This is a genomic window from Trichocoleus desertorum ATA4-8-CV12 (genome assembly GCA_019358975.1).
Classification (GTDB): Bacteria; Cyanobacteriota; Cyanobacteriia; order FACHB-46; family FACHB-46; genus Trichocoleus; species Trichocoleus desertorum_A.
This window is the reverse complement of record JAHHIL010000042.1, coordinates 1-51,729: the sequence shown is the minus strand read 5'-3', so window position 1 is coordinate 51,729 and position 51,729 is coordinate 1. Positions and strand designations below refer to the sequence as shown.

Sequence of the window (51,729 nt, the reverse complement as noted above, 5' to 3'; positions counted from 1 at the left end):
ATCGTGCTCGAAGCCTGCCTGTGTGAGGTGGTGGTTGCTCTGCTCCTTGAGGAAGTTGAGCAAAAGCGAAGGCTGTTACAGCAGCAGGGATGGGAGGTTCACATCACAAGGTGCAAGATCTGAGTCGGCATATCTTGAGCATTACCTCAAGCATTGGCTTCTTACACAATCCCAATCCCATCCACCATCTGGTTAGCACCGACTCTGGGTATCGACCGTTCCCAAAGAGATGAATGGGGTTCCCACGTTCCGATGTCTGATGATTGCTGTACTTAGGACTCCACTCTAGACCGGGTTTATTGAGAGTAGTTACAGGTCACAATTTAAGGTGCCTGTCTCTTATCCTTTGCCTTTTGGCTGCGGTGTCTCAGCCTGATTTCACCGCTCACAAATCACGATCCTTCAGTCATGGATTCCTCGCGTATCCATACAGCTTGCTAGACGGGATTCCAGATTGGGCTTCCAGTTACCGCCGTTTAACCCCGCTTCAGGCGTTGATGGCGAGTCGCGAACCTGGGGGTTATGCTGTCACTCCACTACCAGGAGGAAGGGACTTTCACCCTTATCAGACATCAGTTGTCAAGGTTCAGAGACCTTGCCTCTCATCCCCCAATCGATATTGGTTTCGAGAGAACGTGTCGCACTAAATTATTTTGTGTCAAAGGTCAGAAATAAGATCTAATGAACTACTGAACCTGAGACAACACTCCTATGACTTTTCCCCCTGAAATCCTCGATGAACTGCTCAAAGGCTACCAGAGCCCTGAAGATCTGTTGGGCGAAGGTGACATCCTTAAGCAACTGACTAAAGCTTTGGTTGAACGCTGCTTGGAAGGTGAAATGAAAACTCACCTAGAGCAGCAACGTGCTGAACCTGCTCCTATGTCCACGAAGAATCGCCGTAACGGACACAGCAAGAAGACCATCAAGGGCGAGTTTGGTGAGGCGCAGATCACGATTCCACGCGACAGAACGAGTGAATTTGAACCTCAGATCATCAAGAAAGGGCAGACCTGCTTTGACGGGTTTGATGACAAAATCCTGTCCCTATACGCCAGGGGCATGAGCGTCCGCGACATCCAGGCACAACTACAAGACCTATACGGGGTAGAAGTGTCGGCTGGTTTAATTTCTAATGTCACCGATGCTGTGGAAGAGGAGCGCAAGCTCTGGCAGAACCGCACCCTCGATTCGGTGTACCCAATTGTCTACTTTGATGCTTTAGTCGTTAAGGTCAGGCAGGATGGGCGAGTGATCAACAAAGCCATTCACTTAGCGTTAGGCGTCAACCTATCGGGGACAAAGGAACTGCTGGGGCTGTGGATGACCCCAAACGAGTCTGCCAAGTTCTGGCTCTCCGTGCTCACCGAATTGCAGAACCGAGGATTGAAGGACATTCTGATTGCTTGTGTTGATGGTCTGACCGGCTTTCCTGATGCCATTGAGGCGGTCTTTCCCAAAACAACCGTGCAATTGTGCATCGTTCACATGGTCAGAAATTCCCTCTCCTATGTCTCTTACAAAGACCGCAAAGCTGTTGCGACCGACCTGCGCCTGATTTACACCGCTGCCACGGAAACTGAGGCAGAGCAACGCCTGCTTGAGTTTGCCGAGAAGTGGGACAAGCAGTATCCGACCATCAGTAAGTCTTGGGTGAAACACTGGCAACGAATTATCCCGTTCTTTGCTTTCCCACCAGAGATTCGTAAAGCCATCTACACCACCAATGCAGTTGAATCAATGAATATGACTCTTAGAAAAGTTCTGAAAAACCACCGTGCTTTTCCGACTGATGAGTCGGCGATGAAAGTCGTTTACCTGGCGATTCACAATATTGCTAAGAAATGGACGATGCCGATTCGAGACTGGAAACCTGCCCTCAACCGTTTCGCGATTGAGTTTGGCGATCGTCTTTCCCTTTAGCTTTCTTTCCTTGACACAATCTATTTGACATACTCCTTCCCAGTCCAAGCTCCTTTATCTTTATCAGGTTCAGTAAAGTATTTAGGTTGAGTGAGAAATTTGCGATCGCAGATCTAAGTAGACCTCAAGGATCAAGAGCTAATTCTAGCACATCAGCAAAGACAAACAGACTCACGAATTGATCGTTTAAGTGCTCGCGTGGACGCATTCATCTTGGAAGCGCAGCGATTGCTTAGCGACCAAGGCGATCGCCTGTAAATCAGTCTAATCTTACTCGTCAGTCTCTTTCAGCTCTCACTCTGTCAAGCCTATCGTTCGCATCCCTGGCTAGCTCTATACAGTGCACGGTCGAAGCCAACCCTGCGATCGCTGTAATAGCTCCCTCCGCCCCGTGCCCTAGAAATAGAACTATAACCCCACCTAAACTCATCACAGCAGAAGCTGCGGTCACAATCAAGACTAGGTTAAAGCTGTGATGTGCTTGACGTAAGCGTTCTTGAGTAATGCTCAAATCTACGGCTGAACAGGAATCAAAGCTGTTGTTTGTCGATGGGTCGGTCGTTGTCATATTATGAAGTTGAAGTAGGTAACAAGTGGAGTTGTTGCTTGCATTTGGCTTGTGTTTTGAAGACCCTGTTTGAAAGTTAAGCGATTCAAGCAGGGTCTTAATTTAGTCATCAACCTTCTTCTGAAAGCCAAACCACTTCCAATTGAGGCATCTGATCAAGATAGCTGCCCAAATCATCTGCAACAAAGCCTCAGCAGTTTTGAAATAAAATATAAGCCGTGGTTGTTGTTCTGCTACCCACTGCCTGCGCCGCTCCACTAGTGCTTGACGCCAGTCTTCGGGCAGCTTAATAGCCATCCAATAAGGTAGTTGTGCTCTTAGCTTTTCATTGAAACCAAGTTTCTCAAATGATGCGACTAGGTGCTGATAGTCCTGGTCCAGGCTTTGAACTCTCATGTTAAGCGCTTGAGCTTGAGCTTCCATCTGCTCAAGTCGCTGTAATTTTTGTTTTGTTAGAACTTGGATTTCGGCTTCACTAAACCGTGACATATCCAAAGTTCTGATGTAATGTCTCATGTCTTTGACATATTGGGATTGCTCCTGAGTAAAGTTCAGGACTTCTTGCCGCCAGACTGGAAAATTATTTGGTAGCAAAACCTTAACAACTTGGGGCTTTGTCGCTAATCTAATGCTCACTCTTGTAGTTGTACCTAGCAGCCTAAGCAAAATGATCATCAGTCTTATTAGTGTCGTCATCTTAGGCTCCTTACTGAGTAGATACCAATGACCATCCAAAGAACTGCTGAAAGGTGGGTTGCCATCCTGCTAGATAAGCCCGGTATTCCTGGGTTTCCTTGAGCACTTTCTCACCCAATCCAGTTAGCTTGTAGTATTTTCTACGTGCGCCTCCTGCCTCTTCGTCAGCTTCATCCCCCCAACGGGCTTTGACCAAACCCTTCTTATCGAGCCGATGGAGAGTGGGATACAAACTACCAAATCCAATTTGACGCCTACCCTGCCTTGCCTCGTTCATGGCATTCATCACCTGAAGTCCGTAAAGCTCTTTGCCAAGCAGGACTGTTAATAAATCCTCTTCGAGAGCCGAGAGTGTAATATCTTGGCCGCCATCACCTTGCCCTTGTTTTGCCATAATTTTATATTTCGATGTACTATTCAGGAATATAGCACTTTACAAACTTGATATACATCGACACAAGAAAATTAAAAAGTGTGGCTCATCTTAAGCGTGTACTTGTTGGAGTACGCAGAAATGGTCGTGATTCTTGAATCTAACTACAGCGATCGCCCTCTTGTCCTCCAACTGTAAATCTCAGCCACCCAGAACTAAAAGATATTTGAGCAACTCAGGAGAGAGAAGATATCATCAGCTCTGCGCCCCAATATTGACAGCAGAAGTCCAGGCGATGTGATGGCGCGAGTCCTATCAAGCCGACTCCTCCACAATCCACCTTGATAACTCAAGCTTCTATTACTCCAGCAGCCTCAGCCAAGCCTACGAGCCCAGCCATTAAGCTAACACTGCGTTCTCGCGCTTCGCTTACGACTCGGCGGGTGGAGCGGACGGTTGGGGCTCTGGCGTAGTTTTGACGAAGCTACCCCAAAGCTTATGGCCTACTATGCCAGCACTGAGCTGAGAATTGTGAGCGATGAACTGCTCTTTGGACTGATACGGAACCCCATTCCTCACGAGTTTTACCTGAGCATCACTTTGTAACCCAAATCGCTTCTTGATCTCCTCATCTGAAGGCTTTTCGTCACCCAAGAATTTATTGACTCGTAGTAGAACTTCAGGGTCATTTTTGGTGTTAGCCTCAGGTGTTCCCACTCGTCTGAGGTTGAGCCCACAGGAGCCGAATTGAGCCAGCCGCTCTGAGGCGGTGGGATACTTGGAGCGATCGAACAAGGGGCTTTTCTCATCTAGGGATTGGGTTTGAATAGCTTGCAGCAATAAGTCATAATCTGGCTTCGTCAAGTCCAGTTGTTGTTGCAAAGTGGGATTTGGATTAGGTCCAGGCAAAATACCTGTAAGAAGTCCTTCAGCAAACTTGCGAGCTAGGATCGTTCTCCCCACTCCGTCTTGATTCACTGCCATCTCTGCTGCTAGGTTTCCCGCTAGCTTCGTTTGTAACTTGGGGTCTTGTAGTAGAGATGGGAAAAACATCCCTGCGATCGCGGCTTGCACAAAGGTAGGGGCATTTAGCTTGGCGATCTCGGAAGGGTCATTCAGCTTGTTCTGTTCAATCAGCTTCTCTAAAGCCGCACTGCCTTCTGCTCCCACGCAAGGGGCAAACAGCGTTTTGACAACGGCTTGAAACCCCCGCTTTTCACGTTCTCTTTCGGTGGTACGAGCCCGCTCATCTCCGAGTGGAGTGCTAGTTAAGGGACCACCAAGCGCATAGGAACTGTTCTTGCCACCTCCCAGTAACAGCTTGATATCTACATCTACCCGTCGCAATCCTTTGCGTTTGGGGTGAGGTTCTGAGTACTTGTCTTGAACGGAGGTGCAAACACACTCAGTTGCCTGCATGCTGCCCTGAGTAAAGAGTAGGAGTGGGGGTCTGCTCTCACCTTCAGTAATCTCCTTGAGATGCTTGAGATTCTCTGCCAGATGTGACACATCCTCGATCGCGCTGTAATAGGTTAGGGCAAGGGAGATGTCGCGAGGGCTGAGGCGCTTGAAATTAATTCCAACCCGAATGCCATCCCCATCTTGGGCTTCCCAGTCCGCCGTCTCCGAGTGCATGATCTCGTTAACTGCCAAACCCAAATCCACAGATTTGCCCTTGTAAGCCCCGTTCAAAATGATGATTTGCACTGGCGAGTAGTCAGGTTGCCCCCTGAGATCACGGGCTTGCTCTTTCAAGGGAGAAGGTCTGTGACTAGCCTGGGGGATTTTGGGGCCTAGGGTTGGTTTAGTGGCTGGGCTCGCAGGCTTGGCTGAGGCCGCTGGAGTAGTGGAAGCTTGAGCTACTGAGGCAGATTGTGGAGGAGTCGGCTTGATAGGATCTCGCGCCATCGTATCTCCTGAATTTCTACTGTTAGTATTGGGGTGCAGAGCTAACGCCGATGATATCTTCTTTCCCCCCTGAGTCAGTCAGGTGTCTTTTGGTTCTAGGTGGCTGGGGTTTACGGGCGGCAATGGGATTTCACAGGTGACTGTGGCAATTTCGCTAGAAGTGTAGTTTAGCTATCCTGTAAGGACACCTTTAGCAATCCCTCAATGAATAATACTGAATTAAGTCTAACAATTGACTTTCAAAAAGACTGGATAGATATCCTAAACCAAAGATTGATAAAGGATGGATATTCTGTCAATCCAAATATTGACACTTGTATTCAATACTTTAATACGCTTCGGCGACGTATAGAATCAAAACCAAGGAAGATTTTAGTTTCTCAAGAGTTTACTTGTCCCAAAAAGTATCGAGCAGGAATTAAGCTGATTCGTCAAAAAGTGAAACATGGAAAAGATTTAATACCGCATTTAAACAAAATTCGCTCTCCCGGTGATCCTGATCCTCTATTAAATGATTGGGGAATTCATCATTTCCATCTTGGAACCTCAATAGAGAAATCTGGCTTTATTAAAAGGACAGGCCCACTCCTTTTCGCGCGTGTGACAGATGATAATTTTTATATGCTTGATGTAATTGGTCATGGCAGCTGGTCCCAACAACGGCTAATTGAAATCATTCACCATAATTGGCCTAGGTCAATTGAACTATTTAAAGTGCCAGAAGGTTACAGGCTTGCGAATACACCTGTAACGGATGAGGATATCGCACAACTTCGGAAGTATGGCATATCAACTTCCATTCAAGTTCCTGACGGCACTATATATTCTTTGTTGGGAGGTGGCTATTCAGTTTCTAACATTTCTTTAGATGTTCGGGTAACGTGCAATTGTTATGCCAGAACAATTAAAAACTTAGAGAATCATGTCAAAGAGAATTTACCTAACTTGATTGAATATTTACGTCAGCAGGGTGCCAATTTATCCTCATCATTACATTTTCAGCTTGAATTAAAAAACGACAAAGCCTACGCGGTCGAGCTAAATTCTGAGGCTAGCGTTGAGCTAGGCCCAATGATGCTTCAAGTCATGGGAAAGTTTTAGATGGTGGACTAGCTGAGTAGTATCATTACTCAAAGTACGTCCGATTCCTCGCTTAAGCGATTTTCTAGTGGATAGTTTTTCCAGTCAAGCGATCGCGCTCCATTAACTATTTATCACTCTAGCCACAGTTTTCACAATTCCAATGTCCTACTAGTGCTTCCCCTAAGCTCAAGCACTAGTAGGACATTGTGGACGTTGACCTGTGAAGGCTGGATACCACAAAGCAACTCTAATTGTTCGGGCCGTGTCCGGCGCTGAGGCGGTTGAGAGATGGTTTCGCCGTTATAGATTGCGTCTTTTTGCTCTGAGGAGTCATCAGGAGACATAAGCTGACAGAGAGGAAAGAGCTAATGGATTCAAAGGACGATCGTCCCCAAGAGGTCTACTTTACAGCATATGAAGTTACTTTGTGCCTTCTGTATATCTTTAAAGAAATAAATATTTTATAGCTCTTTAACTAATTAGTAGTTAAAATCAACTTTCTTCAAAATTTTAATGAATTCAAATTGCTAGATGTATGAGTCTTGCAGGGAAACGTTCTAGCCAAGGTGATGAATATCAACTAAGAGTCGCTTTGCATTGGCTTATCCGCCTTCTAGAAGATGATTCTATTCGGGGCATTCAAGTCAATTCGACTGGAATACCAGAAATGAATTTTCAGGTTACTGTTGATGACATAGTTATTTTATTTGAGGAAGAGCGAGCATGTTTTATCCAAGCAAAAAAGAATCAATCTGATCATGAAGCTTGGAGATTTTCAGACAAAACTTTGCAAAAAGAGTTGCAAAAAGCTTGTAAACAGTTAGAGCTCAGCCAGAATTCGGAAGTTAAATTTTATTCTCGATCCCCGTTTGGGGAAGTTAAAAGTTTAGTAGAAGCTTGCAAAAATTTTCCTGACTATTTTGCCTTTACGCATAATGCACCAAAGAACCAGCTTGAAGCTCTAAAGCACTTATCGAAAATCTTTGAGCGTTCGGAGGAAGTAGCTTTTAGTCTAGCTCAAAGATTAGGCTTTGGCCCAACTAATGAGTTTGAGGATTGGGATCAGCAAAATCAGTCAGCTCTGGATCGAATTTTACCCAGAGCTGAGCTTGCTATGCCTTTATTAGAGCGTTATCTAGTAAGCCACGAGACCAATCTCAGGGATTCAAGGCACTTAATTACCCGTGAAGATATATTAGCTGAACTAAATAGACATGGCTTGAGTCTAGCACCCAAGCTGAGCGAAGCAGAGATTTGTAGAACTTTTGAATTAGCTTCAAATATTGGCCGGCATTGGCCACGTACAATCGACAACAAGTCTATTGTCCGAACTGAGTTATCCAAAGTTATTGAGCTTATTGAACAAGGGAGTCGAGTAATCTTACTATCTGATCGTCCTGGTAGTGGTAAAACCTGTGTTTTGTTGGATCTGGCAGATTATATTGAACGACCGTCTTGCTCTTGGAGCTTATTATTTATTAAAGGTGATCAGTTTACTGATGTAGATAATGAGCAAGATCTTAGTGTAAGAGGTTTGCCAACTGATATTGTAGGCCAATGCGCCCGCTTAGCAAGTTACCGCAAAGTCGTTGTCATTATCGATTCCCTTGATGTTTTATCTTTAAGCCGACAACACAGTGCCCTTAAGGTTTTCTTAGGGCTTGTTGATCGTTTGGAAAAAGTTGATGGAGTAACAGTAATTGCTGGTTGCCGCAGTTTTGATTTGCAATATGATCCTTTGCTTAGAGGGCGTTCATGGCAACACACAGTTTACTTGCAACCACTTGATTTTGATGCTGTAGTCAAAAGCTTTTTAGTTAGTTGGGGAATTAATCCTGATAGTATTAACCTCGAACTTAAACGATTGCTGAGCTCACCTCAAAATCTAAAGATGTATGAAAAACTAGCAAAGCTTGGTAGAGCGTTAAATCCTTCATCAACTTACGAACTCTATGACAGCTTTGTTGAGGAAGTAGTAGTTCAAAATCCTAATTTAGGTAATGGTGCTATGACTGCATTGCAGGACATGGCAAAATACTTTGTGAAACACAGAAGCCAATCTTGTCATAAAGAAACTTTTCGGTGTAGCGAGGATGTAGTTAGACGGCTAATTAGTCAAGAGGTTCTATGGAGTCCTGTGCCTGGTACTTTGTCATTTAGCCATCAAACTTTAATAGATTGTCTTGTTGTTCGAGCAACTCTGGCGGAGAGAAAAACCTTAGCGCAGTTCATTCTTGAATATCCTCAACTTCCCTTCATTCGGCCAGTAGTCCGGGCTTTTTTCTTCTTTCTACGTACCCATGAACCAAGTAAGTTTAGGCATCAAGTATGGGAAGTTTTATCACATACAGAAGTTGCATATCATGTTAAACGTTTAATCTGTCAGTCTCTTGCTGAAATTGAACCAGGAGCAGAAGATTGGCGGCTATTACGCCGAATCTTTCAAAGCTACCCTGATTTATTTCGTCGGCTGTTTGCAAGTGTACATGGAAATGCCTGGTTCCAAATCCTTCAAAAATACTGGTTGCCGGAGGTCAAAGCCTTGCAGGAGCGAGAAGGCTGGTTGCGACAGTTTTGTTGGCAATTAGGTGCTTGGGCAAATCAATACCCAACTGAAGTAATTAAGCTATGGCAGGAAGCAATTGTATGTCAATGGATAGACAACCAACATATTGTTGAAATCATTTGCCACGGCTTAGACAAATTTAATGCTTGGAGTACCCAGGATATTCAATCACTGCTAGAAAGCTTAGTGCAATACTCCAACAGCGATCGCAGTTCTTTGCTCGGCAAGTCTCTTAGCCAATGGGTGGAAGCTACGAACTCTGGGGATGATTTGCTCTGGAGATATATTACTAAGGACATTTTCTCTGAACATGAGGGGCGCTTGGACCTGCGTAATAAATTGCGTTGTACACCTCACACTTTTTATACAGAAAATTTCTTGGCAGAACGCTTAGTCACGTCCGAGAAGCTTCTAACGCTAGCGCTAGTTAGCCTAGAAGATTGGAGCAATAACCGCTTTATGGACTGCGACGAAGGCAGTCTGAAAAACGAGTTTTTGCGTGATACATCTTGGATATATAAGCACAGCAGGCAAGACATTCATTCTGGAGATAATCTTAAGGTTCTATTCAGTGCCTTAGAGGAAGCGCTGAAACAGCGATCTCGGCAGAATGACGTTTGGTGGCAGGCAAACGAGCTAAGCCTACGCGGCAGTCAAGAAGCTGGCATTCGTTACCTCTTAATTCAAGCTTACAAAGAAAATCTTGAAGAAAATATATTTGGGATAGAGGCTCAACTCCAAGATCGAGTACTCCTTAACGAGAGCGATCTTAGTTATGAATTAGGGAAGTTAATGCAGATGGCCTACCCCTATATCTCTGAATCAGTGCAAACAACTAACCAAGAGCTTGTTTCAGCATTACGGACTGAAAATATAGCCATGTATTCTCTTCAATATCAAAATGAGAGCAATGACGTGGTAGTTTGGGCTTCTCGCAAGGCATACAACCTTCTCTCCTTAATTCCCTCAATATTTCGAACATCGACAACCCAAGCTTTTATTGACATTTGGCAAAATCGTTTGGGCTATACCCAACCTTCACCAACGATTCAAAGTTCTGGTGGTTTGGTAATGCCGCCATTCTCCCCTCAAGACTTACTCAGGCTTTCGGATCAAGCTCTTTTGCGCTTATTGCAATACTACGAGCAATACCCAATGCGAGACCCGTTTGATCGAGACTTAGTGGGTGGGTTTAGTGAGGTAAGAAGTGTTGTACGTGAAGCCTGTTCACTTGAACCTATACGCTTTTTAAGCTTATTTCCTTGGTTTATAGAGAAAAATTTGTGTCAGGAGCACATACACGCTCTTATTGAAGGTATTGCAGTTCATCTACGCTACCGATTCAGCAATCTTAGTCCAAGCAAGCCGTGGGAACCCATGGAGCCATTACCTGAAGGAGGTATGCTTGCATCTGCTTTGCTTTGCTTACTAGAGCGATATCGCATCATCTGGAAAGATCTTAAAGTAGTTAGTTCAGCCCTAGAAGCTTGCTGCGTTGTTCTAGAAAATTCGATCTCAGCTGAGCGCCTAACGTTATTGCTCTTTTGGCTTCGTGCTAAATTTCCTAGCGATAGGCAGACTAGTAACGATAGCCGAGATCTCCGCTCCACTGCTATCAACTCACCTTGTGGTGTTGCAGCTGAGAGTGCAATGATCCTTTGTAATAAGCTTTTAGAGCAAGAACAGGAACTGCCTGAGTTACTACCATCTCTTCTGCACCATCTTGCTCGTGATCCGGCAATCTACGTGCGGATTCCTGTTCTCGAACGGCTTCCTTTTCTTATATATAAACACCCCAGTCTTGGATGGAAATTGCTAGCTGCTGTCTTTCAAGAGCCACAACCTCGTCTTTGGGAGTATGCAGAGCTTTGTTTCTACTATCAGTATCGGGAAAATTTCAATCTAGTTGAACCATATTTGAACCGTCTTCTAAATGAGGGCGTTGAAGAAGCTGGCAGTGTTTGGGGTCGTCTTGCAACATTAGCTAGTTTGGCGAGATACATTAGTCAAGAACGGCTCTTTAGCACTTTGAGAACAACTAATGCTGATGCTTGGAAAGGAGCTGCCCAAGTCTTTAAATCTAATTTGGACGAACGGCAACATACAACAGCTTGTCATACCGGACTAATTAATATCTTACAACAAGCTAATATGTCGGACTTGGTTCTTCAAGAAGTTGAGGAATGCTTTGGCAAGGAGAGTAATAGGGAAGCTATTCAGCACGAACTGGTCGTTGCATTTCTTAATGCTTTGCCAGTTCTTGTAGAGAGACGCGATATTCATGATTTTCTTGAATGGTTAAGTTATAAAGCGTACCGAAATCCATTGTCCACGCTAGAGTTTCTGGAGACATTGCTTAAAAAACTAGAGGAAGGAAACAAGGCATTGCTGAATGAAGGTATGAACTAAGCTGGAACAGGTACATCCCAGAATTTCAAGTAGTGAAGTAACAAGCGAATCGAGTGTCTCAGCATTTCCTCGTTCTTGGAATAGCACAACGTCTTGCGATGCAGACGAGCTAGATAGTGCCGTAAGCGGGTATTTTCTGACTCGACTCGGGTCATGTAGGTCTTGCTCACAATCTGGTCACCCTCTGGAATAAAACCAGGATAAACACTCCATCCATCCGTCACATAGAAGTAGCACTGCCATTGAGCGACAATTGCCCATAAGGGAGTAAAGGTCTCGGCGCTGTGATCCCCTAACACCCACCCTAAAATTCCACAGGTGAAGTGGTCAACTGCCGTCCAGAGCCAGATTTTGTTTTTTTAGCCCCAACAAAGGTTTCCAGTTCATCCAGTTCTCCGACCTGCGGAACTGTTTCTGGGTCATAAGCATCGGGGAGATGCTGAGCCACTTGTTTGACCCAGTTAATCACAGTGGTGTGATGCACTCGCAATGACCTCGTTCAATGCCACGGAATCCCATGCCGTTGACGTACATCTTCAAGCATTCTCGTTTGACCTCATCCGAGTAGCCTAGGTGAGGCTCGTAGTGGTCGAGGAACTGGCGAGAGCAAGTCACGCAGATGTGATTCTGTTTACCTCGCTTTTTCCCATTCTTACGGATATGAGTGGAGCCACACTCAGGACATTGCATCAAGAATAGCCTCAATTCATACTTCTATTCTGCAACGCCGGAAACAACTCTCGTAAAATCTGGAATACAAAAGCTCTGATTATTACGTTGAATGAGATTCTACGCGAAGCTGATGAATCTGGTGATTCAGAGCTAATTTATCGAGTTATTACCTTGCAAGATGGATTTCTAAAGCTGGACATATCTGGAATAGAAGAATTTTTTATAAATGCTGAACAGCCTTAGAGCTGATTCGTAGGGTAGACGATTCGGGGCGAGACGAGCCAATCCCCCAACAGTACCGGAAAGTGGAGAAACGGCTGAAACGACTACAGCGATCGCTCAGCTCGACTCAGCTACTTTTACCCAAGCCGCGATCGGGGGGATGTTCAGCAGCAAGTTGTTGCAAGACCCAGGACTTCAGCAAAAGCTCAAGCGTGATTTGGCTGCTGTAATGGCACTGGGTGAAGATGGCGTTGGCAATACCATCCTGACCCGCAAGTATGCTAATGCCATCCTAAGCGGCGACGTTTCCCAGCTTCCTCAAAACCTACAGACTCAGCTAGCGGCAACCAAGGCAGATTATGAGCTCATCTATAATGCCGTAGTCAATCAAGCTTTGGATGAAAAAAGCGAAGTTTTCGATCGCTCCAAACATCCGACCGCCGGTGAGCGGCTAGCTAACTTTGGCTCTTGTGGCATTGATCTCAGGCGTGTCGGTGCCCCAAAGGTGACATCCACCGTGGCAGATACTAAAACCCTGAAGCAGGTTAATGAATTCCTGGCAGGCAATCCATCGAACGATGACATCAAAAAGCGGTTTGGAGTCGTCACCGAAAGCCAAATCAGAGCAATTAAGAACGGTGCTCCCTATCAGTCAAAGGAGGAGTTCTTGAGTCATGCCTCGCAGAACAGTGTAGGTCTAACCGGGCAAGTACTTTGGAGTAGTTTTGTTGGTAGCGCTCCAGCTCCACAACCTGAACCAGCGCAAACGCCGCAGCCTCAACCCCAACAGTGATATTTTGTATATGCCCTGACGAGTGAAAAGTATGAGGTATTCCCCGTTAGTTGCGATCGCGTTTACCTTGGCATTGTTGGGCTGTGGTCGAACGCCAACAGCAACTCAAAACCCATCCCCTGCAACCCCAAGTACAGTTGCAACTGCCCAGTCCCCAGGAACAACTGTTGTCAATGGCAAAACATTGGTACCTGCTGGCAAGCCTTGCGAGCTGCCACAGGCCATTGCTGACAGTGAGCTTTTTAATCGTATTCTTACCGTACCTATTGGCTCATCCCCAGAGGAGACTCAGGAGCAGATTAGTAAACCACCCGACCAGCCTTTTTTAACTTATCAAGATCCAAGTTTTGGGACGTTGATTTGGACAGACAAGGACGACACTAGATCAGTTGAGATACGAATGGAATTCAAAGATAGGAAGCTAACTGAGCGGTTCATTATGATGGACGAAAATGTGGGGCAGGATAACGAAAAAATTTGTAGTTGGCGATCGCGAGACTAAAGCAAGTGAGTTGCAAGCCATTCTCAGATGTAGTCGCACTCGAAACCAAATCGTTCTCTTTTTGTATTACCTTCTAGGAGTAACAGTAGATGTCATCGTTGAAAGTCAAGCAAATTAAGAGCAAGCTCCTTGAGATGTTTGAGGCCCATCTTGATTTAAGTAAGATCGGTACAAATGACTCACAACGAGAGACTAAAATACTCAGTCGATGCCTTGCAGCATTTGCTATCTATCTTCAAACTGGTTGCAGTGAAAAGGAGGCAGCTACAGCCGTATGGGATGGTTCTGGCGATAACGGTATAGATGCAGCGTATTTCGATCCATCAGACTCTAGAGTCATACTTGTGCAGTCAAAATGGATTTCCAAAGGCTCAGGGGAGCCAGAGGCCAAAGATATTGGCGCGTTTACGAAAGGTGTTAAGGACGTTATTGAACAAGACCAAACAAGCTTTGATTCAGGGCTACAGGGGCCACTAAGCGATATCTTTATAAGAATCAATATACCCGGAACATCTGTTCATCTTGTACTGATATCTACTGGAGCAAGTTCGCTTGCTAAACATGGCCAGTCAGTAATTCAAAAAGTCTTAGATGAGATAAATGGTGATGATCCGGATGCTATTGCATCAAGTGAAATCATGGGTTTATCAGAAGTTTACTCTAAACTTGCCTCTGATCCCTTTCAAGGCAATCTAACTCTTGATGCTAATATATTGGACTGGTCATATGTTGCCACTCCATACCCTGCTTATTTTGGAATAGTGGATGGCTTGCAGTTGAAGGAGTGGTGAAAGACACACGGGAAAGGGTTATTGGCTAAGAATATTCGACAGTCTCTAGGTGGCACTGAAGTTAACAGCCAAATCAAACAGACCGCAGCAACTGCTCCTGAAAACTTTTGGTACTTCAACAACGGTATTACCTTGGTAGCTGAGGAGGCTGCCAAAGCACCTGCAGGAGCAGCGTCACGTTCTTCTGGAATATTTAGTTTTAAGGGCGCTTCTATTGTAAACGGTGCTCAGACAGTGAGTTCGTTGTCCAAAGTTGACGATGATGCAAGTCTTGGAAAGGTTCGTGTTTCAATTCGTGTGATTCTATTGAAAACTGCACCTGCTGGCTTTGGAGCTGCTTGACTGACAAAACTAAGAAGCTGGAATGCGGCTAAGAACGGTAAATTCACGATTTAAGAGGCGATCACGTTGTCGTTGAGAAGCGATCGCAGGTTGCGGGTCGGGCGCACTCGATAGAAACTGAAAAAGAGAGAGTTTCCACTGTCGAGTGAGAGCTAGACAAATCCAATTCCAGCCTAACTTGAGGTAACTCATGCCCCGACTCCAGTAAGCGTCGACTAAACGATGCTGGCCTGATGTCACCACCTGAGTGCCTTGCAGCACCAGAAACAGCATCATCAGAGCGATGACACCACACAGTTGAGTCAACGCAAACTTGTCTCGTAAGCGTGACGCCTCGAGGCTGAAGCCATTAGATTTGAGGTCTAAAAAGGATTCTTCCACTTGGAACCTGAGTCGGTATTGGGCAAAGGTTTGTAAAGTGGTCGGTTCGTCACTGACAATCACCCAATCCTCATCACTGGTTTGGTCATGAGCAAAGGCCAGATAAACATTGGCATAGGGCTTCCTTTCACCCAAAGAGACAGCGGGAGTGAAGTAGGCTTGTCCGGGTTGGAGTCGGACTGATGAGACCTTGTAAGTAGCTAGGATAATTTAAACTTAAAACGCTCTAGCGTATATCCACTTTGTTGACTTCGTGATTCCATACCATTCATCACAGCAAGGGCTAAGTCATATTCATTGTCAAACATTCGTCATGCAATTTCATGCGCCTTGAGTTGATGCCACTGTCCTTCGATAGGGTTCATCTGTGAGCAATAAGCAGGCAAAAAGAAAATGAATAATCCTTGTTCTTGCCACCGTGACCACTGGTGACGGACGAGTTTGCTGGTGTGAATGGGTCCATTGTCTTGCACGATAACGGTGAGCCGTCCCGTTTGTTGGAGTGTTTCAGCCGCTCTCGCTGCAACCCAATCCATCACGTTGATGTAGCTTGCGCTCTTAAATCCTCCTTGTACCAGGGCATACTCGAAGCGTTCATCCGGTTGCCAAAGACCCAAAATGCTAATTCGACTCCCGTAGCGTTGCTGCGTTTGCTCCAGGCATTTCTGGGTCCTGATGCGACTGTAGCTGTAGCTCACCGGGCTCCACAGACAAAACCCCGATTCATCTAAATACTTCAGCTCGATGTGTTGCTCTTGTGCGTCTTGCTGCAACAGTTCTAAGTCTGCTTGCTTGGATTGCTTCTGGAGCAAGTCCTGTTTGTTTCGCTGACTATGGCGGGTGCGTTTCCAACGAAAGCCCTTTTTTTCATCACCCGTCGAATCCAATCGGGTGAGAGTATGATTTGCTTTTGTTGTTGCAGCTTACGGGCGAGTTGAGTGCTGTTGTAGGTGCGAGGATCTGACTCAACCCACGTCTCTAGCAGTTGCTTGTCAGCTTCACTCCAGGTCACCTTCGCGCCTCGTCTTGGCGCTTCCCATAACCCACTCAATCCGCCTGCTTGCCAGCGCCGTAACGTGGCTCTAACGGTATGCTCATGACACTCATAAATTTCAGCGATCGCAGGGACGTTCCACCCCTGTGCATTTAAGCGGATCATATGAGCCCGGTCACGGGTCCGTTGTGGTACCGTTTGGGCAACTCGCAACTCGCTCAACATGGAGTCCTCTGCTTCGCTTAAGATAATCCGAATAGGAGCAGGCATAAATGGATAGAAAACTCCGTTTAGAGGATCTATATCATCTTATATTTAATTAGTCCCAGCTACTTACCAACTCCCTGACAGTTGAAACTGAAACGAGCGTTTGATGCGGATGCGAAAATGCCAAACCAAGGTTTCCTTGAGATACTTCATCAACTTGCCATCGGCAAAACCCCGGTCTGCTAGCAACACGACCGTTGTTCCTTCTGGCATCACTTTTGCCGCTTGCCGTAGCACCCGCTGAATCGTCCATAATCGCACGCTACTGCTCGCTTGAGCGGACGACTCTCCAAGCGATGGGAATGGTTCGTCCTCGATAGACCACCCCAACCCAAACCAGGCAAAAACAATTCCAGACCACAGTTGTGTCCAGGCTCAAATACAGTCGCTCCTTGCCCCATTGAGACAAAGCTTGAGCCATCAGCTCCTGATGAACGGATACTACGTCAATGCGCCGATTGGACAACCACCAGCGAAAGCGTCGTTGGTGGGACTGAGCATAGGTGGCTCGGCTCAGAACATACACCCCAAATCCATTGAGATGAAGCTTTTGACGGTGGATGATGCCGACCATCATCCAGCACAACGTTTGCAAATGTCGAACATCGCACCAGCGGTCTTGGCATTGACTCAGAAAATCATGCAACGCATCATAAAGACGGGAAGTAGGAGCCATTGGTCTTGCTAATGAGTGTGGTAACTGATCAGCTTAAACCAAGCTCCTCTTCCCTCCTAGCTTTCGTTTCAATCGCTAAGACTTTTGTCAGTCAAGCAGCGTCATCACCTCAAACAACAGTTGAGAGAGTGCCTCACTCAAACAGAACCTCAGCCTTGGAGGCGATCGCCCCTGTGCTTCACCAGGTTTCCTTACTATCTGCCCCTGTTGTTAGACGAACCCTCCAACTCAACACTCGTGTCTCAGCAAAACCAGAATCAACGATTGAGGTCAGGCATTTCTGGAAAAGGACAATGGGCCGCCTGGTATAGTCACCTTCACAGAAAACTGCTGGCGCTGGTGAAAGGTGGGCTAGCCCATTGCACCAATCATGCCAAAACAGTGAAGCTGAAGCAGGAACTAGGTAGTATTAGCCTGATTCCCATCAAAATCGGGAAGAGAGGGGTCAAAGTCCGAAATGTTTGGATTCACTATCACGACCTCTATCACCTGGAAGTGGCTCAGCTCGATAGAATTCAAATGGGAAACCATTGGGTGAGTGGTGTGAATGGCATTAATGGGCGGGTCTTTCATGACGCTCCCATTGTGGAGGAATACGACAGCTTTTTGGATGAAGCCCGAATTGCGATCCACGAAAGCCTCACTCGTCCTTCTGCTTTTAGCCAACTCAAACTGCTTTGCTGGATAGGATTGCTACTCATACAGGGGATTAATCCTTTGGCAGTCATCATGCGTCACATTCAAAGCCTGAAAAAGAAGCAGGCAGAGCTTTGGCATTGATGCTCCTCAGTTAACTCCTCATTTGCGGAATCTTTCACAATAGTGTGTAGTTGTCCCTAGGCAGCCAGTCATCTTCATTTGTTATGCGTTCGCTAATGGAGCCTTCGTCCTCGGTGCGGAAAACCTTGCCCCTCATTTGGCGAGTTGTCAATATTGTGGGTCTAACAGCTTTCAGTATTTGGTTCGTTCGCTTTATCATCCTGTTTGCCATGCTGGGAGCCTCTATTCCGGCTCCAGCTAAGACTTTACTGGGGATTGCTCCTTTAGGGTTGTGTGAGGCAATAAAAGCTCGGAATGCTGATGCAGTCAGGAAATACCTAAATCAAGGCGGCAACCCCAACGCTATTTGCGCCAGTCCCACCGATCCGGATATGCCTCCTTCCTTCTCCCTCCTCGGCTGTGCTGCTTGGTTCGGCAACCGAGAAGTTGCAGAGATGTTGCTCGACCGAGGCGCAAAGATTAACGGCACCCACTGGGACCGAAGCCAAAAGTCACCGCCGCTGACACTAGCCTTGTTGGCAATCGACAGAGATGAAAATAAGGTATCGAGTCAGCAGAATCGGGAAGTTGTAGAACTTTTGCTGGCTAGAGGTGCCGATGCCAATGTGAAGAATTTCATTAGGGTCACCCCTTTGCATGCAATTGCAACGTCGTATTATCGAGAGAATGCAGCAGACCGACGAGCGCTTACAGAATTGCTGATTGCCAAAGGTGCTGAGGTTGATAGTAAAAGAAGTGGGAATCTCCTCCATCGATTTTTCTGCGATCGCAGGTCATTAGACGAGTGGGGAGCATTTCCACTGCACTTGGCAGCCTACCACGGTCAAACTTCAGTTGCAGAAGTATTAATTGCTAAAGGTGCAGACGTTGCAGCTAAAAATGATTGTGGTCGCACCCCCTTACACATTGCAGCTAGACAGGGTGATAGCCCTGCACTTGTAGAAACGCTGCTTGCCCAGGGGGCAAACAGCAACGCCAAAGATGTTTTAGGTCGGACGCCGCTTGATGATGCAACTAGCTCACTGGAGTTTCTTCAGCGCCCTGAATCTAACAGTGAGGGCAAGGAAGAGCGTTCAACCAATCTTCCTGTCATCATTGAGTTGCTCAAGCGTCATGGTGGTCAGCAAGAGTAGTGGTCTTCAGTTGAAGCAGTTTACTCACAACAGCTAGCTCTAGAATGCGCTAGCTCCATCAAGCAATTCTCAAAGTCAGTTGATGAGATTTTAAGAGGGATGGGCGATCGCCTGGGGTTGGTAGGGGTTAGCACTCACAGTTTTAGACGAACTGCACTGACCCAGATGAATAGCGCGGGGGTGCCACTGCGGGTGATTCAGCAGATATCAGGGCACCACAGCTTACAAGCACTCCAACGGTATCTAGAGGTTGCGGAGTTACCATTGGAGGGGGCGATCGCGTCTCTGAGGTGGTATTGAGAAGTTAAATGGTTAGTTCAAGTTCTCCTGGCTACCACGCTACAATCTGCTCAAAACGGAACTCAGTATGCTGACTGAACAAAACAAAGCCCTTGTTCTCCAGTTTTACAAAGCTTTTGACGATCGCAGAATGGAGCAAGCCTTAGAGCTTTTATCTCCAAATTTTGTTGCTCACTTAGCGGGTGCACCCGAACCTTTGAACAAGAAGGGATTTGAGCAGTTTGGAATGTCGTTTTATTTAGCCTTCAAACAGGGAACGCACATTTTTGATGAAGTCGTTGTCTCCGACAATCGAGTGGTGACTTGGGGAACGTTCACAGCAACGCATCTTGGGGAGTTTCAGGGACTTCCGCCTACAGGTAAGCAAATTAGCTTATCGATCATGCATATTGACCGAGTGGAGAATGGCAAAATTGTAGAGCATTGGGGGCAGGGCGATGCGCTCGGATTGATGCAGCAGTTGGGTATCGTTTTCTTACCAGGCCCGAAACTACTGCCTCATATCCTCAAGGGATCTGTATCTAAACTGTTCAGGAAAGCCTGAAAGTAGTTGACAGCAGAATTTAGCCCTAGCGGATAGTGATGCTAATTTTCCACTAGGACTAAATTGGAAAAACCCTCTGGATGAGCTGAGGGGAGTAAGAGGGCGTGATCAAATACAGCGATCGCTCGTGGTAAGCGCGTCAAAGCTTTAGCTCAGGGGATTGAGAAATTGCAGGGTCTCAGTAAAGTAGAAGCATTGCTAGCGGAAGTGTGAGCGATCGCCCATGACAACTGGTAGGGAAGAGTGTGCTGGGATGCTGGCTCGCCTGGCTGAACTCATTCAACTGTACGAGGACCCAGAAGCAAAGGAGACACTCGTTGAGGCCCAAACATTACTACAAAACGCGATCGCCCATGCCTCGGAAGCTGAGGCCGTAGCCATTGTTCGTCTATTTCAAGAGTGTTTGAATCAGAGGAGCGATTGCCCGGAATAGTGGTAGAGCAATTCATGTCGGCACGATCTCTTGATTTTGAGTTTGTGAGGAACATTGCCAAAAACAGACAGTGCCATATTGTTTGTAGTATGCGTTCGACCACTGTGACTGCATGCGATCGCAACTCAAACAATGCCGAATTTCACTCATTTTCGGTAATGTTATAGCGTTAACGATCGCGTTCACCCGCCGCCAAGACTTTTGAGGTCTTCCAATCGCCCTGATTCGGTCGGTGTGCAACGCGATCGTTAGACCGCTTATCTGTTGCTAGTGGAGAACTTTAGGTAGTTAAGCATAACTCTTATTTACTAGATCGCTGTAACCTTTGCCTTCAAGAAGGTAGTTCCACAGTGGGAATATAAGGCGAGAGAAAAGGGTCATCAAGTTCTTCCAACTCTCCCAATGCCAGTTTCCATACTCGAAACTGGTTGGTGTAATCACCGCCCCTTTTGTAATCCTCGTCATCATGTATGAAAAGTAAGCCGTAAGAACCACGTGAATTCATAGCTACCCACCTGAACAAGTCAATAACGGATTCTTGCCGATGATTGTTGTGCCCAAAAATGGTCAACGTATGAAGACCATTACGAATCTCAACATGAATTGCACCATCAATCAGCATTGTTTCAATACGTTGGTGCAGTTCGCTTAAAAAAGCTTGTAATGCCTTTTCATCCTCATCTCCATATTCATCAACAGAATCAACGCGCAGTGTTGCCCATCCGTGAAATTCAAACATATTTGACATTTTCTCTTTTAGGCAAGCTACATACAAGCTACCTATCAAACAGAGATGTTTTAAGTATCACCCTCACCCATAACCTTGCGGTCTAACGACCCCGTTCACCCGCCGCGAATAATCTCTCGAACTCAACGAAAAGACTCTGTACGGGCGGTATGCAACGGGATTGTTAGACCGCAAGGTTATACTTGTAAACTTAAACGAAGCCCTCGTCAACTAACTTACCCTCCTCGCTAGTAATCTCATGACGTTGGTCTGAGCCACCCACAACACGGCACCAACTCTCAGAGATCAACTTTGCATTTTTCCCTTCACCATCAAACCAATAACTGAAGCCACCGTACATTCCAGGAACTAGAAACCACATTTTAGGCTCCTCTATTTCTAGCATCGGTTCTAGCTCTGGAAGCCTTAGCCCAGATTTTTGAACCAAATCACCTGTTCAAGCAAGAATGATTTGATGGAAATGATTCTGAATCTTTTGAAGTTTTGCATGAGAAATATGGGTTTTGTAAACCGGCTCTAGTAACTGAACCAAGTGCTGATGACTCTTTCTTTTTGCAATATCTACTGCTCTTTCATCATCTGCAGTCCGTAACGTTCGCCATGCCCCCATTTTTATCATTTGTTGTACTACTTCTACTGGTGCATTCCCATGTGCAGCCTGATGAAGAGGGGTGTATAACGCTCGCCCATCAGGACGAGTCAAATTGATCAAATCTGGACGCTCATCAAGAATTTTAAGGGTTTTCTTCCAGTTATATTGCTTTGCGGCATCTGCAAGTGCATGGCGAATCACAACCTCATCGTCCCGAAGCACTTCTGATTTAGTGATACCGTCCCATTCAGCAGTCATGGCTCTAAACCCTTAATCCTAAATCAACTATGAAAATATTTTCACAGAAATCGTTTAAACTATTGTCCCCACAGATAACGCAGATCTGGCTAACTATTGTTTAGACGGAACTGATTCGGGCTAACTACCCTATAGAGGTGATTAGCCCGAATCAGTTCCGTCTAATCCTCCAATTCGGACATTAGCCCGACGAATTTTCCGTATAATACCCCTGGTTCCGGCAATTAGCCCGAATTCTTCAGCGTTTCTTCGCTCCGTTTTCACCTTTGATTCTGCCTAAACTCCAGAAACGGGATTAGACAGAATTTAGGGTACTCCTATGAAATCACGACCTCGAAAATTGTTGGAGCAAGTCCGCGATGTCATTCACATGAAGCACTACCCCTACCCCACTGAGGAGAGCTAGGTGGAAGAGGATTCGCCGCTTCATCCTCTTCCACAACAAACGCCATCCCAGTGAAATGGGAGCACCGGAAATCGAGCAGTTTCTTAGCTATCTAGCAGTCCAGGAACACGTGGCTGCTTCAACTCAGAATCAGGCACTCAGTGCTTTGCTATTTCTTTACCGTGCAGTGCTGCGACAGGAGCTGGATGAGTCCATCAACTCAATTCGAGCGAAACTTTCTCGCTATCTGCCCACCGTGCTGAGCAAAGCGGAGACGCATGCCATCTTCAATCGCATGAGCGGTGTGCCGCAATGGGTCGTGCCATTGCTTTATGGCAGCAGTCTACGGCTCAGTGAGAGTTTGCAGTTGCGGGTCAAGGACTTAGATTTTGCTCAGTCTCAAGTGGTAAGGAACGCCAAGGGCAATGAGAGCCGAGTGACAATGCTGCTGAGTCGCACCATTGAGCCACTACAAATGCAGATGCGACGAACCAAACGATCCCATCAGCAAGACTTAGAGCGGGAATATGGCATGGTGTATCTGTCTTACGCCTTGGAACGAAAATATCCTAATGCTGGGCTAGAGGGGGTCTGGCAGTACGTCTTTCCCTCTATCGGCATCCTGTTCGACCCGTGTAGCGGGCTGCGCTGCCGCCATCACAGTGTTCAGAAGGCGGTGAAGCAGGCCCCACGAGCGGTAGGAATCCAAAAGCGAGTGGGGTATCACACGCTTCGCCACAGTTTTGCGACCCATTTGTTGCAGGATGGGTGTGATATTCGAACCGTTCAGGAGCTTTTGGGGCACAAGGATGTGAAGACAATGATGATTTACACTCACGTCTTCAATCGAGGCGGACGAGGCGTGAAAAGCCCTCTTGATTCATAACCCCTAGTTCGTGATGTGTAAATCTAAGCAAGCTTAATCTGCACCAAACATTTCCGAATTGAGGCATTTTCGGCAACCTTTTGCTGTGTATGTCAGAGCGGCTTTAGTCTAGAGTGCGTCAATTCGATGAAGTGACTCCATCAGTTCCTCAATCTCCTCATCCCCAGAGCATTGTTGCACTTGAGATTTGAACCACTCTAATTCTTCCGGTTCTGTGTCCTGCACTTGGTATACCAGCAACGTTCCTGCTACCCGTGCCAAGGTAAGGGGTTCATGGGGAGCGTGATTGAGCAGGGCCTCAGCCTCCTGATACAACTGTTTGGCTGCCACCTCGTTCAGTGACTTCCCCATCTGGGACGCAATGTCTTGCAAGCTTTGCTGAATTGCTCGTTGGAGATCGGGTGGAAAAGAACGGTTCATGGTGTCAGGGTCAAGGACTCTAATGCTGATCCAAGTATTGCAGCGATCGCGTAGTATTTCATTGCAGTGTTGCTACCGTGAGCTTACTCTCAGTGAATAAGTTGACATCAACTTGTATTTTGACACTTGCATGTTGTTGTACTTGAGTATCTCAACACTCAAATGAACTAGGTTATTAAATAAGTTCTAGTAGGCAAAAAACTTTGAGGGTACCTTACCTCATGCCACGACCAAAATCAATCTCTGTTTCGTTAGGCTGATGCTCAAGTGGCTTGCAGCCCCTTCCTAAGATCCAGATGGGTTCTATAGCACATTGCTAGTTTTCAGCTATAGAACTTAGAATTCACCACGTAGGAGAAAATTCATCCTTTCCTCAACAGCCCAACAGACGGCGATAAATTTTGCATCATAGCGATAGCGTATACCTCTGTTCCAGGCGCTCACCCTTGTTGAGCTGTTGGGAACCCTTATGCTCTTTGTCCTGGTAGTTTACTTCTCTTAGCTAAATGACGTCTGTGGTGCGGCAGTCCTTTCTCGTCGGCAGATGAAGGGGATACCCATTGCACATTGCCGTTGATCACATCTACGTCAACTTTCGTACTGAGGATCTCGATGCTCTTGAGCAGCCAGTACAGGGAGAATGCCCATATGCCTGCCCACTCCAGCCACAAGACTAGGCGATCGCCAATGATGCTCGTGCCCGTCACGATCCTTAGCAGCAGCACAAGCGCTAGTGAGAGCGGCATCAAGAACCTGGCAACTCTGAAGATTTTTCGCCAAAAGTTCTTTTTCCTTTCATTTTTGATGATATCGACAGTATTCATTGCTGTGAATACGTTGACTAATGTGATTGTTAGGAAGAAAACGGAAGCGGACGCGAAATGGATTGAGATTGGCAGTCCTAGCAACTTACTGGAAGTGAAAGACTCGAAGCCTGGTGCTACCTGACACACCGACAGCACCTGTGGTTCGGGCCATTCCATCGGAAAGAAGGCAACACCGGCAAGACATAAACCAGCAATGTTGAGCAGCCAGTTTTCTAACTTGCCGAAACCCGAGAGTGTCCGGATTTTTGTGTAAACCAAAGCTGGAATCTTTGATTTCCCGTCAAATTTGTCTGGTTAGACACAAGGAGATTTACACTCCCCTAAAAAGCTCCTACGAAATCGAACGACGATCGCCCACTAGAAGACAAATGGAGACGTGGCAGAAAACTGGGGTTCCCCCGGTAATGGTGCTGATGCAAGACGCCATTGACCAAGAGGCAATTCCAGGACGAGGGCTCGAGCAACTGCAAGCAGCCTTGCTGCAAAACCACGGTATTTCAGTCAGGTGGGGCGATCGCCTCAACAAACCAGGCATCATTTTCGAGCAAGCGGATACTCAAAGCGAAGTGGTAAGGATGTCAGGGTCCCAACTAGGCCGAGGCTACACACTCCCAGCCCTCCAGCAACGGCTAGCAAGAGAGATTGAAATCGAGCGTCTTGGGGTTGAATCGATAACTGGGCAGATGCTTGAACCTGATCCACTTGAGGATATTTTGAGGGTACAAAATGAAGATGTTCATCGCCTTGCACCCCAGATCCAACAAATATGGAGTCGGGAGAAAACGGGTACGCCTAAGCTCAGAGCGCTAACCTTTGAGGGTTACCAGATTCGCTTGGGTGAGGCAGGTCAACCGGAACTCTATCACCGCGATCGCCTACTAATGGGGTATTCAGAGGGCGACTATCAGAGCTATGGCTTGACGGAGCAGGACTGCACAGCGATCGAGCAACTCAACGAACGATTGCACCAACAAGCTCTGCCACAGCCATTAGACCCGGAAAAGCAGAAGCAGCATGCAACCAATTTCCCGAGGCGATCTCGCTCGCGATCCCAACATCTTGATCTCTGATGGCAGCACTCCTGCCGAATCAGGGACTGGGGCTAATCTAGAAAGATTGAGAGTATCCGTCTATCTACTTGATTTGAGATGTTATACGAAAATCATCCGCCTAATCACCCCAATAGGCGTTTTATATGGAAAGTTTCAATCCAATCATAGTGAGGCAGACAAAATGCCGTAGATAATTCAATCAAGCCGCAATGCACTAAAAATTATCAAGATCCTCCTTAAATGACGAGCATAAAGTAATTTCCTGGTACGTATCTAGAATCACGAGACCTTCTAAGAATTTATGGCAACTATGCGAATCACTGATCCCCCCGAGCGGCTGGACACGCATATCCTGCGCTCTTATTCCGTTCTGCGCTGGTGCATGGGTGTTTTTGGCTTTATGCTGCCCTTGCTGCTCGTGGTGGGGGGAATTAATAGCTTGTGGTGGATTTCGGCTCCGCTGGAAATACAGAATTCTCTTAGCGCTTATTATCACGCTGGGTCTACGTGCACAGCGTTTGATGGGGTCTACCGAGATCTCTTCGTGGGCATTCTTGCCGCGATCAGCTTTTGCCTGATTATCTACACGGGTTTCGGAGGTTGGAGTCCATACTCTTTTTCGGTCTCGCGACAAATGCGCTGGCTGCGCTCGTGGTCCTGCCAAGTGGGAATCGCACGACCGTCTAGCAGATTGATGCGACTGGCAACGAAATGCGTATGCCGATGCTTCGTGTCTTCGTGGACGGCACAGAACCATTGATACTCGTATAGTTCCGACTCAATAAACTCACTGATCTGCTGTTTATATGCAGTTTTGTCGTCGCTTCGCAGCAAGTTTGGCTCCCTCGCTGATACGACTAATCCAGCAAACCGAGCGATCGCTCTGTCTCTTAAAAACTCGTCATTCAAATCCTGAGTTGCGGCATCTTCATAGCTATAGGCATCAATCAGGTGATAAACGGGCCGCTCAATGGTGAGGTTTAAGTCCTGTGATAAGAGGAATTCTCGTGAGATGGTATCCGCATCAGACCCCATTACACTGCCTCCGAGTAACCGTGCCGCTTCCTTATCGAGCACGTATTGAGTGGTTTCTCTAAAGTTGTGATTCTGCAACGTCTTCCCAATCATGCCTTCGTTTCCTCTCAATGAGTATCCTGGCGTTGGCTCAATTGCAGCCCGATTTCTACCAGCAATGTCTCTAGTCGTTCCAGTTGATCTAGGTAAGCAGAAGTGAGCGGTAAATCTCTGTTTTGCTGGACCGCTATATTCATGGCCTTCGCCATTTGGTTGCAAAGGGCTCTAAGCTGAGCGAGTTGTACGTAAGCTTCTCGGTTAATCTGAGGGGCGATCGCCCGAGGTCGAGGAATGCCAGAACCGAACACTTTGGCTCGCACAAAGGCTGAGAGGTTGACCCCCTGTCGTAGTTCCTCAAGCTGCTGTTCTTCTGCTTCAGTGATGTAAAAACGCTTCGGGATCGTTCTGCGTTGATGCAGCTCAGAATCTCCTAAAGTCTCTCGAATCTCACCTCTAAGTTCCGCGATCGCCTGATCCATCGATTCAAAGTTAGGCATAACACTCCAACTCGCCACCGAGCTATCAGAATTCTGTCCTAGCACGTCCAGGGTGATTTCGGCAGGCGCTGGAGCAGAAACCAGCTCGCTCAAATTCAAAGTTTTGCTAAGACCGCCTTCTGAAGCCGCCAGCTCTAGCGTGATTTCGTTAGAAGAGTAGTAGGAGCATTCCATCGGAGTCATGGCGATTTGGACAAGACTCAGCGAGGTCATGATGGGCAAGCCGCCGAAGATTTATCCCGAGAGCACCGCGAACCAGTTGAGTTCAAAACTGGAGCACCTGGCGCAAAACCCGAAGGGCTTGCAGGTGAAAGAGCTGGTGTTTCGGCTCAGACCTAAAATCGAAGCGGCTCAGGAATCAGGCTACACCTTAGAGGATATTGCCAACGTGTTTAAGGCGGAAGGCGTTGACCTAACCTTAAATACTCTCAAGCGGTATTTACAAGAGAGCCGAGCCCTCAATCCCCAAGCTGACCTGCCAACCATACCCGCTTTAGATTCCAAGTCTAGCAAGGTCAAAAAGGCGAATTCGCTTCCCGTTCCCTCATCGCAGCGATCGCCCAAGCTTACGCAACTGCCCAAAGATAAAGTGCAGCCTCTCGTTGAGCCTGGAATTCAACCCTTATTGACCAATACCAATGAGTACGGTTTTCAAGAAATGCGTTCTGATGATGACCTCTAAACGGAGATAAACAGTGGAGCAATGGCTAGTAAAACGACAAAACTCCAACCTCAAGTTGCTGAACCCCTCCCAAAGCAGCTGAAACCGAAACGGATGATTGGCATCACCTCCGACAAGGGCGGCAACGGCAAAAGTACAGTCGCTCGGGCTCTAGGTGACATCGTCCTCCGACGAGGCATCCCCACTCGCGCCTTTGATTGCGATCGCCGCAATGCTCAACTCTATCGGCATTACAACCAAGCATTTTCATCTGCCTTTGACTCTGGTGCAGGCGTAAGCCGGATTGATTTGAGTGTTCGAGGAGGAGCTGATGAACTCCTAAACAGCCTGGAATCCCCCACGACTCAGATTGTGCTGATTGATTTTCCTGCGGGTGGAGGAGAGCTCTTTGAGCGCTTTGAACGAGAGATCAAGCTTTTTGACTTTCTGAGTGAAATCGGGTATCAACTAACGATGGTCAGTGTACTCAGTCGAGTCAAAGATAGCATCAACTCCCTCAGAACGCTGATGGAGTACTGTGGCGATCGCACGGACCACGTGGTGCTGAAGAACTGCTTTTTTGGAGAACCGGAAAAGTTCAGCCGCTTTGACCAGAGCAAAACGAAAGAACTGCTTCTGCAAACAGGTGGGGTGATTCTCAACTTCCCCGACCTGTACGACAGTACTTACGACGTGCTAGATGATAAAAACCTGACCTTCAGTGATGCCTTGCAACCTCAGAGTGGGTTACCGATGGCCGATCGCCGTCGGGTGAAAGTTTTTCTAGATGAAGCCGAAGCAGAATTCCTCAAAGCTGCGGAGTTTTTGGGGTTGGCCTAGAGACGGGCAGAGCAATACGAATTCAGGGTGTGACTACATTACCTTTTGAGCTTGGAAGCGAGGCAGCTCAATCTGACAACCATGAATTCAATGGGGTACTCATAATGGCTAGCAGCACGCCTGACAGTAACGGCAACCACAAGCCGATTCTTACGGGGAATACAATTCTCGACAAACTGCTTAACCAACTGGAGAAGGGCGATCGCGAGTTTATCTTGCGATTGATGGCAGAGCTGGGTATCCCGACCAATGACCCGATGCACCCCTTCTTAGTGGCGTTGCAATATTACGTCCAGATTCTCAGAGAGATTCCAGCTGCAATGAAAGCAGCGGCGGATGAATCGTTTCGTAAAGCTGCCACGGTTTATGGCAGCATCCAATCCAATCTGAATTATTCGGTAGCCCAAATCGAAGGCATTCGGTTGCAGTGGGGTGAAGATACTAAAGCTCTGTTGCCTGAGTTCAGGTCTACCTTTACTGTTGCTTTTGACCAGGCCATTCAGTCAGCGGATGTAGTACTGAAAAAGAAGGTAGAGGCGTACCGCCAAGAGATTAATCAGATCAACGCTACGGCTTCACGGGACTGGAGCCAAGAGCTCGTCCGCACTCGCAAGCTCTATCTGCAAGATGTTTTCTGGCAGGGTTTGGTTTGGGCCAGTAGTGCCACGGCGATCGCTCTGGTGGTAGTGGCAGGGTCAGCTTACTGGCTAGGGACTCAACAGGGACGGGCGATCGCTGCCCAAAAGTTTGGCAGTGAGGACTGGTACACCATCAGTCAGCAGTTGATTAACCGAGCGGATAATAAGCAACGGTTGCTTCGTTGCAACCAAGACCGCAACGTAAAATGTACTCTCTGGATGGAAGATCCACCGCAACAGTAGATAAACGATGCGACCTTTTCACTGCTGCCCTTACTTGCCCCAGTTTTTGTCTTAGAGGCTGGCGGGCGATCGCCCCCCCGCTTCTCCCAATTTGGGAACGCAACCTACTTGGGATGTTTAGCCCGTACGCAGACATTTGCTGAGTTGAGTGAGGCGCACAGTAAGCTGAAGTTTGAACTGATGCGATCGCTAAGTGACAAAGCAGGCGAAGCAGGCTGAGTAGCGGTACAGTGCTAACATCGGGAGATGTTTCCCGACGAGGCAGCGATCGCTCAAAGCTAACACTATTGACCTGCTGCAAAAACCTGCTCGGCGGTGAGTTGCAATTCTGGAAAAGCCACAGAACTAATGCGATCGCTGCCTCGAAATTGTTGAACTTGATACTCGCCGTCTACTAGCTGATAAACCGAGAGTGTTGCCTGTTTAGGTGAGCCAATGTAGCGCCTGCCGCCTAAGCCGAGGTAATCGACAATCCAGTATTCTGGGATTTGCAGTGCCTCGTAATCAATAAACTTGTGCCCATAGTCGTCGCGCCAATTGGTGCTGACTATCTCGATGACCACTCGCACTGATTCGCCTTGGGTAATGGTGGAGCGCTTCCTCCAGAGGGGTTCTTCAGCCAATGCGGGCTGGTCTAGAACAATCACATCGGGGTTATAGCCTGACTTTTCTGTATCTAGTGGCTTGATGATTGCCTGCCGAGGAATAATATAGGGCAATTGCAGCCGCTTGCTCTCTAGGAACAACTCCCCTGCAAGAAAACCGCCCACTTGCTCATGTGTTCCCGTCGGTTGCATTTCAATGACGACCCCATTCCACAATTCGTAGCGACCGTAGCCATCTGGATACCAGTTGAGAAACTCGTCTAAGCTCATCAGTTGAGGAAGCGCTTGCACCATTGCCCCTAAGCCCCTTATCTGTGCTGCTTCTAAGTGTAGTTGAATGACCCTGACTCCAAAAATAGATCGACATCCCGTTTTGCAAGCAGCGGATGGCTGGGATAAGTTGGAGGCGATCGCGCTCTGCTGTCAGGTAAGGACTAACCATTTGATTCTGTCGATTAGGTAATGAATCGACAAAATTATATGAGACCTGCATTTTCTGTCGATAGATTGGTTTATCGACAGAACTGAGAACCCCCTCGGCCTTAGCCAGGCTCCTGCTTTAGTAGAACTTAATCTGGGGTAGATGACGATTCCTGCCAACTTGCCAATAACGGCTCACCAGACTTCAGCCTTCTACCGGGATAAAGCCGCCTGCCGCTTTCCTCAATCAACTCCAGATCTTTCAGCCGATGTACCAAATTCCGTTGCGAAACTCCTAACTCTTCCTGGATAGCTTTCAGGTGGTTCCAGTTCAACAAGTTCCGTCCTTTGCGGGCCTCCTCAATCTTGAATTGGGGCATAAGCAGGCAACTGGAAAAATATTGTGCTTGCCACTCGCGCCAATCACTTTGGGTTCTCTGGGTCGTCTGATAAAGCATCTGCTCGTCTACAGTTCGGCATAGAAAGATTTCCCTATCCATAGCTGGCGTCAGAGGAAGTTCACCCTGAAAGATGGTTCCCTCCGCTTCCGCCTGGTTGATCTGTAGCACCCAGTGCCCAACCTCGTGACTTACAGTTGATTGGTAAAGCCCTTCATTAGTGTGTAAGGCTTGAAAATCCAAGTTCAATTCAATTCGCTTGTCTGTGGGATAGATTTTCGCAGCGACAATGCCGTCTTGCTTCGGGTCGAAGGGCACCCAGTCAACGCAGAGGTCAAAGAAGTCAGCCGTGCGTTCAGCCAGGTTCGACCACTTCTTAGGCATAAAGTCATTGGATTGCATCGCTGCAAGGACTTTATCAGCCTGCTGTTCAATCTGTTTCTTGTTGAGTTGTCTATGCGGCTTGATCACTCCCACCTATAAGTCCTCCGGGTGCTCTTCCTGTTGTGCCTCTTGCAAAATTCGCTGTGCGATCGCAGGGTTATCACGAATTGTTCTGAGTAGAACTGGCATTTGTTTTTGATGCGTTTTCGCTAAGTCTTGTACCACCTTTGCGTCTTCTGCTGTAATTCGACCTGCCAGGTAGCTGAGTTCTTCAGCATCTAGCTCAAGATGGCGAGCCAGTGCCCGAAGCACATCTTCCTTTGGAGGATAATCGGCGCGATCGTTTTCCAGCTTGGACAGATAGGTGTAATCAACGTCAACGAAACCTGCAAGCTCTCGTTGGCTGTAACCCTTGCTCCGCCGAGCTTCTCGAAGCCGTTTACCAAAGGTTTGATCCACCATAACCTCCCTTCCTACAGATCGATCATACCGGGGGTTGACGACAGAAATCAACATCAATTATCTTATAGCAGATAGTTGACGAGAAAAATCAACACTAAAAAACACTTTACTTAGCGTTCGTCCCGTTTGAGGCCGCTATATATGGAGTGTACTAGTAAATATGTACTAAAACTTTTGTTCCATTCGATGTAAGCAGTTTTTCTGTTGTGAGGAGACCAGCTGAATGCAGACTGTTTGGAAACCATTTTTCAGTTACAACCTCTGGGCCCTGTTTGAGCCAGCAATCGGTCAGGAACAGCGGCACTGCCCGATGAAGCGGGGTTTTCTGAAAGCTCGTGCTAAAGAACCAGAGGTTGCCCCGCTGATTCAGCAGGAAACGGTCTATCAGGAGATCGGGTTGCTGGCGCAACAGGGAATTTACGAATTTCATCAGGACGTACATTGCCTAATTGGTGACGATGGTGTGAACCGAGTGTCAGCAATCTTGGGTTTAGAAAACAGAAGTCAGGAGGTTCGCAATCGTGTCACCCAAGTCCTGGCTAACTATCAGGTGACTCCAATTCTGCTGGGCAAAAACATTCTGAAACTGAGCCGAGGAGATGAAGGATTTCCTGAGCCAATCTTGCTACGTTCGGGCAATCAAGAGTGTAATCTCTTTGCTGCAATCGACTGTATTTTTGTTGAACCGGACGGTACGCTCCACATTCTAGACTTCAAAACTGGCAAATCAGACTTCGATCGCCGCCAAGCCTATGTCTACCTACTGGCCGCTAAGTATCTCTACCCCAACTACGAGGCGATCGCCTCTTTCTATAACCTTGAATCCCAAACCTGGTCAGATCCAATTCGTGCATTGTCAGTGCAATTGCAAGTGTTGGAAATGGATTTATTCCGGTTCGCCCAGCAACATCAGAACGACTTGCAGCGCTACAGGCGTAAATTAGCATCGTTTGAGGAAATCTTTCCGCCCCATTCCGGCTACCAATGCCAGACCTGCCAGTTCCAATCCGTTTGTCAATTTACCATTTAGTGGAGCATCTACCCATGATTGCATTAGCCACTCAATCTCTTCAGGATAAAAATTGCCTGAGCGAGATTTTTGCCCTGGGTCACACCGACCTAAATCTGGTTAGCTTTCGCCTGTCTCCGCTTACAGACCGTGAGGATGGGTTGCGGCTGAGTTACCGTTTTTCACGTTACTTCCCAAACGTCATTGTCGTTTGGAAGAACGGTCTTTTTTATGCCCTAGCGAACCAGGAGCAAACCCTACCAACGGATGCAGAATGGGCGGGGGCACTGGAGTACATCCACCGTGAGATTTATGAACCATCCGATCCAGAGTGGCGATTTCAGCGATCGCGAAATCCGCAGATGACTCCAGACATCATTGCCGCCTTTGCAGAACAGATTTTGGATGTTAGCCAACCATTTCGACCCAAGACTGTATATTCGGAGCAGAACATTGAGGTCAAGCGAAGAGCAGACTTTGGGGCAGAGACGGTCGAAATCAATCAAATGCCTCATCCTGCGATCGCGCTATCTCCCCACAGCCGCATTACGTTTCAAGGGACATTGGATGGTTTTTTGGCGAATCACCCCTACCGCCAGAACCCTGAGAGGTTACTGGTCAGTTTGAAGGTTGAAACCCTAGATACCGATAGCACTGCGACGATCGAAGAGATTGTTGGAACGATCGCGGAGCATCGTACATATCTACTCACAAAAGCTAGTGGCGCTATTAGCCGTAAAGCGTTGGAGGAAGCTCCGGCAGAGCAACCGGTGGTGGCTGTACGCTTTGGGCAAAACAGCAAACGCCTCTACCCCTATGCAATGGCGGCATTGCGACCCTGCGTCACTGCCGAAACCGCAAATCAGTTAGACATTGATTTTGGCACTCTGCTGGAGCAAACCAAAATACCGTATGCAGATCGTCAGCAACTTCTGAAGGAATACAGTGCAGCTGCAAAGGAAGCACTGCGACCCTACAACATTCAATTCCTCAAAGCGATTAACGGGAGAGACAACGGGGACTTGTTCTGGGTACCAGAGCACCCGATTGAGCAAACACCGATTCAATTTGGACAGGGTGTGACAGGACTCTACAACGGCATCCTGCGTGGATTGGAAAATGGGGGAGTTTATCAGCGGCACCGGGACTATCAAAACGTTTCAGAAAGACCCATTCGGCTCGTGGTACTCAATCTGCTCAAGCCTGAAGCACAGGTTAATGGGTTTATGCAGCAGGTGCGGCAGCAACTCGAGCGCTACAAGTTTCCCAGCTTAGAACTCAACCCCAGCACCGAAGCCATTTTGGTGGACAACTGGAACAGTCCAGAGGGTCGAGCGACTCTAGAGGACAAACTGGATGAGTTGATGACGATCAAGCCGGACATCATGTTTGTATTTCTACCTCAGAGCGATCGCGGTTCTGATGATGACGAGAGCGGTAGCCTCTACCATCGCATTTACTCAAAGCTGCTGCGCCGCCAGATCGCTAGTCAGTTCATCTATGAGGAGACGCTTCGGAAAGAAACTCGATACGTTTTGAATCAGGTGATGCTGGGAGTGCTAGCGAAATTAGGAAACGTTCCTTTCGTTCTGGCAGAACCCTTGCAGGTTGCCGATGTGTTTATTGGGCTAGACGTGGCGCGCTCCAAGAAGCGGCGGTTGTCGGGCAGCATGAATGCCTGTGCCGGAGTCTGCTTGTACGGTAATCGAGGAGAATTTATTCGGGCAAAGTCGGAAGATGCTGCGATCGAGGGAGAAGAAATTCCGCAACGGTTTCTGGAGGCACTGCTACCAGCCGGTGCATTGAGAGGGAAAACAGTTCTAATTTACCGAGATGGACGTTTTTGCGGCGATGAGGTTACTCACCTATTGAACTGGGCAGCGGCAATCCAATCGCAGTTCATCCTGGTTGAGTGTCGTAAGTCAGGTACGTCAAGGCTTTATAACCTTCCGCGATCAAACTCTGACCGGGGACGTAGCATTGCGGCTCCGACTCGCGGACTTGGGTTGAAACTCTCTAGTCATGAAGCCATTCTGGTCACGACCCAGGTCAGTGGCAGAATTGGGGTTCCTCGTCCCATTCGCCTAACAGTTCGCTCTGAAGGGCATCCAGCATCGATCGAGCAGATCATGGATGCCACTTTGAAGCTGACCCTACTCCATCATGGTGCTCTGAAGCCGCCCCGCTTGCCGATGTTATTGCATGGCGCTGATCGGTTGGCGGATTTGCGCCTGAATGGTGTCTATGTGCCTGAGTGCGATCGCCAATTTTGGCTCTAGTCCGCAACACTAACCTTTGACTCAAGCTAGGAAATTAGTTATGGCTTTTTATGGACTATTCGTTGGTATCGATCGTTATGCTTCGCCTAGCATCTCTTGGTTAAATTGTGCAAAGCGTGATGCAATAGCACTACATGCTTTGTTTACTGATGCATTTGGTGGCGAAACTACTCTTCTAGTAGACCAAGATGCTACATGTTCTGCTATTCAAGAGCAACTTACGAAGCTATCACTGTGTGATTATGATGACGTAGTGGTGGTAACCTTCTCAGGACATGGTTCAGAAACGCATCAACTGGTCACCTACGATACTGAAATTTATGATGTAGAGAATACATCTATTGCCTTAGAAAGGTTGTCTGAGCTTGTTTGTAGCATTCCTACACGTCATTTAATTTGCGTTTTAGATTGCTGTTTCTCCGGTGGTATAGGAGCGAAAGTCCTGCATGTTGAGACAACAGCACGAGGTTTAAAGTCCACAGAAAACCTTCTTTTGGAGCTATCTGGAGAAGGACGGCTAATTTTAACAGCTTCTAGTGCGACTGAACCTGCCTATGAAAATACTCGTTATGGCCACGGGCTGCTCACCTATCATCTGTTGGAGGCTTTGCAGGGTGCTGAAGAAGTTCAGCAAGCTGGCAAACTACCTGTCTACCAATTGTTGGATTTTGTAACCAAGCGAGTGATTGATGCTTCTACACAGCTTGGTCAAACACAGCATCCTACTGTTCGTGGACAATTTGAAGGAGAACTACTATGGCCTATCTTCAAACCAGGAAAGTGTTATTTTGCTGCGTTTCCTGAACGAGCACAAACTCAAGTCACTACAGATATTTATAGTCTCGAAACCTATGGATTTCCAACTGAGTTACTACGCTTATGGGCAAGTAATATTCCATCTCTAAACTCGCTACAAATTGATGCAATCAACGAATACAAAATCCTTGAAGGTGAAAATTTGGTCGTCTCAGCGCCTACTTCATCTGGTAAGACGATGATTGGTGAGCTTGCAGCTTTAAAGGGAGCTTTAGAGCGTAGGCGAGGTTTGTTTCTACTCCCTCTAAAGGCATTAGTCAACGACAAGTTGAGAAGCTTTATCAAGGTTTATGGAGCGTTTGGTATTTTAACGATCGCCGCTACTGGGGAAACAGACGACATTACGCCGCTACTGCGTGGTCAGTATGATTTGTGCCTGATGACTTATGAAAAGTTTGCTGCAATTGTTCTGAGCAATCCTCATATTCTGAATCAGGTCGGAACCATTGTTGTTGATGAAGTGCAAATGATTGCAGATGAATCTCGTGGAGTTAATCTAGAATTTATACTGACGCTGTTACGAGTACAACGTCAACATGGGATTAATCCTCAAATCATAGCTCTTTCTGCGGTTATCGGTGACACCAGCGGACTGGAGCGTTGGCTTGGAGCACGCTTACTCAGACGTAATGAGCGCCCTATTCCACTAGATGAGGGTTTACTGCTAAGAGATGGAAGCTTTCATTTTATTGACGGTATATTAGGTAAAAAACATATAACAGAGCCTCTTATCCTCCCTTTAAAGCACAAAGGAACGAGCCAGGACTGGGTTATTCCATTAGTTCAAAAGTTGGTAAGTGAAGGGCAGCAAGTAATTGTGTTTCGGGAAACGAAAGGAGAAGCTAGAGGATGCGCCCAGTATTTGGCTAGAGCATTAAACTTACCCTCCGCACAGGAAGCTCTGGCTGCTTTACCAGGTGGAGATCGTTCTAAAGCTTCAGAGGATCTACACGCTGTTCTCCAAAGTGGAATTGCTTTTCATACCAGTGAGCTTGCACCCGATGAAAGACGTGTAGTTGAAGAACACTTTCGCGCAGAAGATACAACTCTGCGTGTAATCGCTGCTACTACAACTTTAGCAATGGGTATTAATACACCTGCTTCATCCATTATCGTTGTGGGACTGAATCATCCTGCTCCAAACAACAGCAAAAAACCTTACTCAATTGCAGAATATAAAAATTTAGTAGGACGAGCAGGACGTCTAGGATATGCAGAAAAGGGTACATCCTATCTTTTAGCATTGACACCTCATGATCAGCATTATCTCTGGCAACGTTATGTTGAAGGTGAGCCAGAAGATCTTGTATCTCGTTTTCTCAGTACTACAACTGATCCAAGATCATTGATTATTCGTGTACTCACATCCGTTCAGCAGATTGTGAAGCGTGGTATTAGTGCTGAGGATATTACTGAATTTTTAGAAGCTAGTTTTGGAGCATTCCAGCAAACTCAGGCTTCACAACATTGGCAATGGAGCCGCTCACAAATCATAGAGGCAATTCAGAGCTTACTGACTCATGGCCTTGTGGAGCAAAATGAGAACGGATTCTATTGTCTAACTGCACTTGGACAGTTAACGGGGCAGGCTGGAGTAGAGGTTGAATCAATTATTCGGATTATTAATGCTCTAGCTGGTTTGGACCCAGACTCAATTCATGAGCCAACTTTGCTAACTGCTGTGCAGTTAACTGTAGAGCTAGATCAAATGCTTTTTCCAATTAACCGACGCAGTACGAATAAAGAACCTTTATTTTGGAGGCAGGAGCTACAGAGACAGAACGTACCTTTAAGCCTGCTCAATAAACTTGCTCAAAATACAGTGATGCCTCATCAAGCAACCTTAAGAGCCAAAAAAGCAATTGCCTGCCTCTTTTTTGTTACACAGAGAAGCATAAGTGACATTGAAGCTGCTTTAACTCAATTTGGTGGTTCACCAGGAGGTGCAGCAGGGGCAATCCGAGATATTGCAGCACGAACGAGTGATTTGTTACCTACAGTTTCTCAAATTGCCAGTATTCTTCATCCTATCCTTGACTTAGAAGAACGAGTTAATCGATTACTTATAAGACTCAATCTTGGCTTGCCACCAGTTTGCGTGGATTTAGCAAAACAGATTGGCAATCAGTTAACAAGAGGTGATTATCTTCAACTTGTTAGAGCTAATCTTTGCAGAATCGAGGCAATAGAATCTAGCGATGATTCAGACCTGCTTATTTGCCTCTCCAACGATCACGAAAAGTTGAAAGCGCTGAGGCAAGCTGTCAAATCCTATTACCAGCATCAACGCACGCAGGTTTCTACAGAAACTCTACTCGATCCCTTCGAGGTTTAGATTTTGTCGCGTTCGGCACTATCTGGGCTCATACGCTATTTTGGTGAAGTGACAGGCAAGCGCTGATAATAGGGCTAGTTGTTGGTTGATCTGGAATTGGCATCCGGAAGAGAAGTTTGAGGTTAAGAGCGATCGCTTCCACACCCCCTATTTCTTCAATTTTGACCGGCTCCTCTCTGAGGGATCGCCCCAACCTTCAAAGAGCGGAAAATTCAAACTCAGAGGCGTTGCTGAAAAGTGATAATTTTTCCACGAAGGTCGAAGCCTCAGACCAAACTATAGACCTTGGCGGACTCCAACGAAATGTCTGGAAGGTTACGCAGCATCTCATCCCACGTACTTTGTGCTTGCAGCGCTTCTACGACAATCTGGAGCGGTTCGGCAAGAATCGCTGGGAAATCTGCCTCTTCAGGCAACTGAATCTTGTACGCTAACTGCTCTTGAGGTGGAGTGAACTGAGCATTCACCCCTGCTTTATTGCCTCTGGCATCAACCCGATACCAACCAACATCAGGCAAATAGAGAGCATTGAAGCCGTGCAAACTGTACGGCCCACCTTTGTCATCAATACTCAACCGTTGATAGCAAAATCCTGCTGGAATCTGGTTAGCTCGTAATAGTGCTGCTAGTAAATGACTCTTAGCGAAGCAGTAACCCGTTTTCTGCTGAAGAACCTCTGAGGCTCGGCACGTTACAGGATTCATTTGATAGTCAAAACTGTGACCAATCTCGTCTCGCACCCACTCAAAACAAGCTTGAGCGATCGCCTGTGGTGAGCCAAGTCCCAATGCGATCTGTTGGGCCCTTTCCATCACTGCTGGATGCTGCCAGTCGATGACTTCACTAACCTTCAAATACTCTTTCATCTCAATTGAACGAATATTGTGCCTGCAACTTCAAGCACCTGATCAGTAATTTCAAACCACTGCCATCACCGAGAACGAAGCCAACTAACATTGTCCATTACCCGCCGCACATAACCTCGAACTCTAACCAATCGCCTTCGGCGGTCGGTGTACATGGGCCTTGTTAGACGACTTAATATTTATAACTGAGTTCAAGTGCATTGCAAAAGCTATTCAGGCTGCTCAGCAGAGCATTGTAGTAGGAATAGGCATCGTCTCGTTCATCTTGAAGGCGGGCATACAGAGTCAACTCTGGTTCTGGAGCTAGGTAATCTTTTGGAATATCTAAACCTGCTCCAGTTAAACGTGTGGCGGCGATCGCTATTAACAATGAGCCAACTGTATTCGTCTTGCCATTGCGAAGATCTTCCAATCCCGGCAAGACTAATTCTGCTCCTGGAAACTCATTGAGAATCATGGCTAACTCTCCCCTGGGTTGTCTTCAAAACGTTCGATAAAGCTCCCGACTCTGCTTCTAATGACATTAGGATTCAGAGAAGGAAATCGGATCAATTCAGGTGCAATGGCTTCCAAGCCATCCCGTAGCTGCTTCAAAGAAAATAATTTCTGTTCGTACATGGCTTGAACATCATTAATGTCACGGTCGAATCCTCTGGATAGTTTAGAGAGAGCTTGGGCAACAAAGTCATAGTGATAGAACGAGATTTGACCTTGCTTGCCAATGAACATGCTCCTATCACGCCATCCTGGAAGAGGGGGCAAGAAATCTTGTGGAGAAGCCAATTCGATATTGATGTTCAACTCTTGTTTGAGTTTAGCAATTGCTTGAAAAATCCCTGGAGGCTCAGGATCTAAACGAATATCGACATCAACTGTGGAACTACGCCAACCAATCAGGAGAGCGCTAGCACCACCTGTAAAATAAATGCAACCTGAACCTTGAGCTTCTCGACCCAGGACTTGCATCAAGCGTTCTATTTTCTGAGCGTCAACATTTGGGCGCATATTTTTTGCCGTGATCAGCTACCTCAACTTGCGATCGCCCTTAAAGTTCACAAACCTGCGTCGCTGCGTCGGGCGAATTCTTCTTTGCTGTAGCGGGGTTATCGAACTGTCACCTCTCTCTCCTAAGCTAGTCGATGGCACTATTTTAATCCCCAGTTGCTTTTCCACGCTTCTAACGTTATTAGGGTTCATACGCTATTTTGGTGAGCGCGATCGCGTCAGCGAGGGTAGGTTTCAGAGTTCTGAGAATCTCAAGCTCAAAAGCTCCAAAGAGCGGCCAGTTCAAACCCTTACCACGTCTCCAATTTTTCGTTTTCGTTTGTGACGGTTGTTGTGGCCGGGAAGGAGCTGGTGGAGCTGATGATGAGCGTCAATCTCGTCCTTTCGTTCCTGCATGATGCGTTCAATGACCCGTTGGTTGGTGCTAAAGTTCTTCAACCCGTTGATAGTGATAGCCCACTTGAGGTCATGAAGCTGGTTGGGGAGGTTGGTGTGTTGAATGATGGCATCGATCGCCTGATGAACGATCGCGTCAGCTTCGCCAGTTTTGTATTTGCGAGGTTTGCTGGCCTCAGCTTCGCTCTCCGCAGTATCCCTATCCTGGTTAGCGATCGCGGATTGAGATATTGAATTTATCTCGGGTGCTGCCGCCACTCTAGTTGTCTCTGAATGAGCGATCGCGTTTTGCTGCGTTGCCTGCTAAGTCTGTGGTGTTTGAGCCTGGAGTTGAAACTGAACGAACTGAGCCATGACATCAATGAGCTTGTCGAGTTTAGATTCCAATCCGTTTGCTGTTGATTGCTCCAAAAATGAATTGCTTACGGATTCTATAGATTGGATTGGTTCCCTAACCTCGCTCTCCTCTATCGGTTCTGGTGCCGCCTCAGTGGTTTCAGAAGTTGAGGCGAGCGCTTGAGTCGTTTCTGTTTCATCAGCAGTTGTCGCTTAACACGTTTCTCATCCCCGTTAACACATTGAATGTCCACTATCTTGAAGGGAAAAGCATTCAAAACCCTGCCTGCAAAGGTTTTGCCATTCTTATGCTGTGTGGGAGACGTAGAAAATTATCCTGCTTTTGGGCGGAATTAACAAATTAAATGTCCGAACTCTGCAAAATAGCCGACTTTGGACATTTAATATGTTATTTTCTGGATTTTATTAAAAAAGCCTGAGAGCTTTGTTATACGAAGTTTTTAGGACTTTTTTGGAGGACGTTTAATGTGTTAATCGGGATAAGAAGCGTGTTAAACGACAGAGGGCAACCGCTTTTTCGCACGCAAAGAGCACATCTTTCGCGTGTCCTTGCAGGCTACCATTTCAACAAAGACCCTTCCAAGCGTTAGCAGTAACTTCTAAGGATAAGTTCACTTGTTGGACTTTAGTATAGGAGGCGATCGCCTCCTCAATCTTGCCCTGCTTCACTAAGCCTCACTCTCGCTAACTAGACGTTGAGCTTTTCCTTCGGATGCCAACTGGTTTGCTTTGGCTTCAGGATCATCAATGTTAAGGCTGGGATTCCATTGCAGGGCAGTACGGAAGTTATCAATCGCAGCATCCACATTCCCTGCTCTTGCCTGTGCTTCTGCCTCTTTTACTAAATTAGGGGCAGCCGCAGCAAGGCGATCGGAGTCATCATGGCAAGCTGTTAGGGTTTTGAGGCGATCGGGATAGGCAATCAAGAAGTTGTTGAGATAGGCGCAGCCTCTCCTTAAAAGTTGATTCAGGTCTAGAACCGGAAGTAATTTTGCCATGCCATCGTATCCGGCACTGACAATCTGTGTGCCATTGGGACTGAAACTGACGCTCCAGACAATGCCCTGATGTCCTCGGAACTGCTGTACCTCCTCCCCATCGAGGTTCCAAAGGCGGGCGGTGCCATCAGCTCCGGCACTAACAATCTGCGTGCCATTGGGACTGAAACTGACGCTATTAACATCACTCTGATGTCCTCGGAACTGCTGCACCTCCTCCCCATCCAGGTTCCACAGCCGTGCCGTGCCATCGTCTCCGGCACTGATAATCTGTGTGCCATCGGGACTGAAACTGACGCTTTTGACATAGTCCTGATGTCCTCGGAACTGCTGTACCTCCTCCCCATCCAGGTTCCACAGTCGGACGGTGCCATCAGCTCCGGCACTGGCAATCTGCGTGCCATCGGGACTGAAACTGACGCTACTGACAATGCCCTGATGTCCCTTGAACTGCTGCATCTCTTCCCCATCCAAGTTCCAAAGGCGGGCGGTGCCATCAGCTCCGGCACTGACAATCTGCGTGCCATCGGGACTGAAACTGACGCTACTGACGTAGCCCTGATGTCCTTGGAACTGCTGCACCTGTTGTCCATCAAGGCTCCACAGTCGTGCCGTGCCATCGTCTCCGGCACTGACAATCTGCGTGCCATCGGGACTGAAACTGACGCTACTGACAGGGGTCTGATGTCCCTTGAACTGCTGCATCTCTTCCCCATCGAGGTTCCAAAGGCGGGCGGTGCCATCAGCTCCGGCACTGACAATTTGCGTGCCATCGGGACTGAAACTGACGCTAATGACACTGCCCTGATGTCCTTGGAACTGCTGCACCTGTTGTCCATCGAGGCTCCACAGTCGGACGGTAAAATCGACTCCAGCGCTGACAATTTGCGTGCCATCGGGACTGAAACTGACGCTACTGACAGGGGTCTGATGTCCTCGGAACTGCTGCACCTGTTGTCCATCGAGGCTCCACAGTCGGACGGTGCCATCGTCTCCAGCGCTGACAATCTGCGTACCATTGGGACTGAAACTGACGCTTCTAATAGGGGTCTGATGCCCCTTAAACTGCTGCACTTCCTCCCCATCGAGGTTCCACAGTCGGACGGTGCCATCAGCTCCGGCACTGACAATCTGCGTGCCATCGGGACTGAAACTGACGCTAATGACACTGCCCTGATGTTTCTTGAACTGCTGCACCTCCTCCCCATCGAGGTTCCACAGTCGGACGGTGCCATCAGCTCCGGCACTGACAATCTGCGTGCCATCGGGACTGAAACTGACGCTAATGACACTGCCCTGATGTTTCTTGAACTGCTGCACCTCCTCCCCATCGAGGTTCCACAGTCGGACGGTGCCATCAGCTCCGGCACTGACAATCTGCGTGCCATTGGGACTGAAACTGACGCTTCTAATAGGGGTCTGATGTCCCTTAAACTGCTGCACCTGTTGTCCATCGAGGTTCCACAGTCGGACGGTGCTATCGTCTCCAGCGCTGACAATCTGCGTGCCATTGGGACTGAAACTGACGCTTCTAATAGGGGTCTGATGTCCCTTAAACTGCTGCACCTGTTGTCCATCGAGGTTCCACAGTCGGACGGTGCTATCGTCTCCAGCGCTGACAATCTGCGTGCCATTGGGACTGAAACTGACGCTTCTGACGTAGCCCTGATGCCCCCTAAAGTGAGTTTGCTCTTGAATGGCGTCTAAGATCGTTTGAAGTGCCAGAACGGGGCTAGTCGCTGAATAAACATCTTCACCCCGCTCGTGCATCAGCATTCGTAAGTCTTCTCCGGTTTGTACGGCTGAAGTGAGCGCCTCAAGTTGGGCAAACTCAAACTGCCGCATTGCCTGCATGCCCACTCGCTCCAGACGAGCAATTTTTTTCGCCTCCTGGTGAGCGGCTTCTAAAATCTGCTTGGACTGCTTTTCTTTGACCAGTTCTTCTTCACTTAGCCGTCGCTGTTTTCGTTCTGCTTCGAGTTCAGCGATCAGGCGATCGATCTGGGGAGCTTGTTGGCGGATAAAGGCTGCGAGATAGTCATGCACTAATTGATAGCGATCCAGTGGGATTTCTGGCAACAGCACAACTAAGCCGGAGTCTACAAACACGCACAGCACTAGTGTCAGAGCATCGTCCAAGGCAGAGCCAGTTTGAATCAGGATGCCAGTCAGCGCCTGCAAATCTCGCTCCACCTCAGGACGCGTCTTTAGCGGGCGAGTTCCTTTTTCGTCGGTGAGCAGATACAGCACCAGTTCGGCAATCTGCTGGTTTTCGCTGCCGCAGTCTGTCACCGATTGTGCCAGATAGCGTTTGACCAGCTCTTGTTTTGGCGTTTCACCGCAGGTTTGGTAGTTCGCTAGCGTGGTGATATTTTCATCTTGTAGCTGTGCCCCCACCACCTGTAGCTCGATCGGTCTGACCTCTCCCAATTCTCCGGCTAAGTCATTAACCAGGGCATCGACCAAAGCGGGTTCCAGATAAAATTGGGCGCGGTCAGTCAGGTCTTGAATAATCGCCTTCGCATCCTCAGCCGAAAAATTGCCCAACCCATACAGCACATTGCTGCTGAGAATATCAATTCCTGTGGTTTTGATGCTAGAAAGACGGCTGCACTCCAGCAAATAGTGGAGATAGTCCTCCCGCAAAGAGAGAATTACCTTAACCGACAGCACCCCTAAACACTGTCCTAAAAACTCAAAAAATTGCCTACGCTGGACCGGATCAGGATAGACAAAAAAGAATTCCTCAAACTGGTCAAAAATTAGGACCGTACGGAGGTTGCGCTGCTCGTTTTGCCGCAACTGTTTTAGAAATGCTGCCTGATCCCAGCTTGCTTCTTCCTCCGAATTCTCAGAAGCTGCGTTGCTGCTCTCTCCTGTTGCTGTTACTAACTGCTGCCCCAGTACGGCCATCCAACGGCTATACTCCCGAATCAGCACCGGCAGATTATTGCGAAAACCGATCGCCCTCTGCCGCAGTGCTGGAACCAACCCCGCCACCACCAGCGAACTCTTACCCACGCCAGAGTAGCCGTGTACCACAATCAATCTGTGTTCGGTGTCGCCAATTCGCTGGAGCAGTTCATCCAGGTCTTTTTGCCGTCCTGATGCTCGAATCTCTGGGGCAATTTCTTCAGTTGATTCTGCTAAATTTGCTTGATTGATGTGTTGTTCTGCGTCTTCCCGCTTAGGCTTCAGCCGTCCTGCCCCAACAAATGCTCGAATGCCATACTGCTGCTCTACCGAGAGCCGTGTTTGTTTCAGTAGGAATGCCTCTAGATAGTGCTTCTGCTCTAAGTAGATGTCTCGCAACTCCGCCAGAATCTCACTGAAGAGGCGAGGGAACCCTTGATCGCCTAAATCATAGGCTGCTTTTAGGTGGGCGATCGCCCCCTCTTGATTGCCCAGCTGCCGTTCCACCCTAGCCAGCGTCAGCAGATGTAACCCTTGCCATCGCTGGTCTTCTGGAATCTTTGCTATAGTATCTAATGCTTGTTGAGCTAGCGATTTTGCCTCTGCTGCTCGCTGTCGCCGCAACGCCACCTCTGCTAGGTAGCGGTAATCTTGAGCCAACCTGCTGAGATGACAGTAGGACTGATGTAATTTTAGGGATTTTTGCGCCACTGCTTCCAGTGCATCCCAATCTGGCACGCGCTCTAACACTCGCTCTAGGCGAGTAATACATTTAGCGGCTAAATCTGGACGATTAGCTTGCTCAAAGATCTCAATGGCTTGCTGGAGAGGAACTTGGGTCTTTTTCCAATCGGGCGATCGCGCTCTATCTTGCTCTGTCACGTAATATTGGTACTGCCCAATAAAGAAAAGCAGCAGCGCTACACGGAGTTGGTTTGAGGCTGGAACAATGCCGTTGCTTTGGGAATGTGAAGCAGTTCCCCCTTTAGGGTCGTCGCTAGTCTGCTGCCAAAAATCCAGACTTCGCTGCAAGTATGTCAAGGCTTCAGAATCAGTTCCAGCACTGACCCCTTGGAAAAAGCCCAGACTAGCTTGCAGCGCTGGCTCTAGAACCTGACCTCGCTTTTGCAGCTCACTCAATGCGGCTGCTAATTCCTGCTGGCGCAAAATTGCTAGATCTATCTGAGCAAACAGCCTGTTAAAGGAAGCATTTGTCTCAGCAGTCAAAAGCGTAGCAAATAGTTCATTGGCTCCCTGACGCAAAGATTCCAGCAGATCAGAGCTGGTAACCTCAAACGATGTAGTCGTAGACCAACTGTGAAAATCAGGAGCCAATCGCAGTAGCTTCTTGAGAACATCATCATTGATCCAGAGGATCAGCGGAAATGGAAAAGTTTGGCGAAACTCCTCTCGTACTTGATTTGTCGAAGCAAGCAACTGATCCAGATTTTCGGACTCGTCCAGCCCAAACACCATTACGGCTTCAGGTTTCTCGTCGCCCAACTCTGCCTTGAGCGAGGTATAAAGCGTTGTAGCCAACTTTGGCAACGTCACCACTCGAATGGGCACAGCAGAAATTTTCTGTAACTGCTCCGCTATCTGCGTCCGCAATCGAACATAGTTGCATTGCGCTAGCAACAGGGCAAACTGCCCTTGAGACATGTCGATCGCCCAAGCAAGCTCCTCCAACGCATTCTGGTTGTCAACCGTAATCTCTAAAGGAGTGCCCGGATCAGTCATTGCAGTTCCTTTGCCTCCGCCAAAATCGGATTGACGTTAAACCAGGACTCGCCGCGATCGCGATACTCAAACACCAACCGACTGCGGATCAGCGTTTGATATCCCTGATCGCCGCTAACTTTCTTCCGTTGCTTGACCTGTCGCAACAGCTCCCACTCATCATCTGAAATAGGCATCGTCATTTCATTGCGACGGGCACGAATGACATCTTCTAGGATTGCACCCGATAGAGGAAGCTGTCTGCCCTTCTTGAGCCAGTCATTCAGCAATCGCAGCAGGTCGCGGACATGCCCACCGCTGACGCGACATAGGCGATCGAGCGTTTCAGGATGGTCAAAAACCTCGGTAATTTTCTCGAACTGTTGCGCTTCACCCAAATCAGGAAAAGCCCTTGCCAACACCATTTGCTGTAACAGAGTTAAACCTGCTTCACAATCGCCGCCATCCTGCAACTGCACTGGTACCATCGGCAACACCTTGGGTTCCTCATAGCGCTGGGTCAGCATCCCATACTCGTTAGAAAACTTTAGCGCCAAGGGCATCGTGTAAACCAAATGACACCTGAGTTTGGTCAAACATTCGCTTTGATCAATAAATAGATATTCCTGCTGCGGACGACCAAAAGATTTGGTGCGATTGTCAATGCGATCGAGGTTGTCCACAATCACCACCAGCCCTCGTTTGCCCTGCTGTTTCAACTGAACGATCGCTGGTTCAAGCAGCTCTCGATTGATCATATCCAGCAACTTGTTTTTCTGGGGTGCCAGATATTGGTTGAGTCGCTCCCGCAGCGTCTGGTCATTCTTGGCAACGACGGTTAGCTCTGCAATCCCTGCCGAGAGTGAAAATTCTCCCTGAGTATTGACCCCAACTGCCCCAACTCCCGGAATCTTAGTTTTGGCTGTGACATCCACTTCCGTCATCAGCACTTTCATCGTGCCTTCCAGCAAAGCTCGAAAGCCCGTCGCTTGAGAATTGACTTCGGCTTTTTCCAGACTTTCACTCACCCGCTTGGCGATCGCCAACATGACGTCGCCAATGTCTACATCTGCCATCTCTAAGTCTTCGCTAGACTCGAAATAGACGACATGAAAACCTTCCTGCTCCAGCTCGGCTTTCAGCCGCAGCAACTCCGTCGATTTGCCGCAGCCAATGTGTCCTGTGAACAACACACAGGTTGGATCATCCGGTGAAAAAAAGGAAATGTTGTCCTTCAATTCTTGAATAATCTGCCCTCCGCGCACTGAAGAGAAATCGGTGTAGTATTGGCGATCCTCCTCCTTCTCCGGATTCAGAGTCTGGCTAGGATTGGTCGCTCGAAAAAACTTGCGGATGTCTACCACCAGTATTACTCCTAAGACTGCTCAAAACTTAGGCGATGAAGGCTCAACTACTGCACAAACTGCTTTCCTTTGTCAAGGAGTTAAGGTTGATTGATCAATTGAATCATAGGTTCAAGGGATACCCATGATGATCTGTCTGACTATTTAAAGAATTGCCTTTTGTTATCTGCCCTAACCAAAGAAGCACGGAATGCACAAAACAAACTTTTCTCGCCTTTCTATTTTTCCGGATGGTGTCGCAAAGACTTTTTGTAGAAGGATCGACTTTAAGACCTTGCTCAAGCATCATCTCCTCTAATTTGTGGTAGCTCAAGGGGTAACGGCAGTACCAACGCACGTTGAGTAGAATGACATCAGACAGAAAGTGCCGCCACTTAAAGGGAGAAGGAGTGGACAGGGCAAGCCTATGTCTTGTCACATCTTTCTTTGCAAGCAGGAAAATTACAAAAGGCTTTGTTCGGTCTGTGGTTGAGCGATCGTGTCGGCTCATACGCAATTTTGGTGAAGCGATCGTAGCTGTGGCATCTTGTGGTGATTGGTTCATAGGTGGTTTAGGTGGATGGGATCGCCGGGAGTGGTGAAGGCAAATTTTGAGTAGTGGGATCAAGATTGAATGTAAAGAAGGTTGCTCGAATAGAGATGCCTCACAGAGGCATCCCCACAACCCACATTCCAATCCATTTTCCCAAAAGCCCATATCGAGACTTTCAAGTGAGTGATGAGTGATTGCTGCTGTTGGGTGTGAAGCCAACGAATTCAAGCGCGCAAGAGAAATCGCCGCCTCAGTAACTCCAATCCGGTGCGACCGTACATTAATCGTTTGAAGATGCTCAAACGATTAATGTGGCCTTCCGTGGGACCATTACTGATGTCTAGAGTCAATCCTGCCTTCACAGCAGCATAGTCGTCATTCAAACTTTGGGCAAAGTGGCCCAAGGGAGGCAAAGAGCGGTTCATACGCAATTTTGGTGAGCGCGATCGCGTCTCAACCTACAAAGAGCGTCCAGTTCAGAGTTGGATAACATCGCCAATTTTACGTTTTCTCTTGTGGCGGTGGTTGTGTTTGGGAAGGAGTTGGTGGAGTTGATGATGGGCATCAATCTCGTCTTTGCGTTCCTGCATGATGCGTTCAATCACTCTTTGATTGGTGCTGAAGTTCTTCAATCCGTTAATAGTGATAGCCCACTTGAGGTCATGGAGCTGGTTGGGCAGATTGTTGTGGTGGATGATGGCATCGATCGCCTGATGAACGATCGCATCAGCTTCACCAGTTTTGTATTTGCGCGGTTTGCTTTCCTCAGTGTTTGTCTTCTCCGGAGTATCTATAGTCTGATTAGCGATCGCGGGTTGGGTTATTGGAACTTGCTCTGGTACTGGTGCTGGGAGTGTAGTTGTCCCTGCTTGAGCGATCGCGGGTTGAGATATTGGCTCTATCTCCGGTACTGCCGCCTTAGTTGAATTTGCTTGAGCGATCGCGTTTTGCTCTGTTGCCTGTTGAGTCTGTGGTGTTTGAGCCTGAAGTTGAAACTGAACGAACTGAGCCATAACATCGATGAGCTTGTCGAGTTTGGATTCCAATCCATTTGCTGTTGGCTGCTCTAGAGACAAATTGCTTATGGATTCGGTGGATTGGATTGGTTCACTGACTTCGCTTTTCTCTATTGGCTGTGGTGCAGCATCAGTAGTTTCAGGAATGGAAGCGATCGCCTCAGTTGTTTCTGTTTCATCAACAGATTCCTCTTGTGTTGCAGTGGTCGCGATCGCCTCGCTTATTTCCACCTCCCTTACCCCGTCAACTGTCGCCTCTTCTAACTCAGCAGTTGTCGCTTTTGCGGCCAACTGCTGTAGAGACCAAGCGACCCAAGCGGACATCTTATCGGGTTGGAGTTTGCCGTCAAAGTGCTCCAAAATCTGAGCGATCGCGGGTTGGTCGTGTTTCCAGATTCTCAGGCTAGTACGCTGCTGACGCTGCCGTTCTCTGGTTGGAGTGTCATCCGTTCGATGCTGAAACGGAGCAATGGGTTGAATACCGCCTAGGCCCAGCTTAATGCCCTTGCGCTTGCCTGCATACTGAGCAATGACCGAGTCCGCAATCTCAAAATCGGCGTAGTGACGAGAAGCGGCCAGGGATCGCCTGAGTTCTGGATTGTGTTCATCGAGCACCGCATAGTGACCTTGAATCGCCGCTCTAAACTCCACTGGGTCTACACGAGACGGACAGTACCAAAAGGTCGCGATCGTGGCGTAGACAGCACGAAACAAGTGGGTGTAGAGGTTGCCTCCAGCTCTAGGAGGCACCAAGTCCGAGAAGTGGCGATCGCACGCCGCCGCGACAGCGGAACCAAAGCGAGCATTCACCTCTTTGGCTGGTAGCTCCAGCGCCTCCGGTAACTCACATCTAATCTTGGCTAAAGCCTTGCACACCTTCTCCGAGGTCGTCAGCGTGGGAATCTCAAAACTGAGCGTTTGCGTTTCTCCCCCACGTTTAAGCGCTCCAGTAAAGACCACACTCCAGCGCGTCTTGGGTTCAAACTTGGCCGTCGAAAGTAGCTCACTGGAACGTCTACCCGTCAGTACCGCCAGAGCCGCAGCCACCTCTGCCCACTCCGGCGACTCCAGCAAGCGAACAGCGGTTGCCACGATGCCATCTGGATTGTGCAGTTGCTTCACATCTTCATTGCGTTCTGAGACCGATCGCTGCTTCTCATCATTGAGCTGAGTGTATTCCTCAGTCGAGAACTTGATATAGTCGAGCGAGAAATGGTCTTCCCCCAGTTGGTCTTTAATCGCCCTACGAGTTTGGTCCATCAAACTCTGCTGTTGGTTGAGAGCTAGAGCCCCGCGATCGGACCACTCTTGCCGCATGCGAGTAACGAGTTGTTGAGCCTTAGCCCTGCCCCGAGGAGAATCAGATAGCAGAGCGATCGCCGGGAGATAGTCATTGTCAATCAAGTTAGAGAGCCAAGCACGTTTACCCATATCCGTTCTCCAGATTGCATTGCTTATCAATTAGATGAGATAGAAAAGGAGACAAACACAGTCTCCTAGAGAGCGATCGAAATCGATGTCAGGAGGCTTGTTCAGCAAGGCCACGAAGAGCCTGGAAGTGAAAGAGAGAATCTTGCCTTATAACAGCTGCGATCGCCTGCTCAAGGACGAACTGTGGGTTAGTAGGTAGATAGAGGAACATAAGGCCAGCGATCGCCCGCTTAGTAGTAGATGGCTGCTTAGTGGAAAAGGAGAAGAGATTGAAGTTTGCGATCGCCTGTTGAAAGGTCAACTGCTGACTCTCAGAACAATAGAAGAGGCTGAGATTAGCGATCGCCAGCTCAACCAAAGCAACCAATAAAGAGACAAAAGGAGAGAAACTTACAGCAGATTTAGAAAGCGTGGGCCTTGATAGCATGGAACTACCTCTCATCGGTAGAACATCCAATCAATTAGTTGAAGTAGCTACCTTTTTGGATTACATATCTATTCTATTTCAATCCATATTCAAAATCAATATGCAATCTACGGTTTATGCAACTCAAATCAATAAGTTAGGCGATCCGATGGGCGATCGGACTAAATAAGTTAGTTGCTGTAAATCTAAGCGTACAAGCAGTTTAACTAACCTTTCAAACATAAATTCATAGCCAACTCGATTGATTTGGATTGCTTATATCCATATCTTTTAGAACGAATTGGATAAGATGATCCATAACAAATCCAAATGAATATGGGTAATTAGATTGGATATTTTCATAGTTTGATATAGATATCTAATGAATCGGATTGGAATAAAAAGGCGATCGGCCTATGTCAACCAATAACCAAAAAGACTGAAATCCATACACAGAGGCAGTTGCAGGCATTCTACAAAGGTGCGATCGCCCTCACCTCCAAGAAGTAATGCAATCCAATTCATAATATATTCAAATGGA

At 47.6% G+C, this 51,729-nt stretch carries 47 protein-coding genes and 2 pseudogenes; 21 read left to right on the top strand and 28 right to left on the bottom strand.

Features of this window, described 5'->3' with window-relative positions; translation table 11 throughout:
* The first annotated feature begins 711 nt into the window (after positions 1-711).
* Positions 712-1,923: an IS256 family transposase gene (locus KME12_21440; protein ID MBW4490351.1), complete on the top strand. Its 1,212-nt coding sequence runs from the start codon at positions 712-714 to the stop codon at positions 1,921-1,923.
* A 277-nt stretch (positions 1,924-2,200) separates the two neighbouring features.
* On the opposite strand, the gene KME12_21435 is transcribed toward KME12_21440, so the two are convergent.
* The 4 genes from KME12_21435 to KME12_21420 all read right to left on the bottom strand — a co-directional run bounded on the left by KME12_21435 (position 2,201) and on the right by KME12_21420 (position 5,468).
* Complete coding sequence (locus KME12_21435) at positions 2,201-2,491, bottom strand: hypothetical protein (GenBank protein ID MBW4490350.1); 291 nt, start codon at positions 2,489-2,491, stop codon at positions 2,201-2,203.
* A 102-nt stretch (positions 2,492-2,593) separates the two neighbouring features.
* Complete coding sequence (locus KME12_21430; GenBank protein MBW4490349.1) at positions 2,594-3,226, bottom strand: hypothetical protein; 633 nt, start codon at positions 3,224-3,226, stop codon at positions 2,594-2,596.
* Positions 3,198-3,581, bottom strand: coding sequence for a PadR family transcriptional regulator (locus tag KME12_21425; GenBank protein MBW4490348.1), 384 nt, complete (start codon positions 3,579-3,581; stop codon positions 3,198-3,200). The genes KME12_21430 and KME12_21425 overlap by 29 nt, the downstream gene beginning before the upstream one ends.
* A gap of 408 nt (positions 3,582-3,989) precedes the next feature.
* Positions 3,990-5,468 (bottom strand): hypothetical protein, encoded by a 1,479-nt coding sequence (locus KME12_21420; protein MBW4490347.1) that lies wholly within the window; start codon positions 5,466-5,468, stop codon positions 3,990-3,992.
* A gap of 204 nt (positions 5,469-5,672) precedes the next feature.
* Between KME12_21420 and KME12_21415 the strand changes: the two genes are divergently transcribed.
* Both KME12_21415 and KME12_21410 read left to right on the top strand, forming a co-directional pair.
* Complete coding sequence (locus tag KME12_21415) at positions 5,673-6,569, top strand: hypothetical protein (GenBank protein ID MBW4490346.1); 897 nt, start codon at positions 5,673-5,675, stop codon at positions 6,567-6,569.
* A 517-nt stretch (positions 6,570-7,086) separates the two neighbouring features.
* Entirely contained in the window at positions 7,087-11,526 is a 4,440-nt protein-coding gene (locus KME12_21410; GenBank protein ID MBW4490345.1) for an ATP-binding protein, read from the top strand.
* Here the strand turns inward: KME12_21410 and KME12_21405 are convergent.
* Positions 11,523-12,216: pseudogene (locus KME12_21405) on the bottom strand (IS1 family transposase). The gene KME12_21410 and the pseudogene KME12_21405 sit on opposite strands and share 4 nt — an antisense overlap.
* A 364-nt stretch (positions 12,217-12,580) precedes the next feature.
* Between KME12_21405 and KME12_21400 the strand changes: the two are divergent.
* The 4 genes from KME12_21400 (at position 12,581) to KME12_21385 (ending at position 14,848) form a co-directional block, all read left to right on the top strand.
* The gene (locus KME12_21400; protein MBW4490344.1) at positions 12,581-13,213 is read left to right on the top strand and encodes a hypothetical protein; all 633 of its coding nucleotides are present in this window, start codon (positions 12,581-12,583) and stop codon (positions 13,211-13,213) included.
* A 31-nt stretch (positions 13,214-13,244) separates the two neighbouring features.
* Positions 13,245-13,715 carry a hypothetical protein gene (locus KME12_21395; protein MBW4490343.1) on the top strand — a complete coding sequence of 157 codons (471 nt, stop codon included), beginning with the start codon at positions 13,245-13,247 and terminating at the stop codon, positions 13,713-13,715.
* Positions 13,716-13,804: 89 nt separating this feature from the next.
* Complete coding sequence (locus tag KME12_21390) at positions 13,805-14,506, top strand: hypothetical protein (protein MBW4490342.1); 702 nt, start codon at positions 13,805-13,807, stop codon at positions 14,504-14,506.
* Positions 14,507-14,527: 21 nt separating this feature from the next.
* A complete protein-coding gene (locus KME12_21385; GenBank protein MBW4490341.1) occupies positions 14,528-14,848 on the top strand; it encodes an AIPR family protein in 321 nt (106 codons plus the stop codon).
* Positions 14,849-14,857: 9 nt separating this feature from the next.
* On the opposite strand, the gene KME12_21380 is transcribed toward KME12_21385, so the two are convergent.
* From KME12_21380 to KME12_21365, 4 genes are all read right to left on the bottom strand, one after another.
* A complete protein-coding gene (locus KME12_21380; GenBank protein ID MBW4490340.1) occupies positions 14,858-15,127 on the bottom strand; it encodes a transposase in 270 nt (89 codons plus the stop codon).
* Positions 15,128-15,540: 413 nt separating this feature from the next.
* Positions 15,541-16,493 (bottom strand): IS630 family transposase gene (locus KME12_21375; protein MBW4490339.1). Its coding sequence is split into 2 segments (ribosomal slippage): positions 15,541-16,095 and positions 16,098-16,493, totalling 951 coding nucleotides; the frame shifts between segments, so codons are not numbered across the junction.
* 63 nt (positions 16,494-16,556) lie between these two features.
* Positions 16,557-16,751 carry a hypothetical protein gene (locus KME12_21370; protein ID MBW4490338.1) on the bottom strand — a complete coding sequence of 65 codons (195 nt, stop codon included), beginning with the start codon at positions 16,749-16,751 and terminating at the stop codon, positions 16,557-16,559.
* A 1-nt stretch (position 16,752) separates the two neighbouring features.
* Positions 16,753-17,166: a hypothetical protein gene (locus KME12_21365; GenBank protein ID MBW4490337.1), complete on the bottom strand. Its 414-nt coding sequence runs from the start codon at positions 17,164-17,166 to the stop codon at positions 16,753-16,755.
* An 84-nt stretch (positions 17,167-17,250) separates the two neighbouring features.
* On the opposite strand from KME12_21365, the gene KME12_21360 reads away from it, so the two are divergent.
* The 5 genes from KME12_21360 to KME12_21340 all read left to right on the top strand — a co-directional run bounded on the left by KME12_21360 (position 17,251) and on the right by KME12_21340 (position 20,356).
* Positions 17,251-17,946: a hypothetical protein gene (locus tag KME12_21360; GenBank protein MBW4490336.1), complete on the top strand. Its 696-nt coding sequence runs from the start codon at positions 17,251-17,253 to the stop codon at positions 17,944-17,946.
* Positions 17,947-18,029: 83 nt separating this feature from the next.
* The gene (locus KME12_21355) at positions 18,030-19,079 is read left to right on the top strand and encodes an ankyrin repeat domain-containing protein (protein MBW4490335.1); all 1,050 of its coding nucleotides are present in this window, start codon (positions 18,030-18,032) and stop codon (positions 19,077-19,079) included.
* Positions 19,080-19,178: 99 nt separating this feature from the next.
* Positions 19,179-19,379, top strand: a complete 201-nt coding sequence (locus tag KME12_21350) for a site-specific integrase (protein ID MBW4490334.1) — start codon at positions 19,179-19,181, stop codon at positions 19,377-19,379.
* Positions 19,380-19,446: 67 nt separating this feature from the next.
* Positions 19,447-19,923 carry an ester cyclase gene (locus tag KME12_21345; protein MBW4490333.1) on the top strand — a complete coding sequence of 159 codons (477 nt, stop codon included), beginning with the start codon at positions 19,447-19,449 and terminating at the stop codon, positions 19,921-19,923.
* Between the two features lie 223 nt (positions 19,924-20,146).
* A complete protein-coding gene (locus tag KME12_21340) occupies positions 20,147-20,356 on the top strand; it encodes a hypothetical protein (protein MBW4490332.1) in 210 nt (69 codons plus the stop codon).
* A 331-nt stretch (positions 20,357-20,687) separates the two neighbouring features.
* Here KME12_21340 and KME12_21335 read toward each other — a convergent pair whose 3' ends face one another.
* The 3 genes from KME12_21335 to KME12_21325 form a co-directional block, all read right to left on the bottom strand.
* Entirely contained in the window at positions 20,688-21,095 is a 408-nt protein-coding gene (locus KME12_21335; protein MBW4490331.1) for an immunity 7 family protein, read from the bottom strand.
* A 199-nt stretch (positions 21,096-21,294) separates the two neighbouring features.
* Positions 21,295-21,531 (bottom strand): hypothetical protein, encoded by a 237-nt coding sequence (locus KME12_21330; GenBank protein ID MBW4490330.1) that lies wholly within the window; start codon positions 21,529-21,531, stop codon positions 21,295-21,297.
* A 9-nt stretch (positions 21,532-21,540) separates the two neighbouring features.
* Positions 21,541-21,954: an ankyrin repeat domain-containing protein gene (locus tag KME12_21325; protein ID MBW4490329.1), complete on the bottom strand. Its 414-nt coding sequence runs from the start codon at positions 21,952-21,954 to the stop codon at positions 21,541-21,543.
* Between the two features lie 392 nt (positions 21,955-22,346).
* On the opposite strand from KME12_21325, the gene KME12_21320 reads away from it, so the two are divergent.
* Positions 22,347-23,225 (top strand): integron integrase, encoded by an 879-nt coding sequence (locus KME12_21320; protein MBW4490328.1) that lies wholly within the window; start codon positions 22,347-22,349, stop codon positions 23,223-23,225.
* Positions 23,226-23,333: 108 nt separating this feature from the next.
* Here KME12_21320 and KME12_21315 read toward each other — a convergent pair whose 3' ends face one another.
* Both KME12_21315 and KME12_21310 read right to left on the bottom strand, forming a co-directional pair.
* Positions 23,334-23,645, bottom strand: coding sequence for a hypothetical protein (locus tag KME12_21315; GenBank protein MBW4490327.1), 312 nt, complete (start codon positions 23,643-23,645; stop codon positions 23,334-23,336).
* A 467-nt stretch (positions 23,646-24,112) separates the two neighbouring features.
* Positions 24,113-24,730 carry a hypothetical protein gene (locus KME12_21310; protein ID MBW4490326.1) on the bottom strand — a complete coding sequence of 206 codons (618 nt, stop codon included), beginning with the start codon at positions 24,728-24,730 and terminating at the stop codon, positions 24,113-24,115.
* 11 nt (positions 24,731-24,741) lie between these two features.
* Between KME12_21310 and KME12_21305 the strand changes: the two genes are divergently transcribed.
* Entirely contained in the window at positions 24,742-25,542 is an 801-nt protein-coding gene (locus tag KME12_21305; GenBank protein MBW4490325.1) for a hypothetical protein, read from the top strand.
* A gap of 564 nt (positions 25,543-26,106) precedes the next feature.
* Here KME12_21305 and KME12_21300 read toward each other — a convergent pair.
* Together KME12_21300 and KME12_21295 are read right to left on the bottom strand one after the other, a co-directional pair.
* Positions 26,107-26,652, bottom strand: coding sequence for a relaxase/mobilization nuclease domain-containing protein (locus KME12_21300; GenBank protein ID MBW4490324.1), 546 nt, complete (start codon positions 26,650-26,652; stop codon positions 26,107-26,109).
* Between the two features lie 14 nt (positions 26,653-26,666).
* Entirely contained in the window at positions 26,667-27,278 is a 612-nt protein-coding gene (locus KME12_21295) for a hypothetical protein (GenBank protein MBW4490323.1), read from the bottom strand.
* Between KME12_21295 and KME12_21290 the strand changes: the two genes are divergently transcribed.
* The 3 genes from KME12_21290 (at position 27,277) to KME12_21280 (ending at position 29,477) form a co-directional block, all read left to right on the top strand.
* Positions 27,277-27,777, top strand: coding sequence for a hypothetical protein (locus tag KME12_21290; GenBank protein MBW4490322.1), 501 nt, complete (start codon positions 27,277-27,279; stop codon positions 27,775-27,777). The two genes, KME12_21295 and KME12_21290, sit on opposite strands and share 2 nt — an antisense overlap.
* A gap of 21 nt (positions 27,778-27,798) precedes the next feature.
* Positions 27,799-28,596, top strand: a complete 798-nt coding sequence (locus KME12_21285) for a hypothetical protein (GenBank protein MBW4490321.1) — start codon at positions 27,799-27,801, stop codon at positions 28,594-28,596.
* A 104-nt stretch (positions 28,597-28,700) separates the two neighbouring features.
* Positions 28,701-29,477 (top strand): hypothetical protein, encoded by a 777-nt coding sequence (locus KME12_21280; GenBank protein MBW4490320.1) that lies wholly within the window; start codon positions 28,701-28,703, stop codon positions 29,475-29,477.
* 284 nt (positions 29,478-29,761) lie between these two features.
* On the opposite strand, the gene KME12_21275 is transcribed toward KME12_21280, so the two are convergent.
* The 3 genes from KME12_21275 to KME12_21265 form a co-directional block, all read right to left on the bottom strand.
* Entirely contained in the window at positions 29,762-30,376 is a 615-nt protein-coding gene (locus KME12_21275) for a Uma2 family endonuclease (GenBank protein ID MBW4490319.1), read from the bottom strand.
* Positions 30,377-30,651: 275 nt separating this feature from the next.
* Positions 30,652-31,377 carry an ImmA/IrrE family metallo-endopeptidase gene (locus KME12_21270; GenBank protein MBW4490318.1) on the bottom strand — a complete coding sequence of 242 codons (726 nt, stop codon included), beginning with the start codon at positions 31,375-31,377 and terminating at the stop codon, positions 30,652-30,654.
* Entirely contained in the window at positions 31,378-31,743 is a 366-nt protein-coding gene (locus tag KME12_21265) for a helix-turn-helix domain-containing protein (protein MBW4490317.1), read from the bottom strand. It abuts the gene before it with no gap.
* A 226-nt stretch (positions 31,744-31,969) separates the two neighbouring features.
* Here KME12_21265 and KME12_21260 point away from each other — a divergent pair, with 226 nt between their 5' ends.
* The 3 genes from KME12_21260 to KME12_21250 are packed head-to-tail and all read left to right on the top strand — an operon-like array spanning position 31,970 to position 38,185.
* Complete coding sequence (locus tag KME12_21260) at positions 31,970-32,776, top strand: PD-(D/E)XK nuclease family protein (GenBank protein MBW4490316.1); 807 nt, start codon at positions 31,970-31,972, stop codon at positions 32,774-32,776.
* 14 nt (positions 32,777-32,790) lie between these two features.
* On the top strand, positions 32,791-35,034 hold the full coding sequence (locus tag KME12_21255; GenBank protein MBW4490315.1) for a hypothetical protein: 2,244 nt from the start codon (positions 32,791-32,793) through the stop codon (positions 35,032-35,034).
* A gap of 40 nt (positions 35,035-35,074) precedes the next feature.
* The gene (locus KME12_21250; protein ID MBW4490314.1) at positions 35,075-38,185 is read left to right on the top strand and encodes a DEAD/DEAH box helicase; all 3,111 of its coding nucleotides are present in this window, start codon (positions 35,075-35,077) and stop codon (positions 38,183-38,185) included.
* A 266-nt stretch (positions 38,186-38,451) separates the two neighbouring features.
* Here the strand turns inward: KME12_21250 and KME12_21245 are convergent, their stop codons facing one another.
* The 3 genes from KME12_21245 to KME12_21235 form a co-directional block, all read right to left on the bottom strand.
* Complete coding sequence (locus KME12_21245) at positions 38,452-39,051, bottom strand: transglutaminase family protein (protein MBW4490313.1); 600 nt, start codon at positions 39,049-39,051, stop codon at positions 38,452-38,454.
* Between the two features lie 172 nt (positions 39,052-39,223).
* Complete coding sequence (locus KME12_21240; GenBank protein ID MBW4490312.1) at positions 39,224-39,508, bottom strand: hypothetical protein; 285 nt, start codon at positions 39,506-39,508, stop codon at positions 39,224-39,226.
* Positions 39,509-39,510: 2 nt separating this feature from the next.
* Positions 39,511-40,056, bottom strand: a complete 546-nt coding sequence (locus KME12_21235; GenBank protein ID MBW4490311.1) for a hypothetical protein — start codon at positions 40,054-40,056, stop codon at positions 39,511-39,513.
* A 333-nt stretch (positions 40,057-40,389) separates the two neighbouring features.
* Here KME12_21235 and KME12_21230 point away from each other — a divergent pair, with 333 nt between their 5' ends.
* A complete protein-coding gene (locus tag KME12_21230) occupies positions 40,390-40,686 on the top strand; it encodes a hypothetical protein (protein MBW4490310.1) in 297 nt (98 codons plus the stop codon).
* A gap of 791 nt (positions 40,687-41,477) precedes the next feature.
* On the opposite strand, the gene KME12_21225 is transcribed toward KME12_21230, so the two are convergent.
* The 6 genes and pseudogenes from KME12_21225 to KME12_21200 all read right to left on the bottom strand — a co-directional run bounded on the left by KME12_21225 (position 41,478) and on the right by KME12_21200 (position 51,209).
* Positions 41,478-46,460 (bottom strand): hypothetical protein, encoded by a 4,983-nt coding sequence (locus KME12_21225; GenBank protein MBW4490309.1) that lies wholly within the window; start codon positions 46,458-46,460, stop codon positions 41,478-41,480.
* Complete coding sequence (locus tag KME12_21220) at positions 46,457-47,806, bottom strand: KAP family NTPase (protein MBW4490308.1); 1,350 nt, start codon at positions 47,804-47,806, stop codon at positions 46,457-46,459. The genes KME12_21225 and KME12_21220 overlap by 4 nt, the downstream gene beginning before the upstream one ends.
* Before the next feature lie 247 nt (positions 47,807-48,053).
* Positions 48,054-48,200 (bottom strand): annotated as a pseudogene (locus KME12_21215) (IS6 family transposase).
* A gap of 359 nt (positions 48,201-48,559) precedes the next feature.
* Positions 48,560-48,760 (bottom strand): hypothetical protein, encoded by a 201-nt coding sequence (locus KME12_21210; protein MBW4490307.1) that lies wholly within the window; start codon positions 48,758-48,760, stop codon positions 48,560-48,562.
* A gap of 51 nt (positions 48,761-48,811) precedes the next feature.
* Positions 48,812-50,782, bottom strand: coding sequence for a hypothetical protein (locus KME12_21205; GenBank protein MBW4490306.1), 1,971 nt, complete (start codon positions 50,780-50,782; stop codon positions 48,812-48,814).
* Between the two features lie 88 nt (positions 50,783-50,870).
* Positions 50,871-51,209, bottom strand: a complete 339-nt coding sequence (locus KME12_21200; protein MBW4490305.1) for a hypothetical protein — start codon at positions 51,207-51,209, stop codon at positions 50,871-50,873.
* Positions 51,210-51,729: the final 520 nt, after the last annotated feature.

Coding starts and splice junctions, on each gene's coding strand:
- KME12_21390 (MBW4490342.1), top strand. CDS start 13,805: ATGTCATCGTTGAAAGTCAAGCAAATTAAGAGCAAGCTCCTTGAGATG.
- KME12_21255 (MBW4490315.1), top strand. CDS start 32,791: ATGATTGCATTAGCCACTCAATCTCTTCAGGATAAAAATTGCCTGAGC.
- KME12_21345 (MBW4490333.1), top strand. CDS start 19,447: ATGCTGACTGAACAAAACAAAGCCCTTGTTCTCCAGTTTTACAAAGCT.
- KME12_21245 (MBW4490313.1), bottom strand. CDS start 39,051: ATGAAAGAGTATTTGAAGGTTAGTGAAGTCATCGACTGGCAGCATCCA.
- KME12_21250 (MBW4490314.1), top strand. CDS start 35,075: ATGGCTTTTTATGGACTATTCGTTGGTATCGATCGTTATGCTTCGCCT.
- KME12_21300 (MBW4490324.1), bottom strand. CDS start 26,652: ATGATTGGGAAGACGTTGCAGAATCACAACTTTAGAGAAACCACTCAA.
- KME12_21435 (MBW4490350.1), bottom strand. CDS start 2,491: ATGACAACGACCGACCCATCGACAAACAACAGCTTTGATTCCTGTTCA.
- KME12_21350 (MBW4490334.1), top strand. CDS start 19,179: ATGGGCGATCGCCTGGGGTTGGTAGGGGTTAGCACTCACAGTTTTAGA.
- KME12_21400 (MBW4490344.1), top strand. CDS start 12,581: ATGTTCAGCAGCAAGTTGTTGCAAGACCCAGGACTTCAGCAAAAGCTC.
- KME12_21315 (MBW4490327.1), bottom strand. CDS start 23,645: ATGAACCGTTCTTTTCCACCCGATCTCCAACGAGCAATTCAGCAAAGC.
- KME12_21240 (MBW4490312.1), bottom strand. CDS start 39,508: ATGATTCTCAATGAGTTTCCAGGAGCAGAATTAGTCTTGCCGGGATTG.
- KME12_21340 (MBW4490332.1), top strand. CDS start 20,147: ATGACAACTGGTAGGGAAGAGTGTGCTGGGATGCTGGCTCGCCTGGCT.
- KME12_21365 (MBW4490337.1), bottom strand. CDS start 17,166: ATGGCTCCTACTTCCCGTCTTTATGATGCGTTGCATGATTTTCTGAGT.
- KME12_21440 (MBW4490351.1), top strand. CDS start 712: ATGACTTTTCCCCCTGAAATCCTCGATGAACTGCTCAAAGGCTACCAG.
- KME12_21285 (MBW4490321.1), top strand. CDS start 27,799: ATGGCTAGTAAAACGACAAAACTCCAACCTCAAGTTGCTGAACCCCTC.
- KME12_21335 (MBW4490331.1), bottom strand. CDS start 21,095: ATGTTTGAATTTCACGGATGGGCAACACTGCGCGTTGATTCTGTTGAT.
- KME12_21205 (MBW4490306.1), bottom strand. CDS start 50,782: ATGGGTAAACGTGCTTGGCTCTCTAACTTGATTGACAATGACTATCTC.
- KME12_21415 (MBW4490346.1), top strand. CDS start 5,673: ATGAATAATACTGAATTAAGTCTAACAATTGACTTTCAAAAAGACTGG.
- KME12_21210 (MBW4490307.1), bottom strand. CDS start 48,760: ATGAACCGCTCTTTGCCTCCCTTGGGCCACTTTGCCCAAAGTTTGAAT.
- KME12_21325 (MBW4490329.1), bottom strand. CDS start 21,954: ATGACTGCTGAATGGGACGGTATCACTAAATCAGAAGTGCTTCGGGAC.
- KME12_21235 (MBW4490311.1), bottom strand. CDS start 40,056: ATGCGCCCAAATGTTGACGCTCAGAAAATAGAACGCTTGATGCAAGTC.
- KME12_21280 (MBW4490320.1), top strand. CDS start 28,701: ATGGCTAGCAGCACGCCTGACAGTAACGGCAACCACAAGCCGATTCTT.
- KME12_21295 (MBW4490323.1), bottom strand. CDS start 27,278: ATGACTCCGATGGAATGCTCCTACTACTCTTCTAACGAAATCACGCTA.
- KME12_21275 (MBW4490319.1), bottom strand. CDS start 30,376: ATGGTGCAAGCGCTTCCTCAACTGATGAGCTTAGACGAGTTTCTCAAC.
- KME12_21355 (MBW4490335.1), top strand. CDS start 18,030: ATGCGTTCGCTAATGGAGCCTTCGTCCTCGGTGCGGAAAACCTTGCCC.
- KME12_21425 (MBW4490348.1), bottom strand. CDS start 3,581: ATGGCAAAACAAGGGCAAGGTGATGGCGGCCAAGATATTACACTCTCG.
- KME12_21420 (MBW4490347.1), bottom strand. CDS start 5,468: ATGGCGCGAGATCCTATCAAGCCGACTCCTCCACAATCTGCCTCAGTA.
- KME12_21290 (MBW4490322.1), top strand. CDS start 27,277: ATGGCGATTTGGACAAGACTCAGCGAGGTCATGATGGGCAAGCCGCCG.
- KME12_21200 (MBW4490305.1), bottom strand. CDS start 51,209: ATGCTATCAAGGCCCACGCTTTCTAAATCTGCTGTAAGTTTCTCTCCT.
- KME12_21395 (MBW4490343.1), top strand. CDS start 13,245: ATGAGGTATTCCCCGTTAGTTGCGATCGCGTTTACCTTGGCATTGTTG.
- KME12_21225 (MBW4490309.1), bottom strand. CDS start 46,460: ATGACTGATCCGGGCACTCCTTTAGAGATTACGGTTGACAACCAGAAT.
- KME12_21410 (MBW4490345.1), top strand. CDS start 7,087: ATGAGTCTTGCAGGGAAACGTTCTAGCCAAGGTGATGAATATCAACTA.
- KME12_21260 (MBW4490316.1), top strand. CDS start 31,970: ATGCAGACTGTTTGGAAACCATTTTTCAGTTACAACCTCTGGGCCCTG.